The sequence below is a fragment of the Mycobacterium sp. E2699 genome (assembly GCF_001666745.1).
GTDB lineage: Bacteria > Actinomycetota > Actinomycetes > Mycobacteriales > Mycobacteriaceae > Mycobacterium.
Window position 1 is genome coordinate 57,672 of record NZ_LZJH01000108.1, and the last position, 57,671, is coordinate 115,342.

The 57,671-nt window shown below is 65.6% G+C and carries 36 protein-coding genes (1 of these 36 only partly in view); 23 read left to right on the top strand and 13 right to left on the bottom strand.

The genetic code is table 11. The features are described from left to right. Nucleotides 1-229 precede the first annotated feature (229 nt). Both A5696_RS19870 and A5696_RS19875 read left to right on the top strand, forming a co-directional pair. Nucleotides 230-1,510: a glycosyltransferase gene (locus tag A5696_RS19870; RefSeq protein WP_067882718.1), complete on the top strand. Its 1,281-nt coding sequence runs from the start codon at nt 230-232 to the stop codon at nt 1,508-1,510. Nucleotides 1,511-1,561: 51 nt separating this feature from the next. Then, nucleotides 1,562-2,347, top strand: a complete 786-nt coding sequence (locus tag A5696_RS19875; RefSeq protein ID WP_067882719.1) for an alpha/beta fold hydrolase — start codon at nt 1,562-1,564, stop codon at nt 2,345-2,347. Nucleotides 2,348-2,368: 21 nt separating this feature from the next. On the opposite strand, the gene A5696_RS19880 is transcribed toward A5696_RS19875, so the two are convergent. Together A5696_RS19880 and A5696_RS19885 are read right to left on the bottom strand one after the other, a co-directional pair. Then, nucleotides 2,369-3,388, bottom strand: coding sequence for a Gfo/Idh/MocA family protein (locus tag A5696_RS19880; RefSeq protein WP_255382422.1), 1,020 nt, complete (start codon nt 3,386-3,388; stop codon nt 2,369-2,371). 34 nt (nt 3,389-3,422) lie between these two features. Then, nucleotides 3,423-5,063 (bottom strand): GMC oxidoreductase, encoded by a 1,641-nt coding sequence (locus tag A5696_RS19885; RefSeq protein ID WP_067882721.1) that lies wholly within the window; start codon nt 5,061-5,063, stop codon nt 3,423-3,425. 212 nt (nt 5,064-5,275) lie between these two features. Between A5696_RS19885 and A5696_RS19890 the strand changes: the two genes are divergently transcribed. The 8 genes from A5696_RS19890 to A5696_RS27250 all read left to right on the top strand — a co-directional run bounded on the left by A5696_RS19890 (nt 5,276) and on the right by A5696_RS27250 (nt 13,390). Further along, complete coding sequence (locus A5696_RS19890; protein ID WP_156738494.1) at nt 5,276-6,088, top strand: TylF/MycF family methyltransferase; 813 nt, start codon at nt 5,276-5,278, stop codon at nt 6,086-6,088. A 57-nt stretch (nt 6,089-6,145) separates the two neighbouring features. Beyond that, nucleotides 6,146-7,159 (top strand): Gfo/Idh/MocA family protein, encoded by a 1,014-nt coding sequence (locus A5696_RS19895; protein WP_082969066.1) that lies wholly within the window; start codon nt 6,146-6,148, stop codon nt 7,157-7,159. After that, nucleotides 7,156-8,436, top strand: a complete 1,281-nt coding sequence (locus A5696_RS19900) for a glycosyltransferase (protein ID WP_067882723.1) — start codon at nt 7,156-7,158, stop codon at nt 8,434-8,436. The genes A5696_RS19895 and A5696_RS19900 overlap by 4 nt, the downstream gene beginning before the upstream one ends. A 221-nt stretch (nt 8,437-8,657) precedes the next feature. Continuing rightward, complete coding sequence (locus A5696_RS19905; protein ID WP_067882724.1) at nt 8,658-9,605, top strand: daunorubicin/doxorubicin resistance ABC transporter ATP-binding protein DrrA; 948 nt, start codon at nt 8,658-8,660, stop codon at nt 9,603-9,605. Continuing rightward, nucleotides 9,602-10,342, top strand: coding sequence for an ABC transporter permease (locus tag A5696_RS19910; protein WP_067882725.1), 741 nt, complete (start codon nt 9,602-9,604; stop codon nt 10,340-10,342). Before A5696_RS19905 ends, A5696_RS19910 begins: the two co-directional genes overlap by 4 nt. An 18-nt stretch (nt 10,343-10,360) precedes the next feature. Further along, on the top strand, nt 10,361-11,134 hold the full coding sequence (locus A5696_RS19915) for an ABC transporter permease (protein ID WP_082956634.1): 774 nt from the start codon (nt 10,361-10,363) through the stop codon (nt 11,132-11,134). Nucleotides 11,135-11,262: 128 nt separating this feature from the next. Then, complete coding sequence (locus tag A5696_RS27745; RefSeq protein ID WP_156738495.1) at nt 11,263-12,240, top strand: hypothetical protein; 978 nt, start codon at nt 11,263-11,265, stop codon at nt 12,238-12,240. A 352-nt stretch (nt 12,241-12,592) separates the two neighbouring features. Continuing rightward, nucleotides 12,593-13,390, top strand: a complete 798-nt coding sequence (locus A5696_RS27250) for a class I SAM-dependent methyltransferase (protein WP_197517024.1) — start codon at nt 12,593-12,595, stop codon at nt 13,388-13,390. 109 nt (nt 13,391-13,499) lie between these two features. On the opposite strand, the gene A5696_RS19930 is transcribed toward A5696_RS27250, so the two are convergent. Then, entirely contained in the window at nt 13,500-15,149 is a 1,650-nt protein-coding gene (locus A5696_RS19930) for a GMC oxidoreductase (RefSeq protein ID WP_067882727.1), read from the bottom strand. 417 nt (nt 15,150-15,566) lie between these two features. Between A5696_RS19930 and A5696_RS19935 the strand changes: the two genes are divergently transcribed. Beyond that, nucleotides 15,567-16,841: a glycosyltransferase gene (locus A5696_RS19935; RefSeq protein WP_067882728.1), complete on the top strand. Its 1,275-nt coding sequence runs from the start codon at nt 15,567-15,569 to the stop codon at nt 16,839-16,841. Nucleotides 16,842-16,907: 66 nt separating this feature from the next. Here A5696_RS19935 and A5696_RS19940 read toward each other — a convergent pair whose 3' ends face one another. Then, nucleotides 16,908-18,122, bottom strand: coding sequence for a glycosyltransferase (locus A5696_RS19940; RefSeq protein WP_082956626.1), 1,215 nt, complete (start codon nt 18,120-18,122; stop codon nt 16,908-16,910). Nucleotides 18,123-18,412: 290 nt separating this feature from the next. On the opposite strand from A5696_RS19940, the gene A5696_RS19945 reads away from it, so the two are divergent. From A5696_RS19945 to A5696_RS19950, 3 genes are all read left to right on the top strand, one after another. Next, nucleotides 18,413-19,207 (top strand): class I SAM-dependent methyltransferase, encoded by a 795-nt coding sequence (locus A5696_RS19945; RefSeq protein ID WP_067882730.1) that lies wholly within the window; start codon nt 18,413-18,415, stop codon nt 19,205-19,207. 600 nt (nt 19,208-19,807) lie between these two features. After that, nucleotides 19,808-20,647 carry a class I SAM-dependent methyltransferase gene (locus A5696_RS27255; RefSeq protein ID WP_082969067.1) on the top strand — a complete coding sequence of 280 codons (840 nt, stop codon included), beginning with the start codon at nt 19,808-19,810 and terminating at the stop codon, nt 20,645-20,647. 838 nt (nt 20,648-21,485) lie between these two features. Next, nucleotides 21,486-22,475: a Gfo/Idh/MocA family protein gene (locus A5696_RS19950; RefSeq protein ID WP_067882731.1), complete on the top strand. Its 990-nt coding sequence runs from the start codon at nt 21,486-21,488 to the stop codon at nt 22,473-22,475. Nucleotides 22,476-22,547: 72 nt separating this feature from the next. On the opposite strand, the gene A5696_RS19955 is transcribed toward A5696_RS19950, so the two are convergent. Beyond that, nucleotides 22,548-24,188: a GMC oxidoreductase gene (locus A5696_RS19955; RefSeq protein ID WP_067882732.1), complete on the bottom strand. Its 1,641-nt coding sequence runs from the start codon at nt 24,186-24,188 to the stop codon at nt 22,548-22,550. Nucleotides 24,189-24,292: 104 nt separating this feature from the next. Next, complete coding sequence (locus tag A5696_RS19960) at nt 24,293-26,464, bottom strand: SGNH hydrolase domain-containing protein (protein WP_082956628.1); 2,172 nt, start codon at nt 26,462-26,464, stop codon at nt 24,293-24,295. Between the two features lie 254 nt (nt 26,465-26,718). Between A5696_RS19960 and A5696_RS19965 the strand changes: the two genes are divergently transcribed. Together A5696_RS19965 and A5696_RS19970 are read left to right on the top strand one after the other, a co-directional pair. Then, the gene (locus tag A5696_RS19965; protein ID WP_082956629.1) at nt 26,719-28,101 is read left to right on the top strand and encodes a nucleotide sugar dehydrogenase; all 1,383 of its coding nucleotides are present in this window, start codon (nt 26,719-26,721) and stop codon (nt 28,099-28,101) included. Nucleotides 28,102-28,149: 48 nt separating this feature from the next. Beyond that, the gene (locus A5696_RS19970; RefSeq protein WP_067882733.1) at nt 28,150-29,151 is read left to right on the top strand and encodes an NAD(P)-dependent oxidoreductase; all 1,002 of its coding nucleotides are present in this window, start codon (nt 28,150-28,152) and stop codon (nt 29,149-29,151) included. 60 nt (nt 29,152-29,211) lie between these two features. Here A5696_RS19970 and A5696_RS19975 read toward each other — a convergent pair whose 3' ends face one another. The 3 genes from A5696_RS19975 to A5696_RS19985 form a co-directional block, all read right to left on the bottom strand. Further along, nucleotides 29,212-29,919: a rhamnosyl O-methyltransferase gene (locus A5696_RS19975; RefSeq protein ID WP_067882734.1), complete on the bottom strand. Its 708-nt coding sequence runs from the start codon at nt 29,917-29,919 to the stop codon at nt 29,212-29,214. Between the two features lie 343 nt (nt 29,920-30,262). After that, the gene (locus A5696_RS19980) at nt 30,263-31,009 is read right to left on the bottom strand and encodes a phthiotriol/phenolphthiotriol dimycocerosates methyltransferase (protein ID WP_082956630.1); all 747 of its coding nucleotides are present in this window, start codon (nt 31,007-31,009) and stop codon (nt 30,263-30,265) included. Between the two features lie 179 nt (nt 31,010-31,188). Continuing rightward, nucleotides 31,189-33,390 carry an acyltransferase family protein gene (locus A5696_RS19985; RefSeq protein WP_067882735.1) on the bottom strand — a complete coding sequence of 734 codons (2,202 nt, stop codon included), beginning with the start codon at nt 33,388-33,390 and terminating at the stop codon, nt 31,189-31,191. 272 nt (nt 33,391-33,662) lie between these two features. Between A5696_RS19985 and A5696_RS19990 the strand changes: the two genes are divergently transcribed. Continuing rightward, nucleotides 33,663-34,931: a glycosyltransferase gene (locus A5696_RS19990; RefSeq protein WP_067882736.1), complete on the top strand. Its 1,269-nt coding sequence runs from the start codon at nt 33,663-33,665 to the stop codon at nt 34,929-34,931. A gap of 25 nt (nt 34,932-34,956) precedes the next feature. On the opposite strand, the gene A5696_RS19995 is transcribed toward A5696_RS19990, so the two are convergent. From A5696_RS19995 to A5696_RS20010, 4 genes are all read right to left on the bottom strand, one after another. Then, on the bottom strand, nt 34,957-37,140 hold the full coding sequence (locus A5696_RS19995; RefSeq protein ID WP_067882757.1) for an acyltransferase family protein: 2,184 nt from the start codon (nt 37,138-37,140) through the stop codon (nt 34,957-34,959). 26 nt (nt 37,141-37,166) lie between these two features. Then, nucleotides 37,167-38,267 carry an NAD(P)-dependent oxidoreductase gene (locus A5696_RS20000; RefSeq protein WP_067882737.1) on the bottom strand — a complete coding sequence of 367 codons (1,101 nt, stop codon included), beginning with the start codon at nt 38,265-38,267 and terminating at the stop codon, nt 37,167-37,169. Nucleotides 38,268-38,396: 129 nt separating this feature from the next. Beyond that, nucleotides 38,397-39,746 (bottom strand): hypothetical protein, encoded by a 1,350-nt coding sequence (locus tag A5696_RS20005; protein ID WP_231964527.1) that lies wholly within the window; start codon nt 39,744-39,746, stop codon nt 38,397-38,399. Nucleotides 39,747-39,932: 186 nt separating this feature from the next. After that, complete coding sequence (locus A5696_RS20010) at nt 39,933-42,125, bottom strand: acyltransferase family protein (protein WP_082969068.1); 2,193 nt, start codon at nt 42,123-42,125, stop codon at nt 39,933-39,935. A gap of 284 nt (nt 42,126-42,409) precedes the next feature. Between A5696_RS20010 and A5696_RS20015 the strand changes: the two genes are divergently transcribed. The 6 genes from A5696_RS20015 to A5696_RS20035 form a co-directional block, all read left to right on the top strand. Further along, nucleotides 42,410-43,522 (top strand): class I SAM-dependent methyltransferase, encoded by a 1,113-nt coding sequence (locus A5696_RS20015; protein WP_067882738.1) that lies wholly within the window; start codon nt 42,410-42,412, stop codon nt 43,520-43,522. A 115-nt stretch (nt 43,523-43,637) separates the two neighbouring features. Continuing rightward, nucleotides 43,638-44,372, top strand: a complete 735-nt coding sequence (locus tag A5696_RS20020; RefSeq protein ID WP_067882760.1) for a class I SAM-dependent methyltransferase — start codon at nt 43,638-43,640, stop codon at nt 44,370-44,372. A gap of 130 nt (nt 44,373-44,502) precedes the next feature. Beyond that, the gene (locus A5696_RS20025) at nt 44,503-45,771 is read left to right on the top strand and encodes a glycosyltransferase (protein WP_067882761.1); all 1,269 of its coding nucleotides are present in this window, start codon (nt 44,503-44,505) and stop codon (nt 45,769-45,771) included. 262 nt (nt 45,772-46,033) lie between these two features. Further along, nucleotides 46,034-47,272, top strand: coding sequence for a glycosyltransferase (locus tag A5696_RS20030; RefSeq protein WP_067882739.1), 1,239 nt, complete (start codon nt 46,034-46,036; stop codon nt 47,270-47,272). A 242-nt stretch (nt 47,273-47,514) separates the two neighbouring features. Further along, nucleotides 47,515-47,607: an MbtH family NRPS accessory protein gene (locus A5696_RS27750; protein WP_197517026.1), complete on the top strand. Its 93-nt coding sequence runs from the start codon at nt 47,515-47,517 to the stop codon at nt 47,605-47,607. Then, nucleotides 47,604-57,671: the 5' portion of a type I polyketide synthase gene (locus A5696_RS20035; protein WP_067882740.1), read on the top strand. Its footprint extends 975 nt past the window's final position; only the first 10,068 of its 11,043 coding nucleotides appear in the window; it begins with the start codon at nt 47,604-47,606; its stop codon lies beyond the right edge, outside the window. Before A5696_RS27750 ends, A5696_RS20035 begins: the two co-directional genes overlap by 4 nt.

The following is a 57,671-nucleotide window of genomic DNA, read 5'->3' on the forward strand; positions in this document are numbered from 1 at the left end:
GCAGTACTGAACTACCCCACACGCGCCGAACACTACCGTGTCGGATTTTGCGAATGGAATTGTCCGGGGCCTACCTGGGTCAATTCGGGCCGGCCGGCGTTGCGGCCCCTGAAGGACTTTCGGCAATTTCCATGCGGCCCTCAATCGCGGGTATCGGGCGCTATACTTCCGGGGCCGCGGGGGCTTTCATCGGCAAAAGGCGTTCGGGAAGTGAAAGGCCGGGTCCGCGATGAAATTTGCGTTGGCGAACTGGGGCAGGCGTGGCGATATGGAGCCCTGCGTCGCTGTGGGGCGCGAACTGGTGAACCGGGGGCACGACGTGCGCATCGCCATTCCGCCCGACCTGGTCGGCTTCGCCGAGTCGGCCGGGCTTGCGGCAGTCGCGTGCGGGCCCGAAACGCACGCCATCATGGAAATTTCCCGCAAATACTGGGCATGTTTCTTCGACAACCCGTGGAAGCTCCGGGAGCTGACGAGGTTGCAGCGCGAACTCAACGAGGGCCTCGGTCGGTGTTCGGAGGAGATGGGCGCGACGATGAAATCGATGGCCGACGGCGCCGACCTGCTGTTCGCCGGCCTGAATTTCGAGGCCCCCGCCGCCAACGTCGCGGAGTACTACGACATCCCCTTGGCCACGCTGCACTGGTTCCCGGTCCGAGCCGGCAGCCAGCTACTCCCATTCCTCCCGGCGCCGATTGGCCGCTCCGCAATGAACCTTTTGTGGTGGCTTTCTTGGCGCGGGTCGAAGAAGACCGAGGATGCGCAGCGCCGTGAACTCGGTCTCCCGGCGGCCACGAGTCCCGCGTCGCGGCGGATCACCGAACGCGGATCGTTGGAACTGCAGGCCTACGAAGAGGTGTGTTTTCCCGGGCTGGCCGCCGAATGGGCGGAATGGAATGGGCGGACACCCCCGCGAAGGCCATTCGTCGGCACGCTGACGATGGAGTTGCCGACGGATGCCGACGAGGAGGTCTTGTCGTGGATCGCGGCGGGGACTCCGCCGATTTTCTTCGGGTTCGGCAGCGTGCCGGTCGAGTCCCCGAGCGACACGCTGGCCATGATCAGCGCGGCCTGCGCGCAGTTGGGTGAGCGGGCGTTGATTTGCTCCGGCTGGAGCGACTTCGGCGACGTCCCTCCTTCCGGGCACGTCAAGGTGGTGGGCACGGTGAATTACGCCGCGATCTTTCCGGCCTGCCGCGCTGTGGTGCACCACGGCGGTGGGGGAACCTTGGCCGCCGGCCTGCGGGCCGGAGTCCCCACGCTGGTCCTCTGGATGTTGCCCGATCAGCCGCTCTGGGGAGCTGCGGTCAAACGACTGAAAGTGGGCGCCGCCCGGCGGTTTTCGGCCACTACCGAGAAGTCGTTGGTCGCGGACCTGCGTACCATCCTGGCCCCCGAATACCGCGCCCGCGCCCGTGAGCTGGCGACCCGGGTGACCAAACCCGCCGAAAGCGTTGCGGCGGCTGCCGATCTTGTGGAAGGTTTCGCCCGCCTGCGGCGTGTTCGCTGATTGTGCGACTCCGCGCTCTCGGCCCGGCAGATAACAATAGGATCGCCTCTCATGGACCTGTTTGTGCGCGAATCCGGTCCGGCCGGGGCGCCCACAGTCGTATTCCTCCACGGAGGGGAATTCAGCGGTCAGTCCTGGCAGCCCGTCGTCGAGCGGATGCAGCAATATCACTGTTTGGTGCCCGACCTGCCGCAGCACGGCGAGAGCCTGCAGAACGGACCGTTCACGATGGAGGGAGCCGCCACTGCGGTGGCAGAACTCGTCCGGTCCCGGGCGAGCGACGGCCGGGCCCATCTCGTCGGGTTGTCGCTCGGGGCCCAGGTGGGGGTCCAGCTGCTGGCGCTCGCGCCAGAACTCGTCGGTCGGGCGGTGCTGTGCGGGACCATCGTCAACGCGATGCCGGCTGTTCGGCTGACGGCGCCACTGCTGGGGCTGGTGGCCTGGGCCAAACAGTCGGTGACCATCCGCCGGAACGCGCGCCGGGCGCCGGTTCCCCCGGCCGAGCCCGAGGGCTACCGCGAGGACGTGCGTCTCCTGCCGCCCGCGCAGATGGCCCATCTCGTCGCGGCGTCCGGCGGCTTCACCATTCCCGGGGGACTCGACAAATCTGATTCGCCGACGCTGTTCCTCACCGGCGCCCACGAGATGCGGCTCGTCCGCAATTCGGGGGCCGCGCTCGCGCGGCGAATGCCCAACGGGGTCGACGGGCTGGCAACCGGTATGGGCCACGAATGGCCCCTGCAATGTCCGGACCTCTTCGCCCGCACCGTCGACGGCTGGCTTACCGGTACGGCCCTGCCGCCTGAGATCGCGCTGCCGGACTCGGTTCGTCGCTGATGCCCTCCGTTGCGGCGAAGCTCAGCTCGGCTCACGCGGTGAGAGGCCCGCGGCGCGGTAGATCGCGTCGATGACGCTCATGTTCTCGACCGCATCCTGCGGCGTCGTCTTGACCGGTTCGCCACGCAGCACCGCCGCGGCAAACGCCTCGAGCTGATACGCGAAGGTGGCGCGCCGCGGGAAGCGCTCCACGCGCTTGCTGTCGGCCGATTGGACGGAGAGCCGAGGGAGAACTTGAGGTGCCGCCGGACTGAGCCAGTGCAGCCGGCCGCGGTCGCCGACGAGCTTGGCGCTCGCCCGGAACAGATCCGACGACCACAGCGCGCAGCGGATCCGGCCCGTGAGCCAACTCGTGAACCGCAACTCGGCCGTCATCGCGCGGTCCACCTGGGCGCCGCGCAGTTTCGCCTGTGCCGCAACGACTTCCGGCGTCGAGCCGCCGAACGTGCGGAGCATGTCAACGGCGTAGACTCCGGCATCCATCAGCGCGCCACCGGCAAGGGAGTAGTCGTAGACGTTGGCGTTGGAGCGCTTCGGCAGCAGGACGCACAACGACACGTCCACCCGCTCCAGCTTGCCCAGCTCGCCTGACTCGAGAATCTGCTCGACGCGCAAAGTCAACGGATGGTAGCGGTATTGGATTGCCTCCATCACGACCCGATCCGACTTCGCGGCCAGTTCGGCGATCTCGCGGGCCTCGGCGGCATTGGCGGTGAACGGCTTCTCGCAGAGAACGTGCTTGCCCGCGGCGAGCGCGGCCCGGGTCCATCTGCCGTGCAGGCCGTTCGGCAGCACGATGTAGACGGCATCCAGATCCGGATCGGCAATCAGCGCGTCGTAGTTGTCGTGCACCCGGGGGATGCCGTGCTTGCCGGCAAACGCCCGAGCATGGGACTCGTCGCGATCCGCCACGGCGGCGACGACGACGTCGGCGTTCTCCCGGGCCGGCTTGATGAGAATCATCGGCGCGAAGCGCGAAGCCCCCAGGATGCCGATCCGGAGCGGGCCCGCGCCGTCACCACCCTTGCCTAATTGCGCCACAGCAGGCACTCCCATCTATCTCGACGATCCGCGGTCAGGTGGCGAAATGCACCTGGTTCACGTGCGCGGCCACCCGCAGGGCGTTCGCCGCGACGGTCAAGCTCGGGTTCAGGCCGGTGCTGGAGGGGAAGAACGAGGTGTCCACGACGTAGAGGTTGTCCACTTCGTGGGTCCGGTTATGCGGGTCGAGCACGCTGGTTTTGGGGTCGGTGCCGAAGCGGCAGGTGCCGCACACGTGGCCCAAGTTCGCGTTCTCCTTGCCGCTGCCCAGGGTGAGTTTGCGAAACGGCGCGAACACCTCTTTCACCTGACGTAAAAACACCGCGCGGCGGTCGATCTCACTGGCGTGCAGGCGGTACTGCATGCGCATCCGCTGGCGGTTGTCGACGCCGGGCCGATCGGCCGGCAGCACACGGTTGTCCAGGTAGGGCAGGTCCTCCATGATCGCGGCCATCACGAGGCCGCCGGTGACGACCCGGTCGTAGATTCGGCGCATCGCCGGAGTAGCCAGCCGCAGCGCCTTCCCGAGGCGGCCGGGGCGGTTGGTCACCCACTCCAAGGGAGGCAAGGCCCCGAATGACTGAACCGTGCCGTATTTCTGACCCTCCCAGAAATAGAAGTCGTTGAGCCCGATCTCCTTGTTGGCGGCGGTGATCTTGCGTTCGGGATTGGGCCAGACCTCGAGCGGCTCGAGCAGATGACGCATCAGGTTGCGCCCCACCCAGTCGGAGCCGTTGGCCAGTCCGCGCGGCCAATCGCCGGAGCGCGAATTGAGCAACAGCACCGGGGTGGCCAGCGCCCCGGCGGCCAGCACCACCACCTTGGCCCGCAGGGCCAGCATGTCGCCGCGATGCGCGCAGACCACGTGCCGGACGTGGCTGCGGTCGGCCTCGAGCCGCACCACCTGGCATTCCGCCAGCAGGCGGGCGCCGTGCTCGGCGACCGCCGGTTGCACGCCGTTTCGGGCGGCGTCGTTCTTGCACGGTTGCGGGCACAGATAGGTCTGACATGCGGTGCACCCGTCGGTGTAATCGCACGCCATCGGCAGGTGATAAGGGTGCAGCCCGCGCCCGGCCAGATAGTTGACCAGCGGCTGGTTATCCAGCGAGAACGGCGGTGCCGGGGGTAGATCGGCCTCGGCGGCGTTCGGACGCAGGGGATCGCGTTGACCGCGAACCCCTAGCAGCTTTTCGGCCTGCGTGTACCAGGGACGCATCTCGTCGTAGGTGATCGGCCAGGCCTCGGGCACGGTGGAATCGCCGGGTTCGCGGAAGTTTTGCCTCGGCGTGAAATCTTCGGCGAAGAAGCGCTCGCAGACCATGCCGTACAGGGCCGAGGACCCGCCCGTTCCGCTGCCGATGAACGGCACGAAGCGCTTCGAGCGGCGCCCGCTGACGTCTTCGACCTCGTCGGTGCAGCGTCCGGCCCGGGCCAAGGCGTCGTAGAAGGTCTCGCGGGATCGGACGGCTCGCGGCTCGGCCTGTTCGGGGATCGTGGAGCGGATCGTGCCCGGGGTCCCGGGCAGTGTCGAGCGTCCCTTCTCGACGAACAGCACCCGCCGGCCTGACCGGGCCAGCTGGTAGCCCAGCATTCCTCCCCCCATGCCGGTGCCCACGACGATCACATCCCACACCACGCGTTCGGCTTCACGCGCGTCCAGTTCGCCGTTAGCCAATCGAACTCCTCGACGGGTGCTGGCCAAACGCTTTGCCCGGTCCGGGCGAATCGGGATCGTATCACCCGTCTGCCGCGGCAGACGGGGTTAGTTATGGGCGTTGTTAACCGCCCAACGTCCCGGCAATTTAATCTGGGAAAACTCTTAAACATGCGTCGAACAGGCGTCTAAACTCAGCGCCGGAAGTGCCGGCATGCGAGACAGGGGCAGTTTTGACCATCACCGACTACGACGTCCGATCCCTCTACCTCGACCTGCTTCGGCGCAACCTCACCAGATACGGCATGCAAGAGCGGACGCCCGCTGACTGGCCGCTGCGGCGGCGCCTGCTTTGGAAAGCTTTCAACCGCCACCTCGAGCGGAACAATGCGCACCGACTCACCGGGGCCACGCCCCGCGAGCTGGGCCTGGACTGGCCGGCGGAGGCCGAGACGATGATCGGGATGCAGAGACTGACGAGTCTGCAGGAATGCGTTCAGACAGCGCTGGCCGACGACATCCCGGGTGATCTGGTCGAATGCGGAGTGTGGCGCGGAGGGGCTTGCATCCTGATGCGCGCGGTGCTGGCAGCCTACGGCGACGCGACCCGATCTGTGTGGCTGGCCGATTCTTTCCAAGGCGTGCCACGCTCAGACCCCGCGAATTACAAAGCGGACAAAGGGATTAGGGCGGAACTCGCCGCGGGCATATTGGGCGTCTCGGAAGCGGAAGTGAGGGCGAATTTCGAGCGCTACGGGCTGCTGGATGACCGGGTCCGCTTTCTTCCCGGCTGGTTCAAGGACACGCTGCACGATGCACCGATCGAACGCATCGCCGTACTGCGGCTCGACGGCGACCTTTATGAATCGACGATACAAGCGCTCGACGCGCTCTATCCGCGACTGTCCCCCGGGGGCTTCTGCATCATCGACGACTACCACGCCCTGAAGCCGTGTGAGCAAGCGGTCACCGACTATCGCGCGAAACACGGAGTTACCGCGGAGATCGTCGAGATCGACGGCACCGGCGTGTTTTGGCGCAAGTAATGATGTCGGCCGGGGATAAGCGCGGGCGTCGGATCAGTGCCTGAAAGCCCGGGCCCGGTGCGCATTGGTGTACTGGGCGCTTCGAAGTGGGCGCCGACGACGCTCATCAACCCCGCTCTGGAATGTACCGACGTCGTAGTCGCCGCGGCGGCATCACGCGACGTGTCCCGTGCGCGCGCCTTTGCCGCCAAGCACCGCATCACCCGGGTGCACGAAAACTATGAGGCGCTGATCGCCGACCCGGACCTGGACGCGGTCTACATCTTGGCGCCGACCGGCTGGCACGGCAGGTGGACCCGGGCTGCGCTTGACGCGGGCAAGCACGTGCTGTGCGAAAAGCCGTTCGCCGCCAATGCCGCCGAGGCCCGCGAAATCGCCGAGTTGGCCGCGAAGTCAGATCGGGTCGTCATGGAGGCGCTCCAGTACCGCTTCCATCCGTTGACGTTGCGCGTCGAGCAGATCATCGCTTCGGGGGAGCTGGGCAAGCTGCAGCGGGTCGAGGTCGCCGTGTGCGTATTGCTGCCCAAGCGTTCCAACAGCAACATCTACGACCACTCCCTTGCCGGCGGCGCGCTGATGACCGACGGAATTTACACGGTCGACATGCTGCGCACGTTCGGCGGTTCGACCCCGGAAGTGGTTGCGGCGCGGGCGAAACTGGAGAGCCCCGAGGTGGACAGGGTCATGACGGCCGAGCTGCGGTTTGCCGGCGGGCACACGGGCCGCCTGCACTGCGCGCTGTGGTCGTCGAGCCTGTTCTGGGCGAGCGCCAAGGTGGTCGGCGATAGCGGCCGGCTGCATTACCTCAGTCCGGCGGCCCCGCACCTTTTGCCCCGGCTCTCGATCCGCTCGGCCGGCGGCAAGCGTGTGGAGCGCTTCCCGCGGCGTACCAGCTATGCCTACCAGCTCGAGGCCTTCGCCGCGGCGGTGCTGCGCGGCGAACCGGTGAAGACGACGCCGGAAGCCGCGATCGAGAACATGTCCGTCATCGATGCGATCTACCGCGCCGCCGGTCTCTCGCTCCGCGAACCGGCCACGCCAGTCGACAGCCGAAAGGGCAGCCCGCCGTGAAGTTTGTGCTGGCATCCTACGGCGGTCGCGGCGATGTCGAGCCCGCCGTCGTCGTGGGTCGTGAGTTGCTGCGCCGCGGGCATGACGTGTGTATGGCCGTGCCGCCCAACCTGGTCGGCTTCGCGGAGGCGGCCGGGCTTGCTGCGTTCGCCTACGGGCTGGATTCGAAGGCCATCCTCGAAGTGCAGCGCAGATACTGGACGTGTTACTTCCGCACCCCTTGGAAGATCAGGGAATTGAACGCGTTGGGAGTAGAGACCCACGAGTTCGCCACCCGGTGCTGGGCGGAAATGTCCACCACGCTGGCATCGGTGGCGGGCGGGAGCGACCTGCTACTCACCGGCTTGATCTTCGAGCAGCCCGCAGCCAATGTCGCTGAGTATCACGACATTCCGTTGGCCACGCTGCATTTCTTCCCGGTGCGGGCCCACGGCCGGCTGCTGCCTTTCCTCCCTTCGCCGCTGAGCCGGATGGCAATGACCGCGAACGACTGGTTGGCGTGGCGCGGGACCCGGGAGCGCGAGGACGCGCAGCGAGGTGGTCTGGGCCTGCCGAAGGCCGCCGGCCCCGTACCCCGGCGGATCGCCGAACGCGGGTCACTGGAGATCCAGGCGTACGACGAGGTGATATTTCCCGGGCTGGCCGCCGAGTGGGCGAAATGGGATGGTCTCCGGCCCTTTGTCGGCGCGCTGGCGATGGAGTTGCCAACCGATGCCGATGAGGAGGTCATGTCCTGGATCGCCGCGGGGACGCCACCGATCTTCTTCGGGTTCGGCAGCATCCCGGTGGAATCGCCGGCCGACACGATTTCCATGATCGGGGCGGCCTGCGCGCGCCTGGGGGAGAGGGCATTGGTTGGCGCCGGCTCGACCGACTTCGGCAACGTTCCCCAGTTCGACCACGTCAAGGTGGTCGGCGTGGTCAACTACGCCACGATATTTCCGGCCTGCCGTGCGATCGTGCACCACGGTGGCGCGGGCACCCTGGCGGCGGGCCTGCGGGCCGGAGTTCCTCAGCTGATCCTCTGGACGTTGCCCGACCAACCGTTCTTCGCGGCTCAGCTCAAACGCCTGAAAGTGGGCGCCGGGCGGCGCTTTTCGACGACCACCGAGAAATCATTGGTCGCGGACCTGCAGCGGATCCTGGCTCCGCAATACGTCGCCCGGGCCCGCGAACTCGCCCCCCGCATCACCAAGCCTGCCGACAGCGCGGTGGCCGCCGCTGACCATGTGGAGCGTTTCGCCCGACTGCAAACTCGCCGCGGTTGCACGACATGATTCAGGCTTGGCTCGAAAAATCGCCGTTGAAGTAGTTGCGTCCACGACCCGCGGATAGCCGGTCAGGCGGCCGGGCCTTAAGCCGGAAGGGGCCCTGAAAATATTGACAGAACGGACATGGGAAAAATACAGCAGCGGAGAAGCCTTACGGTATCTCCCAGGGCGTCATCCCTCGACCATCCTTTTCCACGTACCACAGCTACTATGAAATACTTTCTGCGGTGAGCTCACTTGCGATCGAGGTTTCTGGCCTTGCGAAGACATTCGGGGGATCCACGCCTGCACTTTGTGGTGTGAGCTTTTCGGTTCCGGCGGGGACGGTGTGCGGCCTGCTCGGCCACAATGGCGCCGGCAAGACGACCACCATCAACATTCTGTCCACTCTTATCCGCCCGGATTCGGGCCGTGCCGTCGTGGCCGGATACGACGTCGTCGGCCAGGCCGCCCGAGTACGCGCCAGCATCGCGATGGCCGGGCAGTTCACCGCGATGGACCCTCTGCTTACGGCCCGGGAGAATCTGGTGTTGTTCGGCCGGCTGCGCGGACTGCCTCGCCGCCAGGCCAAAGTTCGCGCCGACGAGTTGATCGAACAGTTCGATCTTGTCGCGGCCGCCGACCGGCGGGTAAACACCTTTTCGGGGGGCATGTGGCGGCGCGTTGATCTGGCGACCGCTCTGGTGGTGCCGTCGAAGGTGCTTTTCCTTGACGAGCCGACCACGGGGTTGGACCCGCGCAGCCGCCGCGATGTCTGGGCCCTGGTCAGTTCGCTGGCTCAGCAAGACGTCACGGTGTTGCTGACCACGCAGTATCTGGAAGAGGCCGACGTGCTCAGCGACTCGATCGTCGTCATCGACCACGGGCAGGTGATCGCCAGCGGCACCGCCGACGATCTTAAGCGCCAGGTAGGCAGCAGCTACTGCCAGGTGACCCCGGCCAATCCGGCTGATTTGCCCCGGGTCGTGGCGGCGCTAGCCGGGTTTGACGGGATTGATATTGAGGCCGAGACGAACTCGGTATCTATGTTGGCCCCAGACGGGGTGGCCACGCTGGGGGAGGTGTTTCGCCGTGTCGATGCGCTGGGCATCGAACTCGTCGACATCTCGCTGCGCAAACCTTCGCTAGACGAGGCGTTTCTGCAGCTGACCGAACCGACCGTCGCCCAAATATGAACGCCCTGGTCGCCCTGACCGAACGTTCATTGATCGCCGCCGCGCGCGACGGCGGCATGATTTTCGAGATCCTCTCGCCCGCCGCGTATTTGGCACTCTTCACCGTGGCGTTGCACGGCCTAGTTGACACCGGCCGCATGAGTTATGCGCAGTATCTGGTGCCTGTTGTCGTCATCCAGTCGGTGATCTTCGTCGCGCTTCTAACCGGCGGCCGTGCCGCCTATGATCACCTGCTTGGGCTGACCCAACGGTTGGCGACGCTCCCGATCGCCATGGCAGTCCCCCTGGGCGCTCGCATGCTGGCCACCTTGATTCGGGCCGCATTCGCCCTGTCGGCGACCCTGGTCGCCGGCTATGCCTTCGGATTCCGGATGACGGGCGGACCCGGTTACGCGCTGGCCTTTGTGCTCGTCACGTTGTTCCTCTGCCTGGCGGTGGCGCTGGGCGCCGACGCGCTGGGGTCGGGGACCAAAAGTGTCGAGGGGACCGGCCAGCTAGTGAGGGCCCCCCAGCTGCTGCTTCTTCTGCTATCCACCGGAATCGCCCCGGAGAAAACCTTTCCCGACTGGTTGCGCCCGTACGTGCGTAATCAGCCGGTGTCACAGCTCGCCGAAACACTGCGCGGCCTGGCTACCGGGACGGTGGCGGTCCCCAACTTGGCGGCCAGCCTGGCCTGGTGTCTCGGCATGGTGCTGGTCTTCGGCGCGATCACCCTGCGCTTGCAGAGGCGGGGTTAAGTGATAACGCAGCTCAAAATGCAAGGCTCGTTGCTGACTCAGACCGGGGTGCAAGCCGGTCGACTCCTCACCCGGTGGCGGCGTGAGCGAGCCGTGATGACGGGATCGCTGGTCGTGCCTGTCTGCATCCTGCTCACCTACGAAGCGGTGCTAGGCGAGCAGGTGCATAAGGTCACCGGCGTAGCCAGTGTTTACGGCCTCGTCCCAGTGTGCGCCGTACTGTCGGGGGTGCTCGGCGCCCTGCGCACAGCGGACAGCATCGTGATGGACCGCCAGTTGGGGCTGCTCAGCCGGATGTGGGTGCTGCCGATACACCGGGCAAGCGCGCTCACCGGACGGTTGACCGCCGAGGCCGTGCGCGCGCTCATCGGAACGATCCTTATCACGGCCCTCGGAGTGGCCATGGGACTACGCTTCACGCACGGCTGGCCGGCGGCACTGCTGTACATTCTGATCCCGCCGATCGTAGTGGCCGGGTTCGCGGCGCTTGTGATGGCGCTTTCCATCCGCAAGAGTGCTCGTACCGCCATGACCTTGCTTACGACCGTGACCGTCTCGCTGGCGTTCATCAATCCCGGTATCACTCCAATCGCCCTGTTCCCAAAGTGGCTTCAGCCATGGGTCCGCGTGCAACCGATGTCGCCACCCATCGAGGTGATGCGGGCGCTGGCCCATGGCGGCCCCCTTGTGTGGCCTCTGGCGGTGACGCTCATCTGGGCATTCGCGCTAGTGGCATTGTTCATCCCGTTGGCCGTCCGCGGCTATCGGCTCGCCGCCGAGTCCAGCGTGTAAGAGGCGTTTCGGTACCCCGATCCACGCCCGAGTGATAGACACGACCACATGTATTATTCGAACAGGCCGCCGTCAGTGAGTGTTCCACTCACGGATGCGGCCGATCCGTCTTGGCTCCCAGCTAATCCATGAAGAAGATATTCATCGTTGCAACCAGCAACGTCACGGGCGGCGTAGAACTGTGCCATCAGCTCGCTGATAGGCTTAATCGTGACTCCAAACGTGCTTTTATCATATACACACCATTTCACCGAAAATGGGAAACCCCCGAACCTTACCAAAAATACAATGTCGATAGTGCACGCTTACGTGATGTTGAGCCTGGCTCGATAGTTGTTCTACCGGAGGTCTTGGTCTTCCTGGTTAATCGGTTTCCACAGGCCCAAGTATATCTCTGGTGGATGAGTGTAGACAATTTCTTCGGGTCAGCGGGTCGTACTTTTATGGGAAGACTCTTGGGAGCACAGCGCGTCGCAAAGAGGCAGTTAGGGCTCCTCCAACGCCGAGCCGCAAGGCACATGTATCAGAGTGAGTATGCGCGCGAGTTCTTAGATTCTGTTTTGCTAAAGCCAGCTTGCCGCCTCTCGGACTGCCTAGCAGATGAGTATATTCAGGCGATCGCGAACCCGCCCAATTGGCCTCGCGAAGATATTCTTGTCTACAATCCGGCGAAGGGGCTGCAACGGACCGAGTTGATCCTTAAGGCGCTGAATGATAGCGGTAGGCCGATGCCTAAAGTTGTTCCCCTAAAGGGTATGTCACTGTATCAGGTGCGAGCGCTTCTTGGACGCGCCAAGGTCTATATCGATTTCGGTGACCACCCCGGTAAGGACCGGATACCGCGGGAAGCGGCTGCGCTTGGTGCTTGCATCCTGGTAAACCGAAGAGGTAGTGCCGCAAATTCGATTGATGTGCCGATCGCCGAAGACTTAAAGATCGAAGACCGAAGCCCTGCTTTCGAAAGCCTTGCCGCGGATAAGATTCATTTCTTGATGAACGACTTTGAGCGCCAGCAAATGCGGTTCAACACCTATCGGCAAGCAATTGCACAGGAGCCTGCTGACTTCCTGGATGACGTCCGTGCCATTTTCCCCCCCAACATGTGAAATTGCTCTTCGTCCGGTTCTGACTGGCTGTATCACGGTGTTTTGCAATGTAGGTGGCCGATTTTCCTGGCCTGGGGGTGCGAAGCACGGCCCCAGAGGGCGTCTTGCGGCGGTTGTGAAGAGATCGATGGAAGCGCGCGAGGGGCGCCGAAAGGCAGCGCCGCGTTTGTTCGCGCCGACGAACCTAGCCGCGCTGGTGATACTGATACTACGGGCGGGGCAACCTTCACAGCTCTGCCGACTTGGTTGTCCTCAACTGTTTAGCACCCTGGCACATAGCAATCTTCAAATCGCATCAGCTAGTGGTCAAAACGTCGACGCCAGCCCAAGGCGATTGCGGCGTTTCCTAGAAATGGCCATCACCATCGTCGGCGTGGCCTCCGGGGTCGGCGGGATCAGCCCCAGGAGTTGGCGTAGAGTCGCCGGGCGACAAGTCGGGTGTGTCGAGGGGAATGCGGTGAAGCAACGGTTTCAAGACAAACTTAGCCAGCTTGGCCGTTACATGGGCTGGCAATCTCATTTTCGAGGTAACTACGATGTCGTGGCGCTCGCCCACTATGAAGCCGGTCTGCAGTCGGCGCGCTTCTACACTGAGCATCTGCTGACGGCGCGGGAGTTCGAGCGCCACGATGATCTGCTGCGGCATGCTGTCGGTTTAGCCAAAACTGATGGCTTATTCTTGGAGTTCGGCGTGGCCACGGGACGAACCATCAGCGTTATTGCCAACTCCCATACTGGACCGGTGTACGGGTTCGACTCGTTTGAGGGGTTGCCCGAATCGTGGTATGGCCAATATCAGCGCGGGGCGTTCGCCCGCGACGACCTTCCGCCCGTTCCAGCGAATGTGACATTGGTAAAGGGATGGTTCTCCGATACGTTGCCGAGGTTTCTCGCCGAACATCCCGAACCTGTGTCGTTTGCGCATATCGACTCGGACCTGTATTCATCAGCCGCATTCGTGCTGGCACAGCTAGGTGATCGCATCCGGTCTGGCGCAGTTCTGCTGTTTGACGAGTATTTCAACTATCCCGGCTGGCAACTGCATGAGCACAAAGCGTTCACCGAGTTCGTGGAAGGAAGACAACTGCAGTTTCGCTACGACTCGTTCCTGCGGTCCAGTCAGCCGGTGTGTGTTGTGATCGCTGACTAGCGGTGCCGGGTGCGATTTGCAATGCGTACACCGCGTCACCCCCAGCAGTGATCCGTACCGTGCCCGCCAACAACGAAGCCGCAGATGGACGCTATTTCCAGCTCGGCTGTCAGGTGGGGAAATGCACCTCGTTGATGTGGGTGGCCACACGCAGGGCGTTGGCGGCGACGGTCAAGCTTGGGTTCAGACCGGTGCTGGAGGGGAAGAACGAAGTGTCCACGATATAGAGGTTGTCCACGTCGTGCGCCCGGTTTTGGGGGTCGAGCACGCTGGCCTTGGGATCGGTGCCAAAGCGGCAGGTGCCGCAAACATGGCCCAGGGTCGTGTTGTTTTCGCCGGTGCGCAGGGTGAGTTTGCGAAATGGCTTTAACACTTCTTTCACCTGGCGCAAGAAAACCGCGCGGCGTTCGATCTCGCTGCGGTGCAGACGGTAGTGAAGCCGTAGCCGCTGGCGGCCATCGACGGTGGGCCGATCGAAGGGCAGCACGCGGTTGTCCAGGTAGGGCAGATCTTCCATGATCGCGGCCAGCACCAGTCCGCCGTTGACGAAGCGGTCATAGATTGGCCGGACCGCCGGGCTCATCAGGCGCAGCACCGTCGCTTGCCAGCCGGGGTGGTTGGTCAGCATGTCCATGGACGCCAGCGAGGCCATCGCACCCGCTGACTGCAGGGTGCCGTATTTCTGCCCCTCCCAGAAGTAAAAGTCGTTGAGCCCGACTTCCTTGTTCTCGGCCGTGATTTTGGAGCCCCGTTGCGGCCAGACCTGAATCCAGTCGTGGAGGTGGCGCATCAGGTTGCGTCCGACTAAGTCTGAGCCGTTGGCCAGTCCGCGTGGCCAATCAGCGGAGCGGGAGTTGAGTAGCAAGACCGGGGTGACCAGGGCGCCGGCGGCGAGTACCACGACTTTGGCTTGCAGGGTCAGCATGCCGGTGCGATGCGCACAGATGACGTGGCGGACTCGGGTGCGGTCGGCTTCCAGGCGTACGACACGGCATTCGGTCAGCAGCCCAGCGCCGTGTTCGGTGATCGCGGGCAGCACGCCGTTGCGGGCGGCGTCGTTTTTGCAGGAGCGAGGACACAGGAAAGCCTGGCAGGTGGCGCAGCCCTCGGTGTAATCGCAGGCCATGGGCAGGTGGTAGGGGTGTAGTCCGCGCCCGGTCAGGTAGTCGACCAGCGGTTGGTTGTCGGGCGAGAACGGCGGTGCCGCGGGCAGGCCGACGTCGGCGGCCTCGGGACGTAGGGGGTCGGGTTGGCCGCGCACTCCGAGCAGTTTTTCGGCTTGGGCGTACCAGGGGCTTAGCTGGTCGTAGGTGATGGGCCAGGCCTCAGGCACGCTGGATTGGCCGGGGTGGCGGAAGTTTTGCCGGGGGGTGAAGTCTTGGGTGAAAAAGCGTTCGCAGACCATGCCGTACAGGGCTGAGGAGCCGCCGGTGCCGCTGCCGATGAACGGTACGAATCGCTTCGGGAGGCGTCCGCTGATGTCTTCGATCTCGTCGGTGCTGCGTCCGGCCCGGGCCAAGGCGTCGTAATAGGTATCTGGCGAACGGTAGGCCCGCGGCTCGGCCAGTTCGGGCATGGCAGCGCGAATGGTTTCGGGCGCCCCGGGGAGTGTCGAGCGCCCCTTTTCGACGAATAACACCCGCCGACCGGATCGGGCCAGTCGGTGGCCCAGCATCCCGCCACCCATCCCGGTGCCCACGACTATTACGTCCCACAGCACGCGTTCGGCCTCGCGCGCGGTTAGGTCGCCGTCAGCCAAATCACGCTCCTCAGCGGATGATGGCCCAAGCATGGCCCGGCCTGGGCAAACCGAGATCGTACCATTTGCTGCGTACCCGACCATGGCACAAACCTCGGTGCCCGAGGCGGCCGGAATGCGTTGCCGCTCAGGACGGCTGCATCGGCGCGAACGCGCGACATACGCGGCGGCTCGCAGGTCGCGGATGGGCCTGGCGCACCTCGCTCTCAACGCCTCCCAGCCATAGGCGGGCAGCGGCATCCCGTCCGCGTGGGCGCTTTGCAGCGCAGAACGGTCCACTCCGCGCCGGAACCAACGGTGAACGATCCACCCCCGAGGCGACTGGCCGAACGCGCAGTCGACCGCCGAAGAACCGGTAATAATGACCGATGCCACTGACTTTGCCTATGCGCATGAGGCTGAAAGGCTAGATCCACTATGAAAGTTGTGCTGGCAAGTTATGGAATGCGCGGCGATGTCGAGCCCGCCGTCGTCGTGGGTCGTGAGTTGCTGCGCCGGGGGCATGACGTGTCGATGGCCGTGCCGCCAAACTTGGTTGGCTTCGCCGAGGCGGCCGGGCTCACGGCGCTCGCTTACGGACTGGACTCGCGACCGCTTGTGGAAGCGCAGCGCGACTACTGGACGTGTTTCTTCCGCAGCCCCTGGCGGACCCGGGAACTGGACAGATTGGGGCGCAAGATTTCGGATTTCGTTACCCAGTGCTGGACACAGGAGGCAACCACGACGCTGAAGTCACTGGCTGAAGGGGCCGACCTACTTATCGCCGGTCTGGGTTTCGAGCAGTTCGCTGCCAATGTAGCGGAGCATTACGACCTTCCATTGGCCACGCTGCATTTCCTTCCGATGCGGGCCAACGGCCACCTTCTGCCATTGCTGCCGGCGCCGTTGGGCCGCTCCGCAATGACGATGTACGAACGGCTGTCTTGGGGCGGTGCGGTGAAGGACGTTGAGGAGGCGCAGCGTCGTGAACTCGGACTGCTCGACGCAACATGCCCTTGGCCCCGCCGCATCGCCGAGCGCGGATCTCTGGAAATCCAGGCCTACGACGAGGTGTGCTTTCCCGGGCTGGCGGCCGAATGGGCGAAGTGGGACGGCCAGCGGCCCTTTGTCGGCACGCTGGCGTTGGAATTGCCAACAGCTGTCGACGAGGAGGTCGCCTCATGGATCGCCGCGGGTACACCACCGATTTTCTTCGGCTTTGGCAGCATTCCGCTCGGATCTGCCGCCGACACGATCGCGATGATCGGCGCGGCCTGCGCACAGCTGGGCGAGCGGGCGTTGGTCGGCTCTGGCGGAACTGACTTCAGCCGCGCCCCCCATTTCGAGCACGTCAAAGTGGTGGGCACGATGAATTACGCCGCGATCTTTCCAGCCTGCCGCGCCGTCGTGCATCACGGTGGCGGTGGCACCACAGCCGCCGGTTTGCGCGCAGGAGTTCCCACATTGATCCTCTGGACGTTCATCGATCAGCCGCTTTTTGGAGCCGCGGTCAAACGGTTGAAGGTTGGCACCGCCCGGCGCTTGTCGACGACTACCGAGAAGTCGCTGGTTGCGGACCTGCGTCGGATACTTGCGCCGGAATACCTCACCCGGGCCCGCGAATTGGCCACCCGGATGACCAAACCCGCCGAAAGCGTCACAGCCGCCGCTGATCTCGTGGAGGATTTCGCCCGCTTGCGGCGGGTTAGCTGATTGGCGTCAGCCGCGTCTGAGAGCAACGGTCTGTCTTCGGCCGGAAATCCATCTCGGGCATGCATCTCAACGCAGGCCAAGAATGGTGACGAGTTCGTCGTCGTGACGTTCACGTTCGAAGCGCTGCGTCGTTTCCGCCGCACGAACAGCGAGTTTACGCCGCAGATCCTCGTCGGACTGGAGCGTCATGAGGTTTGCTGCGAGTGCGTGCGCGTCCCCGGCGGGGCTTAGCAGTCCGTTGACTCCCGGCTCGATGATCTCCGAGGTACCACCCGAGCTCGTCCCGCACACCGGCAATCCGGCTCTCATCGCCTCGGCGGTAACGCGGCCGAATGCCTCGCGTTGGCTGCACATCAGACCGACATGGGCAGCCGCCCAATAGCGTCCGAGGTCGCGGGTTGGTTGGTGAATATTCACTAGGTCCTCGACGCCCAAGCGTCGTGCGAGCTTGCGAAGTGGTTTGTGGCTGCCGGCACCGACGAGCGTCAGCTCGATGTCGACGCCGGCCTTCCGGGCGATGCCTATAGCCTCGATTGCTAAGCGCTGTCCCTTGGCTTGAGATAAATAACCGATGAGGACGACGCGCATGGGCTCGCCGGGGTGCCGTTCGGGTGGCGTGCCGAGTGGGGTGTCGACGACCGGGTAGAGCACGCGCGTCTTCATCTTTGGTTCCATTGCGAGCAGAGCCTGCTCGACCGCACGCGAATTGCAGATCACCGACTCAGACAGCTGGTTGATCAGGCGGATGGTCCTGCGGTAACCGAAGAGGAACCAAAGCCCATGGTCGTCTCTTCCAAATTCGCGGACCATCCAGTAGTGCGGGATGCCGAGCATTTTGGCGGCGATCGCATGCGACGGAATGAGCATGGTGTTGCTGAGGACAACCGTCGGACGCAGGCGAGCAAGGAGGAACACTGCTTGAACGATGCCTGGAACCAGAATCACGGAGTAGGGAAGCGCGCCGACGAGTGCGTGAATGCCTGGCATGCGCGGCCACTTCCCAAAAGCCCACCACGGTGTCCACGCGATCTCGGTCTGGATACCGTCCAGAGCGCACTGCTCCGCCACGCTTCCCTTCTGCGGAACGACGGCGACAAGTTCCAGGTCCGGGCGTTTTTTCTGGAGCGCCAACAGCATGTCACGAAATCCCACGACGCCGCCGCCGCCGAAGGTACCCACGTTGGAGACCACCACTACCCGGGGCAGCGGGCTCCGTCTGCCTAATGCCCTGATTGCTCGAAGCCGAGGTCCCATGCGGCGCAAGGTATCGATGGCGAACATTTGTGCTGAGTGTATGCGAATGGCGCATTTGCGTAATGCCAACCAGTGTCAATCCGACGTGCTAGCGGGGCGTCGATTGAGCGTGCGGCTGTGACAGGCGATCTGAAAGGTTTCGGCCGGCCTGATCGATATGGTCCCGGGCTGTTGATTAGCCGCTTCGGGACTAATCATCATGATCAGGAGGCCAGTGCGTGCGGGCCGATCGTTGCGCTACGGCCACAGAGAAATGACGCCATCCATGTCGGAGAACGATTGAAATTCTTGCTGGTCCGCCGAGTATCGTCAGCACGATGACCAAGGCCGAGACCATCACACTGCCCGAGACGGCGTTGCTGACGCTGTGGAGCCGCGCGAACGAAGCGCGGCGCCAAGGCGGAATAATTGACGATCCGATGGCCGTTCGGCTGATGGATTCGATCGACTACGACTTCAGCAAGTTCAGCGCCCCTGGCACTCGCCAGGACATCGCGCTGAGGGCCCTTGCGTTCGATAACCACGCCCACCGCTATCTCGCTGACCACCAGGAAGCGACCGTCGTCGCTCTCGGCGAAGGGCTGCAGACAAGCTTCTGGCGTCTCGACGCCGCCGGCCTCGGTGGTCAATTTCGTTGGCTGACTGTGGATCTGCCGCCGATTATCGAGCTTCGCGAGCGGCTGTTGCCGCATTCGCCGCGCATATCCACATGCGCGCAGTCGGTGCTGGACTTCACCTGGATGGATCGGGTGGACCCGGAAAACGGCGTGTTCATCACCGCCGAGGGCCTGCTGCCGTACCTGCAGCCCGAGCAGGCGTTCAGCGTGATCCGCGAATGCGCGCGCCGCTTCCCAGGCGGCCAGATGATCTTCGACCTGCCGAATAAATTTCAGGCTTTCCTGGCCCGACAGCGTGTCTGGACAACTTTGCGCGGTGGATGGCCGCGGACGCCGTTCAGCCTCTCCGCGAGGGAGATTGCCGGCCTGCCGAACGCCGTGCCGGGCATTCGGGCTGTCCAAAATGTGAGGCCGCCCCGCGGGGGCGGACCGGTGCTGGACCAATTGGTGTGGCCGACGGTTGCGGCCCTGCCCCTGCTCGAGTTCGGCTCGTAGTAATGTGCGCCGGAAATCTGCGCGAGCTAAGCCCAGGTTCCAGGCGGCGCACGGTACCGACGTGCGTCCGGCTTGCCTATTGGCCAGGAATCGACGTGTGACACAATGTCGCTGACGAGATCACCCAGGGCAGAGATGGCATCTCTGCATCCGTGATGACAGCCTGGCCGTGAAGACGTGTGCGCAAGCTGACACCGACTACCGTGTTTTCGGGGTTACAGCTGGTTTGCGTGATTGTTTCCGCTGAGCAAAGCTACAGCGCAGTTTGCTGGCCGCATGGAGACTCTTACGCCTGTAAATTGCCTACTTCAGTCATCAACGGACTTTCAAACCCATGCACACCGGGTCGCAGGCCGAACTCTGAAAAGCTGGTTGCTTCCCCGGCTGATTTGCTCGATATTAGCCCTTTCAATAGCTCTCATACGCTGACAGGCGGAGCTTGGCTGATTTAGGACGCTGGGCTGGCTGCCCGCGCCGCCCTTGACGCAACCCTTGCGTCTTAAAGCGCTTCGCGTCGCTTGGCGATGAGGCTTCGGCCACCTCTTGACCGGCGAGCCTGCCCGGGATACGGTCCGGGTCGGACTACGTGCGAGAGGTGCAATGGGGATCCGCAGAACGTTAATAGAGTTCAAGCCAGCCTTAAACGCATTCTATGCCTGTGCATATCCATTGTTTCGAATTCGGCTCTTATTAGCAACGTTTCGCGACCGAAGAGCTAGTAGAGATCCGACGCTGAGGCCGGTCCCTCCGGCTAGATTGCGATGGCGAATCCAGGCGAATGAGGACCTGAATGCATACCTCGAAGCTGGGAAAGTAATTGCGCAGAGTATTCAGGACCTGTGCGCGATTGCGGGCCGCGATTTCGACTCTTTCACGGATATTTTAGATTTCGGAAGTGGTTGCGGGCGGGTAATCCAAAATTTCCGAGGTCGGTCTACGTCATGCACTTTGTACGCCACAGACATTGATCCGGAGTTGGCGAGCTGGGGCAAGGGCAACCTACCTGATATCCGTTGGAGTGTAAATGGTCACCGACCACCATTGCCTTTTGACGCAAATGCATTTGATTTGATTTACGGCATATCTGTTTTTTCCCACTTGGACGAGGACTTCCAGCATGCATGGCTTCGCGAGCTCCAACGCGTCGCGCGACCTGGAGCAATTCTAATATTAACGGTGCAGGGCGAAAATACAATGAAATGGCTTCGCAAGGATAGTTCTTATTCGGACACGGTTAATGAGCGTGGATTTATATTCGTTACCTTGTCAAAAGGAAGGTTTAAGCTCGATGGATTCCCTGACTTTTACCAGGCCGCTTTTCATACGAAGGAGTACGTTTATAAGGAGTGGTCGGCGTATTTCGACATAGTAGATTATATTGAACGTGGGATTGATCCGCAGGATGCGGTGGTCCTACGAAAGCCTATGAATCCCGTGTAGTGGACTTGTGGAACCTTGCCAATACGCCGCGTCACGAACGCCTGGAAGCACACGCCTGCGGATGCGTGCCCGCCCTTTCTGCAGGCGTCTGTTAGCAGAGACAGCGCGAAATGCATAGGACGAGGTCGAGCGCTAACCAGCGAAATTGGGCATTTATTGTCAGTCTGGCCGTTGTCTCTCGGTCTTCTTAGACAAGCTGTATCCGGTCTTGGCTTGCGGCTCGACTTGTGCGTTCCAATCATGTACCGACTTGGCGATAATTGTGTTGACTACGGTTTTTAGAAACGTAGCAGGGTCGCCGCTCAGTGGCGTTTCGGGCTGAACACGCTGCGGCGCTGTGTAAGCGCCGCCCCGGTCGCCCAAAATCGGGCTGTGTCCGAATCAGTCATCGTCACTCAGCTGACGGACAACCGCCAGCTCGGCGCGACCGTACATCAATGCGTCTGCTGCATCTGTCGTTTCACGTGTGCATGCGAGGTCCTGAGAATGCCGAGATTGTGAGGCGCTGGTCCGACGGGCGTCCTGCGCGCTGGGCGGTGCTGCTCCGCACGGCCCAGCTCATGCACGACAGGCCGGTTCTCGTACCAGGCCCGCTTTTGCTGAGTGGCGTTTTCGCCTGAAGCATGCGTATCCGCAAAGTCGTCGACATCCACAGGACTAGCTGTGATCTCTCGGAGCAAGAAGTCTTTGGGACGTTCTCCGCCATTGGCGTTACCGCGCGATCTGCACGGGGCCCGAGTTATGCGCCGACATCGGTCCCTCATGGGTCAGACAAGTGCGCCGCATAGTCTCAGCCGATCTCCGTAGCGAGCCGGATCCCGGTGCTACGATCCCGTCCATGTCTGGACCCGGCGCCCCGATGCGGATCGGCCTGCTCGGGGCAGCGCGCCTCGCATCGTCGGCGGTCATCAAGCCGGCCAAGGAAAACGACGAAGTCGTGGTGGCGGCGGTCGCCGCTCGCGATGTGTCGCATGCTCAAGCCTTTGCCGCAGAACACGGTATCGGCCGGGTGCACGAAAGCTATGAGGCGCTGCTCGACGACCCCGACCTGGATGCGGTCTACAACCCGCTGCCGACCAGCTTGCACGGCAGGTGGACCCGGGCTGCGCTTGATGCGGGCAAGCACGTGCTATGCGAAAAGCCGTTGACCGCCAATGCCGATGAGGCCCGCGAGATCGCCGAATTGGCCGCCAAGGCAGACCGGGTGGTAATGGAGGCGTTTCATTACCGCTATCACCCGTTTGCTTCGCGCGTCGAGGAAATCATTGCTTCGGGGGAACTCGGCGAGCTGCGGCGGGTAGAGGTGGACTGGTGTTACTGGATGCCGAAATTCTCCGCCAACCGCTACAACTACTCCCTTGGCGGTGGTGCGCTAATGGACCTGGGCTGCTATGCGGTCGATATGGCGCGCACGTTCGGCGGTTCGACCCCGGAAGTCGTTTCGGCACGGGCGAAACTGCGTAGTCCCGAGGTGGACCGGGTCATGACGGCGGATTTGCGGTTCGCGGGCGGCCACACCGGCCGGATTCACTGCTCGATGTGGTCGACCGATCTCCCGCGGTTCACCGCCAGGCTCGTTGGCGATCGCGGCAAGCTGCGGCTGCATCCGCTGATGCCATTCCAGCGGTTCTCCGTCCGCTCGGCCAACGGCAAGCGTGTAGAGCAGTTCCCGGCCCGCGCCACCTATGCCTATCAACTGGAGGCTTTCGCCGCGGCCGTCCTGCGCGGGGAACCGGTGAAGACGGGCCCGCAAGACGCGGTCGAGAACATGACCGTGATCGATGCGATGTATCGCGCTGCGGGCCTTTCGCCCCGAATGCCGCTCTGAACGGAATCCTTTCGCGCCGTTGGTATCCGGACGATCAGCGGGGCGCCACATCCGCGGAGCGGATCGGTCGGGTCACGCGGCGAAATGGGCGTCGTTGACATGCGCGGCTACCCGCAGGGCGTTTGCAGCGACGGTCAAGCTGGGGTTTAAACCTGCGCTGGACGGGAAGAACGAGGCGTCCACCACATAGAGGTTGTCAACTTCGTGGGCCCGGTTGTGCGGGTCCAGCACACTGGTTTTGGGATCTGTACCAAAGCGGCATGTGCCGCAGACATGGCCAAGGTTCACGTTTTCTTCGCCGCTGCCGAGGCCGATCTGCCGAAACGGCTTCAACACGTCTTTCAGCTCCGACAAGAATGCCGCGTGGCGCTCGATCTCGCTCGCGTGTAGTCGATACTCAAGCCGCAGCCGCTGGCGACCGTCCGATTTGGGCCGATCGGAGGGCAGGACGCGGTTATCCAGGTAGGGCAGATCTTCCATGATCGCGACGAGCACCAATCCGCCCGTGAAAAACCGCTCGTAGACCCGCCGCACCGCGGGGCTCATCAATCGCATGGCCTTCCCCTGCCAGTTGGGGCGGTGCGTCACCATCTCCATGGGCGGTATCGCACCGAATGACTGCACGGTGCCGTATTTCTGGCCGTTCCAGAAATAAAAGTCGTTGAGCCCGATCTCCTTATTCTCTGCGGTGATCTTGCTGCCGGGTTGCGGCCAGATCTGGATTGGGTCAGCCAGATGGCGCATCAGGTTGCGTCCCACGAGGTCTGAGCCGTTGGCTAATCCACGTGGCCAATCGCCAGAGCGGGAATTGAGCAACAGCACCGGGGTGACCAGCGCCCCGGCGGCCAGCACCACCACCTTGGCCTTGAGGGCCAGCGTGCCGGAGCGATGCTGACAGATCACTTGCCGGACCTGGGTGCAGTCGGCGTCCAGGCGCACGACCCGGCATTCGGTCAGCAGGTGGGCGCCGTGTTCGGCGACGGCGGGGAGCACGCCGTTGCGGGCGGCGTCGTGTTTGCACGACTGCGGGCACAGGTAGCTCTGGCAGGTGGTACAACCGTCGGTGTAATCGCAGGCCATCGGCAGGTGGTAGGGATGCAGTCCGCGGCTTGAGAAATAGTCGACGAGCGGCTGGTTATCGACCGAGAACGGCGGTGCCGGGGGCAGGCCCACTTCGGCGGCCTCCGGGCGCATGGGGTCGGGCTGGCCGCGGACTCCCAGCAGCTTTTCGGCCTGCGCGTACCAGGGGCTCATCTGCTCGTAGGTAAGCGGCCAGGCCTCGGGCACGGTGGACTCGCCGGGGTCGCGGAAGTTTTGCCGCGGGGTGAAGTCGCCGGCGAAAAAGCGCTCGCAGACCATCCCGTACAGGGCCGAGGACCCCCCCGTTCCGCTGCCCATGAACGGCACAAACCGCTTCGAGCGCCGCCCGCTGACGTCTTCGATCTCGTCGGTCGAGCGTCCGGCCCGCGCCAGGGCATCGTAGTAGGCCTGAGGGGACCCGGCGGTCCACGGCTCGGCAAGTTCGGGGATCGCGGAGCGGATCGTTCCGGGCGTACCGGGAAGTGTCGAGCGCCCTTTTTCCACGAACAGCACCCGGCGGCCGAAGCGGGCCAGCTGGTAGCCCAGCATCCCACCGCCCATGCCGGTGCCCACGACGATGACGTCCCACACCAAGCGTTCGATGTCGCGTGCATTCAGTTCGCCGTCCGGCAATCAAGCTCCTCAGCGGATGATCGGCCAAAGCTTGGCCTGGTCTGAGCGAATCGGGATCGTATCACCCGCCGTCAGCAACGGCCCACCGTCGTTCCCTGCGCGCGTCAACCGTGGGCGAGCGCCCGGCCGGCTAGCAGCCCGATGACCGGCGCCAAGAGTCGGGAGTATTCGAGCGTCAGATGATTCGAGTCAAGGTAGACGAGCGCGTTGCCGACGATGACGGGACAGCGGGCAGTGGTGCAGAACAGCTCGGTGAGGTCGGCGTAGTGTCCGCCGCCGGCCGTGGTGGCAACGTTCTCAGCGGCAGTGCCGGACTGGCTGACCGCGCTCGACCGTGGCGGGGCACACGCTGTTGCGTCATCGAGGTGGCGCGACAGGCAAAACGGCACCACTGAGTGCGGATCCGGGATCGGCCCGAGCACCAGCACTTGCGCGCCCGTGCCCCGCAGCTCGTGTACCAGGCGGGTCAGGCTAAGGATCCATGCAGGGTCGTAAGGAGCGAAACTTTGGGCGTCGTAGACGCGGCGAATGCTCAGCACCACGAGTCGCGGATGTTGGGCCTGGAGCCGGATCACGATCTGACGGCGCCATTGCTCGCACTCGGTGTATTCGCGGCGAAGCAGGGGGCTGAAGATGGGTAAATCCAGCACGGGGCAATACCCCTTGGTCAGCATTTCCAGCCGCCAGTGTCGCTGCGTGCTGATCCGCTGAAACGCCGCGCTCCACATCGCGGCATGCGAATCGCCGATCACAGCCACTGTCGTCGTCGAGGCGGCGTCGCCCATCGCACAGTCGGGTTGTGCGACTTGGAAAAGATTGAGCGCGCAGCTCTTGCGTCCCATGACCTTCTCTTCGGCTGCCGCGTCGGCAAGGGGCGGGGCGAGGTTTGACGGTACGGCCTTTACGTCCGCCGATGCGGCTACCGCCGTCTGCACCTGGGCGAACGCCTGCTTCACCGCCACGTCGTAGGCGTCAATATCGGTCCCCGCGGCCACCGCATTGACATTTAGTGTTGGAGCCGCGGTGCCGCGCCCGACCGGCGGGGGCGTAAACACCAGCAGTGCTGCGCTGACACAAAGCACGACCGCCGTGGCGGCCCCGCCGAGTGCGAGACTTCGCATTGCCGAGCGGCGCACGGAAGGGGCAAAACGCAGCGGGTTCTCAATAAATCGCAGTGTGAGAACGGCTAACCCGACTGAGACGGCGACCGCCGCCAGCCTATCGGCCAGCCCCAGTGGGTGGCCCAGTAACGCCGGTGCGAGCACCAGCACCGGCCAGTGCCACAGATACCAGGAATAAGAAATGCGCCCGACCGCCCGTATCGGTGGTGACGCCAGCACACGCCCACCCCCCTGAGCAGGGGTGCCACAGCCCGCGCCGATCAGAAGTGCCGCGCCGAGCACGGGCAGCAGCGCAGCGGTACCCGGATAAGGCGTTTTTGCGCTCAATCGAGTGCATGCCAGCAGGATCACCCCAAGACCCGCCCATCCCGCGATCCCGGGCAATGGCGCGGGAAGCCGGCGCCATTGGGCGGCCGAAACGGCCACCAAACCGCCCACGGCCAACTGCCATGCCCGGGTGGGCATGAGGAAGAAGGCAGCCGGAGGCCACATGCGAGTGAGCGCCAGCGATACCGCAAACGACGCCGCCGCGACCACGACGAGGATCACAAGATACGGCCCCACCGCCGACCGGGCCTGGGCGGCGTTAGTGCGCCGACGCGCGAGCCTGACAAACCAAGCGGTCCCGATGATCAACGCCGGCCACACAAGATAGAACTGCTCTTCGACGCCCAAAGACCAGTAATGCTGGAACGGGGAAGGCGTCGCTTCGCTGGAGAAGTAATCGGTGTTCTGCGCGACGAACCACATATTGCCCACGTAAACCGCGCTGGCTATGCCGTCATAAGTGACGGTACGCAGCTGCAGCGGGGATAGCAGGACTGCCGAGGCGATCAATGTGACCACGCCTACCGTGGCCGATGCCGGTAGCAATCGGCGGGCCCGCGCCCCGTAGAAGCTGCGCAGTCCGACCGTGCCGGTGGCGCTTACCTCCCGCCAGAGCATCCCCGTAATCAAGAAGCCCGAGATCACGAAGAACACGTCGACTCCGACGAACCCGCCACCCACCCCCGGCACGTCAGCATGAAACAAAACAACGGCCACCACCGCAACGGCGCGCAACCCCTCGATATCGGGCCGAAAAGACTTTGGCCCAAAGAGCGGATGCCGCTGTCCCGCGGTTGGGTCGACCCTATCGGCCTGGCGCACGGTCACCTAACTGGTAAGAGGACGCGGTATGCACCCGCGGCATCATCGCACACGCGTCTAATTGCGTCCGCGCCGCGCTACCGGCTGCATGACAGCAAGCCCCTCGACGAATGACCGACGATCCGAGCAAGGTCGCCAACCTTGCCGATCTCGGGTCTATTGCACGAGTGTTGGATTAGAGTGCTGGGTTGGTTAGCCTGAGGCCGGGAGGGCCCATATCTCACAAAACGCCACGGGGGACTGGAGGGCTAGGTTCCGCGATGGCTGAAGGCGTGTTCGGGCGCAGCGACGCTGAGATCGACCTCTTGGTGCGCGGCATGCGGTCCGGGATCGCAGTGGTGGGTTTCGGCTACATCGGCACGGTGATCGGTGCCGTGCTGGCCGATCGCGGCTGGCCCGTGACGGGGATCGACGTCCGACCGAGCGTCGTCGACGAGATTAACTTGGGCAAGACGACCGTGCCCGAGCCGGGACTGGGCGAACTCGTCGCCAACGCCGCGCGAGTCGGTCGGCTGCGCGCCACGACCGATTTCGGGGCCCTCGCCGACAACGACTTCATCATCGTGACCGTCGGTACGCCGCTTGGCCCGGACTTCGAGCCCATCGTCGACGACATCAAGGCCGCGGCGCGGGCCGTGGGCGAGCACCTGCACGCCGGGCACCTCGTCATCCTCAAGAGCACGGTCCCGCCCGACACCACCGAAAAGCTCGTCCGGCCGATCCTGGAAGAGACCTCAGGCCTGCGGGCAGGGGTCGACTTCGGGTTGGCGTTCTGCCCCGAGCGGCTCGCCGAGGGTCAAGCCATCCACGAGCTGACGTCGATCCCGGTGGTGGTCGGTGCCGTCGAGGAGCGCAGCGCCCGCGCCTGCTCCACACTGTGGCGGCACGCCCTGGGAGTGGACTCCGTCGTCGTCAATGATCCGCGGACCGCCGAGATGGTCAAGCTCGCGGACAACCTCTGGGTCGACCTCAACGTCGCGCTGGCGAACGAGTTGGCCAAGGTGTGCGATCGGCTCGGGATGGACGCCCTGCAAGTCATCGAGGCGGCCAACACGATGCCGAAGGGCGGCCGGGATGCCAACATCTTGCGGCCGAGCATGGGTGTGGGCGGCTACTGCCTGACGAAGGATCCGTGGTTCGTCAATCACCTGGGACAATCCGTGGGGCTGGAGCTGTCGATTCCGCGGACCTCGAGGACGGTCAACGACACGATGCCGGCCTACACCTACGGGCTGCTCACGCAGCTGCTGGCCGAGCAGGGCAAGACGATCGAGACCAGCAAGATCGCGGTGCTGGGCATCGCGTTCAAGAACAACACCGGCGACTGTCGGCTGACGCCGACGAAGTATGTCGTCGCCCTGCTCGAGGAATCCGGCTGCCAGCTCACGGTGCACGATCCGTGGGTGCCGGACGAAGAGGCCCACACGGTGACCAAGGTCCCGCTGACCCCGGACATCGAGTCCGCGGTCAAGGACGCCGACGCCCTGGTGGTCCTGGCGGGCCACCGCGAATTTCACCAGATCCCGCTGGCGCGGCTCGCGGACCTGGCAGCACCCGGTTCCGTGTTCCTCGACGGACGCAACAGCTTCGACCCCGCGGCGGTGCGCGCCGCCGGCTTCGTCTACAAAGGGATCGGCCGCTAGCCGCTAGGCAGTGGAGCGCAAACTGTACGCAGAAACGAAAGAGCGAATATGTCCAATGTCGTCGTGACCGGCGGCTACGGCTTCATCGGATCACACCTGGTCTCCGCCCTGCTGAACCGCGGCGACACGGTGACCGTGTTCGACTTCGCGAAGAACACCCGTGACACCAGCATCGACTTCGACCGGCACGCCAACTTCCGGTTCGTGCAGGGCGACGTGACCGATATCGGTGCGCTCGAACGGGCGCTGACGCCCGACGTCGACACGGTCTTCCACCTGGCCGCGGTCGTCGGCGTGAAGAACTACCTCAACGATCCGCTGCGGGTGCTCGACGTCAATGTGACCGGCACCCGCAACGTGCTGGAGCTCAGCCAACGGCACGGAATCCGCGTGCTGTTCGCCAGCACCTCAGAGGTGTTCGGGAAAAACCCCAACCCGCCGTTCGCCGAGGACGACGACCGCGTCCTCGGGTCGACGAAGACCGCGCGGTGGAGCTACAGCACCAGCAAGGCAATGGCCGAGCACCTCGTTTTCGCGATGCACACGGCCTACGGGCTACCGGTGACGGTGGTGCGCTACTTCAACGTCTACGGCCCGCGGCAAAGCCCGATCTTCGTCGTTTCGCAGAGCATCCACCGCATCCTCAGTGGCCTCCCGCCGTTGTTGTATGACTCGGGTGACCAGACCCGCTGCTTCACCTACGTCGATGACGCCATCGCCGGCACCTTGCTCGCGGCCGACAGCGACGCGGCGATCGGCGAGGCCTTCAACGTCGGCAGCATGACCGAGACGACCATCGGGGAGGCCGTCGATCTGGCGATCAAGATCGCAAATGTCGACTCCGTATCCAGCGTCGAACACGTCGACACCGCGGCGCGCTACGGCGCTCGCTATGAGGACATCCCTCGTCGCATCCCGGACTCGACCAAAGCCCAACGCGAGCTGGGCTGGCGCCTCGAGGTCGACGTCGAGGAAGGGATCCGGCGCACCATCGAGTGGGCGCGGGCCAACCCGTGGTACCTCAAGGCACCCGCGGGGGATCAGCCGTAACACGGCCGAAGACGCGCGGACGAGGCGCATGAGGGCGCAACGCCCGTATCCGGCTGTGCATCAGTTGCGGATCAAGTACCCGTTGGGCGCCTGCGTCCAGCCGAACTTGTTCTCGCGCGCCACGTCGTGCGTGTAGTCGTCTGGGAATTCATGCTCGTAGGCTTCGATTGCCTCATACGGGCCCGGGCCCCATCCAGGAAGGACAGGGTGTCCGTTCATGTTCGAGTCCTCTACTACGAGGTAGTCGCCGGCGCACAGCAACGGCCGCAGCAGCTTCATCTCGGCCAGCACATGATTCATCGAATGGTCGCTGTCGAGGATCGCGAAGACCTTGCCGGGGAACTGGCTTCTCAGGTCCCGGATGCACTCGGCGACAGCGGGGACCGTGGACCGCGATTCGAAGAACGTGATATCGGGATCCTGGCGGGCTTTGGGCTCAAGGGGACCGTGGTAGACGTCCACCGAAAGCACCTTGAATGGTCGGCCGATTTGCCTCATGACGTTCGCGAAAAACAAGGCCGAACCACCGTAATGTGTGCCGAATTCGACTACCAGGGACGGCTTCAACTCAAATAAAATCTCTTGGTAATTCCACATATCGCTGGCCGACTTCTGGCAGTGGACGCCCATCCAGGTAATCTTATTGAACACTTCAGTGTTGTAATACCACTTATGGTATTCATTAGGTTCCGAGCCCGTCGGCTGGTAAAAGTAGCGGGCCAGCGGAGGAGCGGCAATTTTCTTCACGAATTCCCATGGCGTTGGCATGGATTCGTAAAGGGCCGCGCCAATTCTCAGGAATGCTTTCCTGTCGACATAACTGCCTCGTTGCGCCGACTCTCCGCGGCTCAATGCCGGCCCGTTGCTCTCCGGCATCTGCTTAGCATGCTCTTTTCGCTGCCACTGCATCGCCGAATGATAGCAGCAGATGTTGTCGAGCCCGTGGGCGCGGGCAATCGGGCGGTAGCGCGAAGAATCCCTGGGTATCGGGCGTAAGAAACGGGATCAGCATGGGGACCGGTTCGCGCGACCAGGAGCCTGCGGGGCAACGATGACTGCTGACGATAACCAGTGCCTGACGCTCGCTCGCGAGGCGGGCCAGGAGGCCGGTTCACACGTTGGCAAAGCAGTACGTCCGGTAGCTGGTCTCGTTGTTTTGCAACGCGCGGCGGGATTCCGTCCATAACCAAGAGCCGCAAGACGGCAGAAGGCGGCGCCGACTACTGGACTCAGACAGATATATCTTCTCCACGCCGCGCGCAACCTCCTCATTGATGATCCTTTTGGAAACGAGCCGCAGCGGGGCGTCGGCTAAGTCCTTCTCCCATTCGGCGATATCTCGATTTTTGCGGACATCGGCGTATAGGAAATAGCCTCCCGGTCGCAATACGCGGGCGACTTCGGCGAGGAATCGGGGGAGTCGAGCATAGCAGTGCGACGCTTCGATATTGATCACCGCGTCGAACGAATGATCTGTGAATGGCAGCGCCTCGGCGCTGCCGTGCACGAAATCCAGGCCGGGCACTTGGTGCTTTTTTCGGCAGAACTCCAGGCCGACGGGGTTTAAGTCCAGCCCTGTGTAGGAGGCGGGGCTCAGGGTGCGCATCACGTACGAGGCGCCGCCGCCGTGGCCGCAACTAACCTCCAGCACGCATTTGCCGGTGAGATCCACTTGGGTCGCTGTGCGGTGGTAAAGCTGAATGGAGTACCGATCGGGCTCATCGGACTCTGCCAACGGCAGGGCCATCGGCGGATCTTCCTCGTAGCCCCAGTTCATGAAAACCCTGTCGTCGTTGCTGAGGAAGCGGGTATGGAAGGGATACCAGTAGCGGTTGACGATCTGATGCGCCTGCCTCATTGGTGCAGTATGGCACCGTGTCCGGGAACGCGGCGGCAGGTCGCGCAACGTCCATGAGGCAAGCCGATCAGAGCTTCAGGTGTCGCGAGGCCTGCGCTTTCGCGGCATTAGTGACGCGTTAGGTGAGCAAATTTTGATCCGATCATTCTCGGAACCTCGTTGCCAATACCCGCGATCTCTCAGCCGGGGATGAGCGCGCGGTCGGCCAGCGCCCCGATCGCCGGCGCCAACATCCGCGAGTATTCGAGCGTCAGGTGCTCCCAGTCGAAGTAGACCAGCGTGTTGCCGACGATCACCGGGCAGCGGTTGGCGGTGCAGAACAACTCGGTGAGGTCGTCGTATTGTCCGCCGCCGGCTTTGGTGGCGGCGGTCTCGGCCGCGATGCCCGTTTGGTTCACGGCCGCCGCCCTCGTCGGCGAGCAGGCGGTCGCGTCGTCGAGGTGGCCGGACAGGCAGACCGGCACCGATGTGTCCGGAGCCGGCACCGGCCCGAGCACCAGCACCTGGGCACCGGTGCCGCGCAGCTGGCGCACGAGGCGCGTCAGGCCGTCGATCCACGCCGGGTCGTACGCCGAGAAGCCGGAGAGCCAGCCGTTGCCGTTGCCGGCGCCGTAGCCCCGCCACATGCTCACCACGATCAGCCGCGGGTGCTCGGCGCGTAGCCGGGCGAGGATCTGGCCGCGCCATTGATCGCAGTGTTCGACGTTTTCAACCAGGCGACTGAAGAGGTGACTTGTGATGGGCAGGTCCAGCGGTGGGCAGGCCCCTTTGCTCAACAGCTCCAGTCGCCAGTGCCGTTGGGTGGCGAGTTGCTCGAACGCGGGATCCCACATCGCGGCGTGCGAATCGCCGACCAGGGCCACCGTCGTCGCCGAGGCGGTATCGCCCGTCGCGCAGGTGGGTTGTCCGCCTTGGAAAGGCGTGCGCAGGCAGCCGTTGAACGAGTACGCGTGCTGTTCGGCTGTCGCGTCGGCCAGCGGCGGTGCCAGGTTGGATGGCACCGCTTTGACGTCGGCCGACGCCGCGACAGCGGCCTGCACCTGGGCGAACGCCTGCCGCACCACCGCGTCATAGGCATCGATGTCGGAGCCCGCGGGAGGGGGTGTCGCGTTGATGGTCAGCGCCGCGGCCGGCGCGCCGCGGCCGACCGGGATTGGGACGACGACCAGCAGAGCCACGCCGACCGCCACGGCGACCGCGGTGGCGCCACCGCCCAGCGCGAGACTGCGTAGGGGAGACCGGCGGATGGGTGCGGCGAATCGCAGCGGGTTCTCGATGCACCGCAGGGTGAGCACCGCCAGCCCGCCGGAGACCAGGGCGGCCGCCAACCTCCCGGCCAGGCCCAGTGGGTGGCCGAGCAGTGCGGGTGTCAACACCAGCACCGGCCAGTGCCACAGATACCACGAGTAGGAGATGCGGCCGATCGCTCGCATTGGCGATACGGCCAGCACGCGGCCGCATCCTTGCGTGGGCGTGGCGCAGCCGGCGCCGATCACGAGAACGGCACCCAGCGTGGGCAGCAGCGCCGCGATACCCGGATAGAAGGTCGCCGGGCTCAACACGGTGCAGGCCAGCAGGATCAGGCCCAACCCCGCCCACCCGGTGATGGCGGCGGCGTGTGACGGCAGCCGGCGCCACTGGCCGGCCGTGAGGGCTACCAGGCCGCCGGCGGCCAACTGCCAGGCCCTGGTCGGCAGCGAAAAGAACGCCACCGCGGGCATCACGTACGTGATCACCAGCGACAGGGCGAACGATACGGCCGCGACCAGCGCAAGGACCACCACATACGGGTGTTGCGAGGAGTCGTCGGCGGCGCGGCGCCGACGCCCACGCCGGATGAGCCATGCCGTGCCGATGATCAATGCGGGCCACACCAGGTAGAACTGCTCCTCGACGCCCAACGACCAGTAGTGCTGGAACGGCGACGGCGGCAGGTGACCCCCGAAGTAGTGGACGCCTTCGCCGATGAACCAGTAGTTGCTGATGTACAACGCGCTGGCGATGCCCTCCAGTAGGACGCTCGACGCCTGCAGCGGGGGTAGCAGGACCGCCGCCGCGATCGCGGTGACAACGCCTACCGCGGCCGACGCGGGTAGCAGCCGGCGGGCGCGTGCCCCGTAGAAGCGGCGCAGTCCGACGGTGCCGGTGGAGCTGACCTCGCGCCACAGCAGCCCGGTGATCAAAAAGCCCGAGATGACGAAGAACACGTCCACGCCGACGTAGCCACCGCCGATGCCGGGCACCTCGGCGTGGAAGAGGACCACCGCCAGCACCGCGACCGCGCGCAAGCCCTCGATGTCCGGACGAAACCCCGACCGTTCCGAGCGTTGAGGTTCCCGTCTTTCGGTAGGGCTAGCGCTCGCGGCCTGGCGCACGGTCACCTACCTGGACGAGGACGGGTTGTTCGAGTCGTGGCATTATCACACACCCGTCCAATACCTTTCGGCCATTCCGGCACGAGCGGACGCCGCGCACTGGTTCCCGGCGCTCCCGACCGGCCCGGTGCTGTTGACCACCTGTCCAAAGATCTTCTGGCTTTCACGTCGGTGCCACGCGGCCGTCGGGTTATGCTCCTGGGCGGCTGAGCCAGGGGTGCGGGGCCGCCGCTTTCATTCCACAGAATGCGAGGGGAAGTGAAAGGTCAGGATCCGCGATGAAATTCGTGCTCGCGAACTGGGGAACGCGCGGCGAGGTCGAGCCCTATGTCACTGTCGGCCGCGAACTGGTGCGCCGCGGGCATGACGTGCGCATGGCTGTCGCGCCGGAAATGGTCGACTTCGTCGAGTCGGCGGGGCCGGCTGCGCTTGCCTATGGACCGGAGTTGAAAGCCATCCTGGACCCGCACCGCGATTTCTGGACCTACTTCTTCGGCAACCCCTGGAAGATCCGCGAGTTGGGCAGGATGTGGAGCGAGGTTTCCGGGCCGCTGACCGAGTGCCGCGGCGAGGTCAGCAGGACGCTGACGTCACTGGCCGACGGCGCCGAACTGATCCTCACCGGCATGAACTATGAGGACACCGCCGCCAACGTCGCGGAGTATTACGGCATCCCGTTGGCCACGCTGCATATCTTCCCGTGGCGGGCCAACGGCCAACTCCTGCCATACCTGCCGGCGCCGCTGGGCCGCGCCGCGATGACGGCGTTCGAGTGGCTGTCGTGGCGCGGACCGAAGAAGGTCGAGGACGCGCAGCGCCGTGAACTCGGGCTGCCGGAGGCCACAACCCCCTGGACGCGGCGGATCGCCGAACGCGGATCCCTGGAGATACAGGCCTACGATGAGGTCTGCTATCCGGGGTTGGCGGCCGAATGGGCGAAATGGGACGGCCAGCGCCCCTTCGTCGGAGCGCTGACCATGGAGCTGCCGACGGACACCGATGACGAGGTCGCCTCCTGGATTGCGGCGGGAACACCGCCGATCTGTTTCGGGTTCGGCAGCGTCGGGGTGGAATCCGCGGTCGATACGCTGGCGATGATCAGCTCGGTCTGCGAAGAGTTGGGCGAGCGGGCGTTGATCTGCGCCGCCGGCACCGACTTCAGCAACATCTCGCGGGCCGAGCACGTGAAGGTGGTGGGAGTCATGAATTACGCTGCCGCCCTGCCTGCCTGCCGCGCCTTCGTTCACCACGGCGGCGCGGGCACCACGAACGCGGGCCTGCGCGCCGGACTCCCCACGTTGATCCTCTGGACGCTGCCCGATCAGGGGGCTTGGGGAGCCCGGGTCAAGCGGCTGAAGGTTGGCACCGGGCGGCGATTTTCGGCGACCACCCGCGAGTCGCTGGTCGCGGACCTTCGCACCACCCTTGCCCCGCAATGCCTCACCCGGGCCCGCGAACTCGCCTCCAAGATGACCAAATCGGCCGACAGCGTAAGGGTCGCCGCTGATCTGGTCGAAGATTTCGCCCGCACCAAACGTGTCGGCTGAGATCGGCGAGGGCGTCGAGCTCTTGTCACATCCCACTGGCCAGCGCGCGGTCGGCTAACGCCCCGATTACCGGTGACAACTGGCGGGAGTATTCGGGGGTCACATGATCGAAGTCGAGGTAGACCAGCGTGTTGCCCACGATGACCGGGCAACGGCCCACGGTGCAGAACAGTTCGGTGAGGTCGGCGTACTGCCCGCCTCCGGCCTTGGTGGCGGCGGCCTCGGCGGCGATGCCGGATTCGTTCACCGCAGCCGATCGTGGCGGCGAGCAGGCGTTCGCGTCATCGAGGTGGCCGGACAGGCAGACCGGCACCATTGATCGCGGATCCGGGACCGGCCCCAGTACGAGCACCTGCGCGCCGGTGCTACGCAGCTGCTGCACGAGGCGGGTCAGGCTCGCGATCCACGTCGTGTTGTAGGGCGTGAAACCGGGCTGCCAATTGCCGGCACCGTAACCCCGCCACATGCTCAGCACGACCAGCCGGGGGTGCTCGGCCGCCAACCGGGCGAGGATCTGCGCGCGCCACTGCTCGCAGTGGCGAAAATGTTCAACCACCCGATCGAGGTGATTGGTAACGGGCACGTCTATCGGCGGGCAACCCGCCTTGGCCATGAACTCGAGCCGCCAGGGCCGTTGCGTGGCGATCTCCTGGAAGCCCGCGTTCCACATTGCGGCGTGCGAGTCGCCGAGCAGGGCCACCGTCGTCGTCGAGGCGGTGTCGCCCGTGGCGCATTCGGGCTGCCCGCTTTCTTTGTCTGTCCGAAAGCAGCCGTTGAACCGCATGGCCTTCTGACCGGCCGCTGCGTCGGCGAGCGGTGGGTTGAGGTTGGAGGGTACGGCTTTGAGGTCGGTCGACGCGGCGACCGCGGCGTGCACTTGGGCGAACGCTTGACGCACTGCGGCGTCGTAGGCGTCGATGCTCGAGCCCGCGCGGGGAGGTGCGGCGGTGATGGTCAGCGCCGCGGCCGCAGAGCCGTGCCCGACCGGGTTCGGTACCAGTTCCAGCAGTGCCGCGCCCACAGCCACCGCGGTCGCGGTTGCGGCGGCGCCGAGTCCGAGGCTGGCCAGGGCCGATCGGCGGATCGGGGCGGCGAATCGCAGCGGGTTTTCGAGGTAACGCAGGGTGAGCACCGCCAACCCGGCCGAGACCAGGGCCGCTGTGAGCCGGCCGGCCAGCCCGAGTGGGTGGCCCAGCAATGCGGGTGTCAGGACCAGCACTGGCCAGTGCCAGAGGTACCAGGAGTAGGACACCCGGCCGATGGCCTGCATCTGCGGTATCGCCAGGACGCGACCGCATCCTTGCGTAGCTGCGGCGCAGCCCGCGCCGATCACCAGCACGGCGCCGATGGTCGGCAGCAGCGCGGCGATACCTGGATACAGGGTGGCCGGGCCCAGCCAGGTGCAGGCCAGCAGGATGAGGGCCAGCCCTGCCCATCCGGTGATTGCGGCAGTTCGCGGCGGCAGTCGGCGCCACCGGCCGGCCGTCAGGGCCACCAGACCGCCGGCGGCCAATTGCCAGGCACGGGTCGGTAAGGAAAAGAACGCCGCGGCGGGCACCAAGTACGACATCAGCAGCGACAGCGCGAACGAAGAGACCGCGACCAGCGCGAGGATTGCAAGATACGGGCCCCCCGAAGCAGGGCCATCGGCACTCTTGCGCCGACGCCGGATGAGCCATGCCATCCCGATGATCATCGCCGGCCACACCAGGTAGAACTGCTCCTCGACGCCCAACGACCAATAGTGCTGGAACGGCGAGGCGGCCAGGTGCCCGCCGAAGTAGTCGACGTTCTGCCCGATGAACCACAGATTGCTGACATACAGCGCGCTGGCAATGCCGTCACCAATGACGACCTTTGCCTGTAAGGGAGGTAACAGGGCCGTCGAGGCGATCAGGGTGGCGACGCCTACCGCGGCCGATGCAGGTAGCAGTCGGCGGGCCCGCGCGCCATAGAAGCGGCGTAGCCCAACCGTGCCATTGGCGTCCACCTCCCGCCAGAGCATCCCGGTGATCAGGAAGCCCGAGATGACGAAGAAGACGTCCACACCCACGAACCCGCCACCCAACCCCGGGACCTCGGCGTGAAACAGGACAACGGCGACCACCGCGACGGCGCGCAATCCCTCGATGTCCGGCCGGAACCTCGATGGTGTCGGGTGTTGACCGCGCAGCCCTTCGGCGGGGCTGACGCTGTCCGCTTGGGGCAAGATCACCTACTCGGTAAGAGGATCGGTTACTTCAGCAAAGCCGTCATGTGCGAGTGATCGCTTGGCTCGGCAGATGATTCGGGCTGATCGCCGATCCAATCGAGCAGAGCCCGCAGACCGTCCTCGAGGGCCCACCGCGGACGCCAGCTGAGCTCGCTTTTGGCCGGCTCGATGTCGCAGCTCGCCGCGCGTACGTCGCCGTCGCGGAATTTGCCCACGACGGCCGGTTCGGGCGCATCGCAGATTGCGGCGATCTTGCGAGCCAGCTCATGGATGGTTGTCGGGACATCCGATCCGATGTCGACACAGCGTGATCGATTCGCAGGATTCTCGATTGCAGCGAACAAAGCTTCGACGACATCTTCTATATAGACGAAGTCGCGCACGATCCGCCCGTCTTCGTAGACCTCCAACGGCTGCTTCTCGCGCGCCAACCGTGCGAAAAGAGCGACTATTCCCGTGTAGGAATTGGTCAGCGACTGGCCCGGCCCGTATACGTTTTGCAGCCGCAGCACGCTGAGACGGGTGTCGTGCGCGGCGGCCCAGGCGGTCAGGATGTGCTCTTGGGCGAGTTTGGTCGCGGCGTAAATGTTGGTCGGCCGCGGCTCCGTTCGACCGGCACAGCTCGCAAGCGGGACGGGCGCATCGTTCGTGGGCCCGTGCGGATCCCAGATACCGGCGACGAGTTGAGCGTGGTCGCGAGGCCGCGGATAAAAGATGTGGGAGCCGCACTGCCAGGCACCCTCGCCGTAGACCGCCCTGGACGACGCCAGGACGAGCTGGTCGGGGACCTGCGCTGAGCGGCTCAGGGCGTCAAGGAGTTGTGTCGTTCCGACCACATTGACCGAACCGTGGCGCGAGGCCTCGGAAAGCGATTGCGCCGTTCCGGTCTCCGCCGCCAGATGCACGACCTGGGAAGGCCGGCACAGCCGAAGCACCGCATCGCAGTCGGGCGCATGGGTGACATCGCCGGTGAACAACCGCACGGATGGCGGCAGGTCGATCGCTGGACGTTCGCCATGCACCTGCGGATGCAAAACATCCATGACCGCGACGTCATAGCCGGCCGTGACGAGACGCCGCGCGAGCGCGGACCCGATGAATCCTGCCCCGCCAGTGATGAGCACTGATGTGGACAACAGCCGACGCCTCCGGTTCCTCTGTGGAGGAAAATAGCTGACCGGCACGCGTACACCCAGGGTGCGGTCCGGGTGATCATACCGAGGCCCCCGCGGCACGAACATCAATTGAGGTCGTCAATCGATCTGGCCGGTCAGTTCGAACTCGGCGAGCGTGCGCTGGGCGAGTTCGCGCAAAGCGGGCTTGGTGGTCACGACGCCCGGTTGATAGGTGACGACGTGGATGCACACCTTGCCGAGGCCCGGCGAGCTGAAGGACAACACCTGCAGGTGCCCGCCGGTTCTCTCCAGCCATTGTCGCGTGACGTGTTGCCTCGTCCCTCGTGCCCAGGCGTAGTCGCAATGGGTGCCGTCGAGAAGGCCCACCGAGAAGCCGACGTCGCCGAGATGCGAACAAACGACCGGCAGATCCGGGTCGTTGAGCGCGGCATCGACGCCCCGCCTCCACGTCCGCTTCGGAGTGAACGGGGTCAGCGCGGCCAGCTGCGACGACAGACCTGGGGCTTCCCGCAGATCCTGCAGCGCCTGTTTGATGGCTGCGCGGGCCTCACGCAGATCCGTCGTCACCCGGGTCGGGTCGATTGTGACGCGGGCGAACGACACTGCGACCGCACGCGTATCACCCTCGGTGCGGTCGCTCTTGACGACCTGCAGGGTGACGGCGCCGTCATCACCGCGCCGGCGCCCGAGGTGCTCCGCGAGTTTCGCGGTCAACCCGGCGGCCAGCGTGTTGCTCGATCCGCCCAGAGCCTGCGCACGGGCATTCCAGTGATCCACGTCGACGAGAATCGAGGCACCGGGCAAGATGACCGGGTCACCGCCGCCGTCTCCACGCGGGGTGACGGGCCGCCGTGCCAGTGCGGGGCGGGCAGTGTCGCGCCGCTGACGCCGGGAGAGTCGTGCAAACGCGATCATCGCGCGGGCAGCGTCGGGGAGGTCCCGGGCCGTTTGGCGGGCATCCTCCGCCGCCGCGCGCAATCGCCCCCGTGAGCGCGGCGGCGGGTAGCCGAGCTCGCGCGTCTGACCCAGCATCGCCTCGATCGCCGCGATGAGCAGACCGATGCCGTCGAGCACGTAGTGGGACGCCACCAGGGTGACCGCTGTCGAGCCGTCGGTCAGAGGAAGGACACCGAGGTGCCAGCCGGGCCCCGCTTCGGGATCAACGGGCCGTTGTGAGCGTTCATCGGTCCAGTCGCTGAGCTCCGCGCGGGGACGGGCACGCTCGGCGATATCGATGTCCGCCGGCCCACGATCCAAGACCCACCGATGCCGGCCGAACGGCAGCGGCGAACGCTCGATGAGCCGTGCGAGCAACCCGTGACCGAGATTGTGGTGAAAGCGTCTTAGCCCATCGAAGTCGATAGGGCGCTCATAAAGCCACAGGATCTGCATGACTTCCTGCTGGCCGACGGCGCAATGCCCCGCATAGAAGGCTTGGTCCAGCAACGCGAGCCGGTTGTCTGCCACGGATCAGCCTCCGATGACACGGGACTCGCCCGTGACGCCGCGCGATACGGGGTGGGCCTTGAGGGCGTCGGCCCGGGTCATCACTGCGGATCAGCTCCGGTGCTTCGGCGAAGTAGCTAAGAACGCACAGAAAGACTAACCCCGGCAAGAGGGAGCCGGCAGGTCCTCCTGACCTCCCCGTGGGGGCTATCCGCGGGCGAGCGCGCGCTCGGCCAGCGCCCCGATCACCGGTGCCAGAAGGCGTGCATACTCGGTCGTCAAGTGAACGTTGTCGAAGTAGACGAGGTTGTTTCCGACGATCACCGGGCAGCGGTCGGCGGTGCAGAACAGTTCGGTGAGGTCGGCGTATTGCCCGCCCCCGGCCTTGGTGGCGGCGGCCTCGGCGGCGATGCCGGATTCGTTCACCGCTGCCGACCTCGACGGCGCGCAGGCCGTTGCATCGTCGAGGTGGCCGGACAGGCAGACCGGCACCGATGAGAGCGGATTGGGGACCGGGCCGAGCACCAGCACCTGCGCACCGGTACCGCGGAGCTGCTGCACCAGGTGGGTCAGGCCGTCGAGCCAGGCCGCGTCGTATGACGTGAAACCAGGCTGGTAGCCGCGCCCGATACCGTACCCGCGGAACATGCTCACCACGACCAGCCGTGGGCGCTCGGCGGTCAACCGGGCGAGGATCTGAGCGCGCCACTGCTCGCAAAAGGCGTTGGACACCGCGCGCTTGACGGCGTCGGTGATGGGCAGGTTCATCGGTGCGCAGCCGCCCTTACCCAGCGTCTCCAGCCGCCAGTGCTGCTGCGACGCGACTTGCTGGAGCGCTGGACTCCACATCGTGGCGTGCGAGTCGCCGAGCAGCGCCACCGTCGTCGTCGAGGCGGTGTCGCCGGATGCGCATTCGGGCTGCCCCACTTCGGTGAGATTGCGCAGGCAGCCATTGAGAAACACGGCCCTGAATTCAGATCCCGCGTCGGCAAGTGGGGGATTCAGGTTGGAGGGTACGGCTTTGAGGTCGGTCGACGCGGTGACCGCGGCGTGCACTTGGGCGAAGGCTTGGCGTACTGCGGTGTCGTAGGCGTCGATGCCCGAGCCCGCGGGGGGAGGTGTGGCGGTGATGGCCAGCGTGGGGGCGGCCGGGCCGCGGCCGACGGGGACGGGCATCCACGCCAGCAGCGCCACGCCGACGGCGACGGCGGTGGCGGTGGCGGTGGCGCCGAGGGCGAGGCTGGCCAGGGCTGATCGGCGGATGGGGGCGGCGAATCGCAGTGGGTTTTCGAGGTAGCGCAGGGTGAGCACCGCCAGCCCGGCCGAGACCAGGGCCGCTGTGAGCCTGGCGGGCAGCCCGAGTGGGTGGCCCAGCAGCGCGGGTGTCAGGACCAGCACCGGCCAGTGCCACAGGTACCAGGAGTAGGACACCCGGCCGATCGCCTGCATTTGCGGTACCGCCAGGACGCGGGCATATCCTCGAGTGGCTGCGGCGCAGCCGGCGCCGATCACCAGCACGGCGCCCAGCGTGGGCAGCAGCGCGGCGATGCCTGGATACAGGGTGGCCGGGCCCAGCCAGGTGCAGGCCAGCAGGATGAGAGCCAGCCCCGTCCATCCGGTGATCGCGGCAGCGCGGGGTGGCAGTCGGCGCCACCGGCCGGCCGTCAGAGCCACCAGGCCGCCGGCCGCCAATTGCCAGGCCCGCGTGGGCAGCGAAAAGAACGCGACGGCCGGGACCACGTAGGTGACCGCGAGCGACAGCGCGAACGACAGAATTCCGACCAGCAGCAGCACCACGAGGTAGGGCTTCTTCGAGGAGGTGGCATCCGTCTTGCCGCGTCGCCGCACGAGCCGGATGAGCCAGGCCGTCCCGAGGATCATCGCCGGCCACACCAGGTAGAACTGCTCCTCGACGCCCAACGACCAATAGTGCAGGTACGGCGACGTCGCCGTCGACCCGGCGAAGTAGTCGACTTGTTGATGAATGAATTGGTAGTTGCTCACATACAGCGCGCTGGCGATGCCGTCGCCAAGGACGATTCGGGCCTGCAGCGGCGGCAGCAGCACAACCGAGGCGATCGCGGTGATCACCCCGACCGCGGCCGACGCGGGCAGCAGTCGGCGGGCCCGCGCCCCATAGAAGTTGCGCAGCCGCACGGTGCCGCTGGTGTTCGCTTCGCGCCACAGCAGGCCGGTGATCAGGAAGCCGGAGATGACGAAGAAGACGTCCACGCCCACGAACCCGCCGCCCAACCCCGGGACCTCGGCGTGAAACAAGACGACGGCGACCACCGCCACGGCGCGCAAGCCCTCGATATCCGGGCGAAACCCAACCTTCGTCGGGCGCCGATCCTGCACCCGCTCGGTGGGGGCAACGCTGTCGGCCTGGGTCAAGGTCACCTACCTGGTAAGAGGACGAGCTTCCCGAACCGGGGGATTATCACACACCTGTTCAACAGATTAGGTATGTTCGCCAATCATCACGTCATCGTTCGTCGGCCCGCGAGACTCCGGACGTTCGGGCTGCCAAAAACCCGACTGGAGGCGCCCCAGAGGCTCGTTGCGGGCGCCGCGCCAGATCGGTGAGTCAGCGCCGGCGGACCCAGTGCCACGCCAATGCAGTAGTACCAATCTGCAGCCGAGATCACGGAGGTGAGCCGGTGAACGTAGTCGATAGTCCGACGGTGGGCGCTCTGACGCTGGATCGGACGAGCCTCCACCATCTCTGGAAAGCGATTCTCGTCGGCGTTGCGTTAGGTGTGGCTACGGCGTGTTACTTCGCGCCTATTCTGCTGGTCGCGCTGGGCGCACTTCTATTGGTGCTGCTGTGCGCGCGCTTGGTTTATCGGAATCGCGACCGCTTCATCCCCAATCTGTATGCACGGGACATTACGGTTTATGACGACGCATATCGCGCATTCATCGCCCGCACGCTTGCGGAGCTGCGGCGGTCCAAGATTTCAGGACACACGCTGCTCTGGGAGGCGTCGCGCCTGCCGAAGCAATGCCCCGAGGATCCCGAGGAGCTGCTGCTTGATCTGGGCGTCTGGATCGGCTGGTCGACAAGGCTGATATCCGATGCTTCCGGCCGCACGGTATACGGCTTCGACACCTTCGAGGGCCTTGTCGAAGACTGGCAAGTCGACGACCAGATGGTCTTCAAGCGTGGAACCTTCTCGCTGACGGAACCACTCGCACAGCGTCTGATGCCGGACACCGGCGTAATTTTGCATGACGGGATACCAGACACACTCGGTCGGAAAGTGCAGTTCATGCGGGGGAGCACGTACGAGACATTGGCCCCGTTCCTGGCCGAGCGTCCAGCCAGCCCCGTCAGGCTTTTCCACATGGATTTGGACACCTATGAGAGTTGTCTGCACGCGTTGGAGACATGCAAGGATCGCTTCACCGAGGGATCGATCCTCGTGTTCGACGAGTATCTGGTCACCAATGGCGAAATGCTTGCTTTCTATGAGTTTCAAGCGCGGTACGGGTTGGAGTGGCGCTATCGCGCGTGGGGGCTCGAGACCTGGGAGATGAATGTCGAAATGGTCACCTCGCGGTGGCGACGCTGGCTGTACTACTTCGTGTTGATCGCGGTGTATTGGTCGATCGGAAATGGGCAGTACGCGTGGAATTTATTCGGCAGGCGATTTTGGCGATTTTGGTTGGGCGCACCGATCGGCGACATCCTTTTCATGCTCGGCGCCGCGGGACAGCGGAAGTCGGTCAGCCTGGAGATCACGGGTCTGGGCCGGCTCGACCCAACCGCCCACCACGCCCAGGACAACGCGTGACCGTGCAGTCGATTCGACCCCCTTCCAATTCAGGGTTCGCGGCCGGGGCGCACCTCTTGTCAGACACGCGTTTAATCGCAAGGATCGTCGCGTGAACTTCAACGACGCTCTGACGATGTTGGTGGACGCCCTACCAGGCGCCAACCGAATCAAGGCGGTGCAGCGGGCGCTCGACGGACGGGTGAAGCCCGTTTATCTGGAGATCGGCGTATCGAAGGGCCTTGCATTCCGGCGGATCACCGCCGACGAGAAAATCGCCGTCGACCCGGAATTCAGGCTCTCGGCGCGCTCCCGCGAACAGGCAGATGCGAAGGCACGCGTCACCCACTACTTCGAGACGACCAGTGACGACTTCTTCGCGAACCAGGCGGCGTTCCTCGAGCAGCGCCCCATCGACGTCGCCCTGATCGATGGCATGCACACCTACGAGCAGGTGGTGCGCGACGTCGAGAACACGGTGCGCTACCTGCGGGACGACGGCGTCATTTTCCTGCACGACTGCAATCCCGCGACCGAATTGATCGGCCGTCGCGCGGAGTCGTGGGCCGACTTTGTCGCACAGCAGAAGGGGCCACTGATCATTGGTTTGTGGAGTGGCGACGTCTGGAAATCGATAGTCCACCTGCGCAGCGTGCGGGACGACCTGCAGGTCGCGGTGCTGAAGTGCGACACCGGCGTCGGAGTGGTGCGTAAAGGACCTCCAGAGTCACGACTGTCCTACTCGCCCGCTGAGGTCGAGGCGCTGACGTATGCGGATCTCGCCGCCGATCGCAAGCGGTTGCTGAATTTGAAGCCGGCTCGGTTTCTCGGCCAATTTCTCGGTGAGACCGCCGGATCTCCTCGGAAGTAAACGCCCGATGCCTCGACATTTCCCGTGTGTGGCGGGCGACCGGGATATGCTGCCGGGCGGCTGAGCCGGCGTTGTGGGGGCTGCGCTTTCCCCTCGCAGAATGCGCACGGAAAGTGAGGACAAGGCCTCGATGAAATTTGTGCTCGCAAGCTGGGGAAGTCGCGGCGACGTCGAGCCCAACCTCGCCGTCGGTCGTGAGTTGCACCGCCGGGGGCATGAGGTGCGCATGGCCGTCCCGCCGGACCTCGTCGGGTTCGTGCAGTCGGCGGGGGTTACGGCAGTCGGCTTCGGGCCGGAGGCGCGATCGATTCTCGACGCGCACCGCGAGTTCTGGACCTGCTTTTTCAGCCACCCATGGAGAATCCGGGATCTGATCGGGTCGCGACTCGACATAGCGGGGCGCCTCCTCCAGGGATGGCAGGAGATGGGCACGGCGCTGATGTCGCTGGCGGACGGGGCCGACCTGATATTCACGGGCATCAATTTCGAGGACGCTGCCGCCAATGTCGCGGAGTTTTACGACATTCCGCTGGCCACGTTGCATTACTTTCCGCTACGGCCCAACAGCCAGACCCTGCCATTCCTGCCGGCGCCGTTGGCCCGCTCGGCAGTCAAGGCCTACTGGTGGGTGAATTGGCGTGGGGTGAAGAAGGCCGAGGACGCCCAGCGCCGTGAACTCGGCCTGCCGAAGGCGACGAGCTCCGCGCCGCGACGGATTACCGAACGGGGATCGCTGGAAATTCAGGCCTACGACGAGGCGTGCTTTCCGGGGTTGGCCGCCGAATGGGCGAAATTCGACGGTCAACGTCCGTTTGTCGGCACGCTGACCCTCGGGTTGGCGACGGATGCGGACGAGGAGGTCGCGTCCTGGATTGCCGCAGGGACACCGCCGATTTACTTCGGCTTCGGGAGCATCCCCGTCGAGTCCCCGGCAGACACGATCGCCATGATCGGCGCGGCCTGCGCGGAGTTGGGCGAGCGGGCATTGATTGGCGCCGCCGGAACCGACTTCAGCAGTGTTCCCCATTCTGACGCCGTCAAGGTGGTGGGCGCGGTGAACTTCTCGACCGTCTTTCCGGCCTGCCGGGCGCTCGTCCACCACGGCGGCTCGAGCACCACACCCATTGCCATGCGCGCGGGGGTCCCGCAGCTGATCCTGTACTGGGACCTCGTTCACGCGGTCTACGGGGGTGCGGTCAAACGGTTGAAAGTTGGCACCGCCCGGCGCTTTTCGAGTGCTAACCGGGAATCGCTGGTGGCGGACCTCCGCACCATTCTCGCCCCGGAATACGCGACCCGCGCCCGCGAGATCGCCGGCCGGATGACCGAACCCGCTAAAAGCGCCGCGGCCGCCGCGGACCTGCTGGAAGAATTCGCCTGCCTCAGGCGCGTTGGCTGATGGCCAGCAGGCGCCGTCGTGGTGATCAACGCCGCCACGTCTGACCGATTACTGCGCTGGGCCCACGTGAGAGGCCTTCGAGGACACGGGCAAATCAGTGCGAGCTGATGCGCTTGTCGAAATGAACGAATACGTAAAGAACGCGAAAATATAGCCCGAAACCCATAGATCTGCCACAGCCCCGTGGTAACTATGGCCAGATTCATATCTACCGCAGGTCGGGTCGGCACTTGTTGGACCCAACAGGAAGGCCCGGATCCGCGTGAAATTTGTGGTGTCAAACTGGGGAAGCCGTGGCGACATCGAGCCCTGCGTAGCTCTGGGCCGTGAGCTGCACCGCCGCGGGCACCACGTGCGCATCGCCGTCCCGCCCGACCTGGTCGATTTCGCCGAGTCGGCCGGGGTTGCGGCGGTCGCATACGGCCTGGATTGGTCGGCCACGATGCAAGCGGTGCGCCCGTTTTGGACTTCGCTTCGGCGCAACCCCTGGAAGATCCAGGACCTGATCAGGTTCGGGCGCGAAAGTTGGGAGCTGGGCGCCCGGTGCTGGGAGGAGATGAGCACGACGCTGGCGTCGCTGGCGGACGGTGCCGACGTACTGATCAGCGGTCAGAGTTTCGAGCCGCTAGTCAGCAACGTCGCGGAGCGTTACGACATCCCGATGGCCACGCTGCATTTCTCCCCGGCACGACCCCGCCGTCACCACCTCATGGCGCAGCTGCAAGCGTGGGAATATTGGCTACTGACGAAGAAGGTCGAGGGCGCGCAGCGCCGTGCACTGGGCCTGCCGGAGGCCACGCGCCCCTGGACGCTACGGATCGCTGAACGCGGATCACTCGAAATCCAGGCATACGACGAGGTGTGCTTTCCCGGGTTGGCAGCCGAATGGGCGAAGTGGGATGGCCAACGGCCGTTCGTCGGCGCACTGACGCTGCAGTTGGCCACGGATACCGATGACGAGGTCGCGTCCTGGGTTGCCGCCGGATCACCGCCGATCTATTTCGGGTTCGGCAGCCCGGCGGTCGCCTCCGCGGCCGACACACTCCGCATGATCGGCGAGGCCTGTGCGCAGTTGGGCGAGCGAGGGTTGGTCTGCGCCGGCGGGACTGATTTCACCGACCTGCCCCGGTTCGAGCACATCAAGGTGGTGAGCGCGGTGAACCACACCGCCATCTTCCCCGCCTGCCGGGCGGTCGTTCATCACGGCGGCGCGGGCACCACGGCCGCCGGCCTGCGCGCCGGGTGCCCCACGCTGATCCTCTGGAATCTGCCGGCCCAAGCGCCCTGGGCGGCCCAGGTCGAACAATTGAAGGTGGGCACCGGGCGGCGCATATCGCACACCAACGAGAAATCGTTGGTCGCCGATCTGCGCACCATTCTCGATCCGGAGTGCCGTGCCCACGCGCGCGAGCTCGCCACCCGGATGAGCGAACCCCCCAAGAACGCCGTGGCCGCCGCCGACCTCGTCGAGGATTTCGCCCGGCCCAAGCGCGTCGGCTGAGGCTCCCGATCGAGCCGGTCCCGCCGGGGACCGCAAGCTCTCTTCCGCTCGGGCCGCCAACGGTTATCGCTGCAGCTCAGACGGCCCGTACTCGACCATTGAGGGAGCGCTTCGCCGGGGCAGCGATCAGCGGTGGGCGTGGCAGGCGTCTCACTGACCTATTCGCGTGACAGGCGTCTCACCCAGCAAGTATGGTCTAGAACTTGTTATACCTATGTCGAGTAGATGGTCTGGAGACACGGTTGAGCACCAATCCCTTCGATGACGGCAGTGGCAGCTTTTTCGTCGTGTTCAACGACGACAAGCAACCCAAGGGGACGGGGGATCGGAAATGACCGATCTCCAGCACCCGGAACATCCTGCCAACGCGCCAGAGGGATTTGCGGTAATCGGCTATGCAGTGCGCCTGCCGGGCGCCGCTGATGCCGACGAATTCTGGGACGTACTGCAACACGGCCGCGATGCGGTGTCTGAGGTGCCCTCCGATCGGTGGGATGTCGACGAGTTCTTCGATCCGGATCCGGATGCACCCGGGAAGATAGTGAGCCGTCGCGCGGGCTTCATCGATGACGTCACGGGGTTCGACGCGGCGTTCTTCGGGCTGTCCAACCGGGAAACCATGCTGATCGACCCGCAGCATCGAATCCTGCTGGAGACGGCCTGGCAAGCGGTCGAGCATTCGGGAACGGCGCCGTCGTCTTTGGCGAACACCAAGACCGGCGTGTTCATGGGTCTGGGCACCCATGACTACCTGGGATTGATTTCGGAGCAGCTGAGTTACGCCGAGATCGAGGCGTACGTGGCAATTGGGACGTCGGCGGCCGCAGGGGCGGGCCGGATCAGCTACGGGCTGGGCCTGCAGGGCCCGGCGGTCACCGTCGATACGGCGTGCAGCTCGTCGCTGGTGGCAGTCCACCAGGCGTGCCAGGCGCTGCGCTTCGGGGAATGTGACCTCGCGCTGGTCGGCGGGGTGAACGTCATCCTCAGCGCGAAGACCGCGATGACCTTCTCCCACGCGCACATGCTGGCCCCGGACGGCCGGTGCAAGACGTTCGACGCGGCCGCGGACGGCTACGTGCGCGGCGAGGGCTGCGGTGTCGTCGTGGTGAAGCGACTCAAGGACGCGATCCGCGACGGAGACCGGATTCGGGCCGTGATCCGGGGCAGCGCGGTCAACCAGGACGGCGCGTCCGGTGGCCTGACGGTGCCGAACGGCGTCGCCCAGCAACGCGTCATCAAAGAGGCGCTGCAGTGCGCCGGTGTGGCGGCCGGCGACGTCGGCTACCTGGAGGCGCACGGAACGGGGACATCGCTGGGTGACCCGATCGAAGTCCAGGCCGCCGGTGCGGCACTCGGCGACGGGCGCGACCCCGGGCGGCCGCTGCTGATCGGGTCGGTGAAGACGAACATCGGGCATCTGGAGGCCGCCGCGGGGATCGCGGGTCTGATCAAGGTCATCCTGTCGCTCGAGCATGGGGTGTTGCCGAAGCACCTGCACTTCCAGAAGCCGTCCCCGCACATTCCCTGGGACCGGCTTCCGGTGCGGGTGGTGGACGAGGCGACGCCATGGGCATCCGATGGACGTCCCCGCATCGCCGGGATCAGTTCGTTCGGGTTCTCCGGAACCAACTCGCACGTCATCGTCCAGGAAGCGCCCGCTGTGTCGGGCCAGGTTGCGGCTCCGGTGGAGCCGTCCGACGACAGGCGCTTCAGCCTGTTGCCGCTGTCGGCGCGCACCCCGGCCGCCTTGGTGCAGCTGGCTCAGCGATACGTGAGCTGGCTGGCCGATCACCCGGAATCCTCGTTGGCCGATGTGTGCCTGACCGCAGGGGTGGGGCGCTCGCACTTCGAGCACCGGGCCGCCTTGGTCGTGAATTCGACGGAGTCCGCACGGGAGGCACTTGCCGCGCTGGCCGACGATCGGCCGGCCCCGGGCCTGGTGCGTGGGGAGTGCACCGATCGGCCAAAGACGGCGTGGTTGTTCACGGGCCAGGGCAGCCAGTATGCCGGCATGGCGCGGGAGCTCTTCGAGACCGAGCCGGTGTTCGCCGAGACAATGACCCAGTGCGCTGCGGCGGTCGCCGACGTTCTCGAAAGACCGCTGCTGGACGTGATTTTCGACCCCGAAGGCGACGAGGCCTTGCGGCAAACCAGTTACGCCCAGCCCGCCCTGTTCGCGGTGGAGCTGGGCCTGGCCCGGCTCTGGCAGTCCTGGGGTTTCGAACCCGACGTGGTGCTGGGCCACAGCGTCGGCCAGTACACGGCGGCCTGCGTTGCCGGCGTGTTCAGCCTCGAGGACGGAATGCTGCTGATGGCCGAGCGGGGCCGTCTGTTCGGCAGCTTGCCCGCCGGCGGGCGGATGGTCGCGGTGTTCGCCGCCGCCGAACGGGTGGAAAGCCTGACCGACGAGTTCCCGAGCCTGTCGGTTGCCGCCTACAACGGTGCCAACACCGTGCTGTCGGGACCCGTGCAGGATCTGGAACAGGCGGTGGCCCGGCTCGAAGCCGACGGCGTGCGCTGTGACTGGCTGGACACCAGCCACGCGTTCCACTCGGCCCTGCTGGATCCGGTCCTCGACGAATTCGAAGCGTACGCAAATCAGTTCGAGTTCGCTTCGCCACAACGCACATTGGTGTGCAACCGCACCGGCGCGGCCCTCCGCAGAAGTGCGAAACTCGACGCCGCCTACTGGCGCAGCCATGCGCGGCAACCGGTCGAGTTCGCCAAGAGTGTGCGCACGCTGGCCGATCTCAGGTGCACGATGCTGCTGGAGGTCGGCCCGCAGCCGGTGCTCACCGCCTCGGCGATGCGGGCATGGCCGGACCCGGCGACCGCGCCCCGGGCGATCCCGTCGTTGCGTCGAAACACCGCCGACCACCGCCAGATCACCGAAGCCCTGGCCAACGCTTACGTCGGCGGCCACCTGCCCGACTTCGGCGGTATCCAGCGCGGATCGGCGCGCAAGGTCGACCTGCCCACCTACCCCTTCCAGCATCGCCAGTACTGGTTCCGCGAGCAGCGGCTGCGTCCCACCCAGGCGTCCGACACGGAAGCCATGCGCACCGAAACCGTCCGGCTTCTCGAGGACGGCCGAATCGAGGAACTCGCCGCCCTGCTGGACGCTGGCGACGGCAATCAACAGGCCGTGGACTTGCTGAAACAGCTCGCCGCGCAACACAATCAACAGCGCAAGGCCCAGTCCGTCTCCGACGCCCGTTACGAGATCCGCTGGGAGAAGGCCGCTCCGGCGTCCGCAGCCGTCTGCGATACCGAGGCCGGCAAGGGATCCGCCTGGCTCCTCATCAGCGACGACGCCGCCGCGGTTCAGCCGTTGGTCGACGCGCTGACCGCACGCGGGCACCGGCACCGCGTTATCGGGCTGCCCGTGTCCGACGCGGACCAAGAGCGGCTCGCGGCCACGTTGCGCGCCGCGGTGGCCGACGAACCAACGACCCGCATCCTTCATCTGGCGGCGCTGGATTCGGACACCGCACCGTCGACGCAGTCGCTGTTGCGGATGCAGCACCAGGTCCTGAGCGGAACTCGGCGACTCTTCTGCGCCGCCTCCGCCGCCGAGCTGCGCGCGCCCATCTGGGTGATAACCCGTGGCGCACAACGCGTCACCGCCGCGGACAAGGTGTCGCCGGCGCAGTCCTGCCTGTGGGGGTTCGGTCGCGCCGCCGCGCTGGAGCATCCCCGGCTGTGGGGCGGACTGGCGGATCTGGCCGGCAGCGGTGCGGACCAGTGGTCCCGGCTGGTCGACCGGCTGGTGGCAGCGCCGGTCGGTGATGACCAATTCGCCCTCCGCGACCAGGCCGTCTACGTTCCTCGGCTGACTCGCCGCGCGGGGCAGCCCGCCGCGACACCGCTGGCACTGCGTGCTGACGCGACATATCTGGTGACCGGCGGGCTGGGTGCGATCGGACTGGAAGTTGCCGCATACCTGGCGGCGCACGGCGCCCGGCATCTGGTGCTGACCAGCCGGCGCGCACCGAGCGAGGCCGCACAAAAACGCATCGATGCCATAAGCGAAGAGACCGGCGCCGAGGTCCGGGTCATCACGGCCGACGTTGCCAACCCGCACGACGTCGCACGCGTCCTGGCCACGGTGCGGGCCGACCTGCCGCCGCTGGCCGGGGTCGTGCATGCCGCGGGCGAGATCAGCACCACCCCGCTGCAAGCCCTGGACGACGCCGAAGTGGACCGCGTGTTCGCCGGAAAGGTGTGGGGCGCTTGGAACTTGAGCGAAGCCACCGCCGGCTTGAAGCTGGACTTCTTCCTCAGCACCTCCTCGATCGCCGGGGTGTGGGGCGCCGGTGGCCAGACCACCTACAGCGCGGCCAACGCCTTCCTGGACGGGTTGGCCTGGCGGCTGCGTGAGCAGGGCGTTCCGGGGATCAGCGTCAACTTCGGCCCGTGGCTGGCGGCGGGCATGGCCGACGAGGCCGCCCGCGCGGAACTGGACAAGCGTGGGGTCCGGCCATTGACGCCTGCCGACGCATTGGCGGGGATGGCCGAATTGTTGGCGTCTTCAAGCAAGGGCGCATCACATGGGGTGGTGGCCAAGATCGACTGGGCCAGCTTCCTGCCGCTCTACCAGATGGCGGGGAAGCGGGGATTCTTCACGCACTTGCAGCGTGAGGTGCCCGAGTCCGCACAGGCGCCGTCCGAGGCGGGGACCACCCAACTGGTCGACCGGCTCACCGCGGCCCCGGTGCAGCAGCGGAAGAAACTCGTCGTGGACTATCTGCGCGACGCCGTGGCGGACGTGACCCGCATCGACCCCGCGGAGATCCGCGAGGAGGCCGGGCTTTTCGACCTCGGCATGGATTCGCTGATGGCCGTCGAGCTGCGGCGCCGACTCGAGCGGGCCGTGGGCGCGGAGCTGCCGTCGACCCTGGCGATGGATTACCCGCGCATCACCGACGTCGCGAACTTCCTCGTCAACGACGTCCTCAGCCTCGACGCCCCGGCGCCCGCGGGTACGGCGGCGCAGCCGGCGCCGGTAGCGACCGCGGCGCCGACGCGCACGGACGAGCCGATCGCGATCGTCGCGGTGGCCTGTCGCTTCCCGGGTGCGCCCGATCCAGAGGCGTACTGGGACTTGCTGTCCGGCGGTGTCGATGCGATCCGGGAGATCCCCGATGACCGCTTCGACGTCGACGAGTACTACGACCCGGATCCCGAGGCGCCGGGCAAGATCTACACCCGGTACGGCGGATACCTGGAAAGCATCGACGGATTCGACCCCGAGTTCTTCGGCATCTCTCCGCGCGAGGCCGTGTGGATGGATCCGCAGCAGCGGTTGATGCTGGAGATCGCGTGGGAAGGGCTTGAAAGGGCGGGGTACGCGCCGTCCGCCTTGCGCGGCAGCCGAACCGGCGTGTTTGTGGGCGTTGCGGCCAACGAGTATTCGCAGCTGCTGAACGCGAACTCGGTGGACACCATCGAGGCGCACTTCATCACCGGCAACGCGCTCAACGTCATCGCGGGCCGGGTGGCGTTCGCGCTGGGGCTGGAGGGGCCGGCGATGGCGGTGGACACCGCGTGCAGTGCCTCGCTGGTGGCCGTCCATCAGGCCTGCCAGGCCCTGCATTCCGGCGACTGCGACATGGCGCTGGCCGGTGGGGTGAACGTCCTGGTGAGCCCGGCCTCCATCGTCGCCACCGCGCGCGCCAGAATGCTTGCCGCCGACGGCCGTTGCAAGACGTTCGACGCGGCCGCGAACGGGTACGCGCGCAGCGAAGGCTGCGGGATCCTGGTGCTCAAGCGGCTGAGCGACGCCGAGCGCGACGGCGATCAGATTTGCGCGGTCATCCGCGGCAGCGCGGTCAACCAGGACGGCGCGTCAAGCGGTTTGACGGTGCCGAACGGCGGTGCGCAGCAACGGCTTATCGCCGCGGCGCTGGCTCGCGCCGGTCTCGTCGGCGGAGACGTCGATTACCTCGAGGCGCACGGCACGGGCACCTCGCTGGGCGACCCGATCGAGGTCCAGGCCGCCGCCGCCGCCTACGGCGTCGGCCGTGACCCGGACCGGCCGCTGCTGATCGGATCGGCGAAGACCAACATCGGCCACCTCGAATCGGCGGCCGGAATCGCCGGCCTCATCAAGGTCGTGTTGTCGCTGCAGCACGAGGCCCTGCCGCAGAACCTGCACTTCGAGAACCCGTCACCGAACATTCCCTGGGACTCGCTGCCGGTGCGGGTGGTGGACAAGCCGCTTCCGTGGCATGCCAACGGCAGGCCGCGCCGCGCCGGCACGAGCTCCTTCGGGTTCTCCGGCACCAACGCGCACGTCCTCATCGAGGAGGCGCCGCCGAAATCCGAAGTCTCCGAGGACGCTTCGGCGGGCGATGCCAGCCCCGACGTCGCTGCGGTGACCGAGCGGGCCGCTGAACGGGAACCGGTCAGCGTCTTGCCGCTGTCGGCGCGTTCACCGCAGGCACTGGTGTCGTTGGCGCAGCGCTACGGGGCCTGGCTGGAGGAGCATCCAGACGCCGACATCACCGACGTCTGCTACACGGCGGGTGTCGGGCGTTCGCATTTCGAACACCGGGCCGCACTGGTTGTGGAGTCGGTTCAGGGCGCGCGTGAGCTCCTGGCCGAGTTGGCCGAGAACCGGCTGGGACCGGGTGCGATGCGCGGCGAGTGCGGTGACCCGCCGAAGACGGCGTGGTTGTTCACCGGGCAGGGTAGCCAATATTCGGGGATGGCGCGCGAGTTGTTCGACACGGAGCCGGTTTTCGCCGACACCGTCAAGCAATGCGCCGACGCGATCGACGGCATGCTGCCGCGACCGTTGCTCGAGGTGCTGTTCGATGATGAGGCCGGAGAAACACTGCGGCACACCTCTTTCGCCCAGCCGGCGCTGTTTGCCGTCGAGATGGGCCTGGCGCGATTGTGGCAATCGTGGGGCGTCGAGCCCGACGTGGTGTTGGGCCACAGCGTGGGCCAGTACGCGGCGGCCTGCGTGGCCGGCGTGTTCAGCCTCGAGGACGGCGCACGGCTGATGGCCGAACGCGGCCGGTTGTTCGGCAATCTCCCCGAGGGCGGCCGGATGGTGGCGGTATTCGCCGACGCCCAGCAGGTGGAGCGCATCGCGGAGGAATTTCCGCATATTTCGGTCGCCGCCTACAACGGCCCCAACACCGTGCTGTCGGGCCCGGCCGCGGATCTGGAACAGATTGTCGGCCGACTCGGCGGTGACGGAATCCGCTGCACCTGGCTCGAGACCAGTCATGCCTTCCACTCGGAGCTGCTCGAGCCGGCACTCGACGAGTTCGAGTCGTACGCAAAGGGTTTCGAGTTCGCCGTTCCGACGCTGCCCCTGGTGTGCAACCGGACCGGCGCGGTCATCGCCGCGGACACCCCGCTGGACGCGCAGTATTGGCGGCGGCATTCCCGCCAGCCGGTGCAGTTCGCCGAAAGCGTGCAGACCGTCGCGGCGCTGGGCTGCTCGGTGTTGATGGAGATCGGTCCGCAACCCGTCCTGACCGGGGCGGCGGTGCAGGCCTGGCCGGACTCCTCGGCCACTCCGCGGTCAGTCGTCTCCCTGCGCAAGGGCGTCGATGCCCGGCGGCAGATGGCCGAAGCGCTGGCCGCGGCCTATGTAGCCGGGCACCGGCCCGAATTCGCCGCGCTGTACCACCGGCCGCACCACATGGTCGAATTGCCGACGTATCCGTTCCAGCGCCGTCGCTTCTGGCCCAAGACCGCCGACGTCGCGGTCGACGGCGCCGTCGCCTCCGGAATCCTGGGAAGCGCAAAGGACCTCGCCTCCGGCGACTCCGTCTACACCAGCAGGTGGTCGGTCAAGTCGCAGCCCTGGCTTTCCGATCACGTCATCTACGGCACCGTCGTCGTTCCCGGCGCGACGTACGCGGCGATGGCCATTGCCGCGGTCGGGACCCCCGCCCAGGTGCGCGATGTCTTCTTCTACGAACCGATCATCCTGCCCGACAAGAACTCTCGGGAGGTGCAGCTGACTGTGCATCCCGTCGAGGACGGCGGGGCTTGGACGTTCCAGGTGCACAGCCGCCCGTACGGTGACCGCGACGCCGAGTGGTCGCTGAACGCCGACGGTCGGATCGTCAGCGGAGACTCTGACAGTGACGACGAGCCCGCGTTGGAGCCGACGGAATCCATCGACGCGGCGTGCGAGCGGTTGGGCCGCACCCGCCCGCAGCAGCTGTTCGACACCTTCGCCGACATGGAGCTGGCCTGGGGTCCCACCTGGTCCACGTCCCTCAAATCGCTGTGGGCCGGTGACGGTGAGGCGGTCGGCGACATCGCCATCGGCGAGGAGCTTGCCGAACAGCTCGGTACCGAGCCGATCCACCCGGTGCTGCTGGACCTGTGCACCGGCATCGCCTTCCCGGCCTTGGAGGCGGCGCTCGCGGCGACCGAGGATGGCGCGGGCTTGGGCGATCTTTTCTTGCCGCTGCGGTACGGGCGGGTCGTGCTGCATGACAAGATGCCACGGCGGTTCTACTGCCGAGCGCGTTGGCAGAGGGGCGGTCTGGACAGCGAGACCCAGGCGTTCGATCTCGATTTCGTTGATCGTGACGGTCACCAGCTGGGCGAAATACGCGACTTCACGGTCAAGCGCGCGCCTCGGGAGGCGTTGCTCCGTGGGCTCGGCGGCGACGCCACCCGCAACCTGTACACCCTCGGCTGGGAGGAAGTGCCGGCGCCGACGGCGGGCGACGCCGCGGGCAATGGCGAGGCCACCTGGCTGATCGCCGGTTTCGACGAGCTGGCCGCCGACGTCCGGGGTTGCGTCTCACTGGACGGTGCCCCGGACGCGGAGCGCTGGCAGCGGGAGTTGGCCGAGGCCCAGGAGCGCGGTGCGCCGGTCGCCGGCGTCGTCTGGCGCGCCCCCGGGCGGCCAGATGCTGAAGAGTCGAGCGCCGAATTCGCCGCGCGGCTCGAGACCGAGATCGATCGGCTGCTCACGGTCGTGCGCACGCTGCTGGCCCAGCAAGACCTGAAACTCACGGGCGGACTGTGGATCGTCACCGAGCGGGCCGTCGCGACCGAGCCCGGCGAGCCGGTCGACCCGGCGCAGTCGGCGCTGTGGGGCTTCGGGCGCACCGTCATCACCGAGCAGCCGAGCCTGCGCCTCAGGCTGGTCGACTGCGACGGTGCCGACGATGCGGTGCGCCTGCTGGGCGCCCTGCTCGGCACCCCGGCCGACGAACCCGAACTCGCCCTGCGACAAGGAAAGTACTTCGTGCCGCGGCTGCTGCCGTGGGCGCGCGACGGCCATCTCGAGGTGCCGCGCGCGACCGATTACATCCTGGATGTGACGGAACGCGGTGCGATCGACAACCTCCGCCTGATGGAGATGAAGGTGCCGCCGCCGGCGGCGGGCCAGGTCCAGATCCGCGTCGAGGCGGCAGGCCTGAACTTCCGCGACGTGCTCAACGTGCTCGGCCTCTATCCGGGCGATCCGGGGCGCATCGGCGGCGGCGACCTGTCCGGCGTCGTCACCGAAGTGGGCGCCGGCGTAACGGGATTCGAGGTCGGCCAGCGCGTCTTCGGCTTCATGCCGGGGTCGTTCGCCACCCGCGTCAATGTGCCGCAGCAGTTCCTCGCGCCGGTGCCGAACGGGGTGAGCGGTGTGGGAGCGGCGACCATACCCGCTGGAGCACTGACGACGCGGCTCGCCTTCGACTGGGCGCAGGTGGGTCCCGGTGACCGGGTGCTGATACACGCCGCCAGTGGTGGCGTCGGTCTGGCCGCGATCCAGCTGGCCCAGCAGCGGGGCGCGACCGTGTTCGCCACGGCCAGCGCCTACAAGCGGGCGACGCTGCGCAAGATGGGCGTGGAACACGTCTACGACTCGCGCACTACGGACTTCGCGGATCAGATCCTGGCCGACACCGGGGGTGCGGGCGTCGACGTGGTGCTCAACAGCCTGACCAACGAAGGCTTCATCGCCGCGACCGTGCGCGCGACCGCACAGGGTGGCCGGTTCGCCGAAATCGCCAAGCGGGACATCTGGGCCCCCGAGCGGATGGCGGCCGTGCGTCCCGACATCGCCTACGAGATCGTCGCGCTGGACGCGACCATCGAGCAAGAACCCGAGCGGGTCGGCAAGCTGCTGGCCGAGCTGGCGGACAGCATGGACCGCGGCGAGCTGGCCCCGCTCGCGGCCGAGGTCTACCCGGTGACGGAGGCCAAGACCGCGTTCCGTCGCATGCAGCAGGCGCGGCACATCGGCAAGATCGTGCTGGAGATGCCCAAACCGCTGCAGCCGCGCGGGGATCGGAGCTATCTCATCACCGGCGGTCTCGGTGCGCTCGGCCTGCACACGGCGGCCCATCTGGCCCAACTGGGTGCCGGCGACATCGTGTTGACCAGCCGCCGCGCACCCGACGCGGACGCACAGCTGGCG

What these genes read in the sequence shown, in the direction of transcription:
- A5696_RS19870 (WP_067882718.1), top strand. Translation starts at nt 230, where the DNA reads ATGAAATTTGCGTTGGCGAACTGGGGCAGGCGTGGCGATATGGAGCCC.
- A5696_RS19875 (WP_067882719.1), top strand. Translation starts at nt 1,562, where the DNA reads ATGGACCTGTTTGTGCGCGAATCCGGTCCGGCCGGGGCGCCCACAGTC.
- A5696_RS19910 (WP_067882725.1), top strand. Translation starts at nt 9,602, where the DNA reads ATGAACGCCCTGGTCGCCCTGACCGAACGTTCATTGATCGCCGCCGCG.
- A5696_RS19915 (WP_082956634.1), top strand. Translation starts at nt 10,361, where the DNA reads ATGCAAGGCTCGTTGCTGACTCAGACCGGGGTGCAAGCCGGTCGACTC.
- A5696_RS27745 (WP_156738495.1), top strand. Translation starts at nt 11,263, where the DNA reads ATGAAGAAGATATTCATCGTTGCAACCAGCAACGTCACGGGCGGCGTA.
- A5696_RS27250 (WP_197517024.1), top strand. Translation starts at nt 12,593, where the DNA reads ATGGCCATCACCATCGTCGGCGTGGCCTCCGGGGTCGGCGGGATCAGC.
- A5696_RS19935 (WP_067882728.1), top strand. Translation starts at nt 15,567, where the DNA reads ATGAAAGTTGTGCTGGCAAGTTATGGAATGCGCGGCGATGTCGAGCCC.
- A5696_RS19940 (WP_082956626.1), bottom strand. Translation starts at nt 18,122, where the DNA reads ATGTTCGCCATCGATACCTTGCGCCGCATGGGACCTCGGCTTCGAGCA.
- A5696_RS19945 (WP_067882730.1), top strand. Translation starts at nt 18,413, where the DNA reads ATGACCAAGGCCGAGACCATCACACTGCCCGAGACGGCGTTGCTGACG.
- A5696_RS27255 (WP_082969067.1), top strand. Translation starts at nt 19,808, where the DNA reads ATGGGGATCCGCAGAACGTTAATAGAGTTCAAGCCAGCCTTAAACGCA.
- A5696_RS19950 (WP_067882731.1), top strand. Translation starts at nt 21,486, where the DNA reads ATGTCTGGACCCGGCGCCCCGATGCGGATCGGCCTGCTCGGGGCAGCG.
- A5696_RS19965 (WP_082956629.1), top strand. Translation starts at nt 26,719, where the DNA reads ATGGCTGAAGGCGTGTTCGGGCGCAGCGACGCTGAGATCGACCTCTTG.
- A5696_RS19970 (WP_067882733.1), top strand. Translation starts at nt 28,150, where the DNA reads ATGTCCAATGTCGTCGTGACCGGCGGCTACGGCTTCATCGGATCACAC.
- A5696_RS19975 (WP_067882734.1), bottom strand. Translation starts at nt 29,919, where the DNA reads ATGCCAACGCCATGGGAATTCGTGAAGAAAATTGCCGCTCCTCCGCTG.
- A5696_RS19980 (WP_082956630.1), bottom strand. Translation starts at nt 31,009, where the DNA reads ATGAGGCAGGCGCATCAGATCGTCAACCGCTACTGGTATCCCTTCCAT.
- A5696_RS19990 (WP_067882736.1), top strand. Translation starts at nt 33,663, where the DNA reads ATGAAATTCGTGCTCGCGAACTGGGGAACGCGCGGCGAGGTCGAGCCC.
- A5696_RS20020 (WP_067882760.1), top strand. Translation starts at nt 43,638, where the DNA reads ATGTTGGTGGACGCCCTACCAGGCGCCAACCGAATCAAGGCGGTGCAG.
- A5696_RS20025 (WP_067882761.1), top strand. Translation starts at nt 44,503, where the DNA reads ATGAAATTTGTGCTCGCAAGCTGGGGAAGTCGCGGCGACGTCGAGCCC.